Raw genomic sequence first — 57671 nt, 5'->3', positions numbered from 1 at the left:
TGGGATTCAGGCTTCGGGAAGGGGAATCATGAGCGCGCGCGTGCAGGGGCGGCCTCTTTCGGGTCCGCGGCACGTGCTCGAACTGGGCGGAGGTGCCTACCCGAAGGCCCTTGCGGTCGTATCCAACCCGCCGAAGAAGCTGTACGTCGTTGGCAGCGCAGATGCTTTGCAGGAGGGGATCGCCATCGTGGGAGCCCGCAAGGCCACCCCTTATGGGCGCGGCTGCGCCCAGCGGTTCGCGCGTATTGCCGCCGAACGCGGCGTGTGCGTGGTGTCGGGCGGCGCGCGCGGCTGCGACGCCGCCGCCCATCGAGCGGCGCTCGATGCGGGAGGGCTTACGGTCGCGTTTCTGGGCGGAGGATGCGATCGCCCTTACCCTGCCGAGCACAGCGGCCTGTTCCAGCAGATCGTCGATGCCGGCGGTGCGGTGGCATCCGAGCATGAATGGGAAAAACCGCCTTTGCCTCATCAGTTCCGCACGAGGAACCGCCTTATAGCGGGACTCGCGCGAGCTACGCTCATCGTGGAGGCGGGGCTGCCGTCCGGGACGTTCTCGACCGCCGACGAGGCGCTGGCTGCGAACCGCGACGTCTTGGTGGTTCCCGGCGCCATCACAGCGGCTTCGTCGCGCGGCGCCAATCGATTGCTCTATCAGGGCGCGACGCCGGTGATCGACGACGAGACTTTCGAGGACGCGCTGTTCTCGCTGTTCGGTTGCTTGAAGCAGGAGCGCTTTTGCCCGGAAGGGACAAGCGCGGAAGACGAGGATCCGGTGGCGGCCGCCTTGCGCGCGGAGTCTTTGGGCATGGAGCGCTTGATGGATCTTGCGCGCGAGTGCTGCGACGGGGAGGACGCGCTTCCTTGGCTCATGCAACGGCTTGTCGAAGGCGAGCGCGCGGGCCTTTTCGCGCGGCATCCGGACGGCCGGTGGGGACCGGTGGTCCGATGACGCGCGTGTTCGGAGCAGGCTCATGTCCGGTTTCGGCGGCTTCGAAGGGGTTGTTGCGGCGAAGCGGGGGAGTTTCGCGGTTTTTGCCTTATGCGCGGCCGGGGTTTGGTATCCTTGCAGGCATGTCTAATTCAACGGTAACCATACTTGGAGCCGGGCTTGCGGGAAGCGAGGCCGCGCTGCAGCTTGCCGACCGCGGCGTTCGCGTCCGGCTTGTGGAGATGCGCCCGGTTTCGTCTACGCCCGTCCATGTGTCGTCGGACTGCGCTGAACTCGTGTGCTCGAACTCCCTCAAAAGCACGAAGCCGCAAAGCGCCGCCGGCATGCTCAAGCGCGAGCTTGCCCTGCTCGGCTCGCAGGTTTATGCGGCGGCCGAGCGCAACGCGGTTCCCGCTGGCGGCGCGCTTGCGGTCGATCGCGCCGCTTTTTCCGCCGACGTGACCGAGCGGATCGCGGCGCATCCTTTGATCGAGCTGGTTCGGGAGGAAGCGACCGGCCTTGCGGCGTACGCGCAGGGAACGGACGCCCTGGTGGTCGCCACGGGCCCGCTCACCTCCGATGCGCTTGCCGAGGACCTTGCTCGATTCACGGGCGGAGAGCATCTGGCGTTCTACGATGCCGCGGCCCCCATCGTCATGGCCGATTCCCTTGATTTCGGCAAGCTGTTTCGCCAGAGCCGCTACGAGGACGCCGAAGCCGGCGCGGGCGACTACCTCAACGCGCCGTTCAGCCGCGAGGAGTACGAGGCGTTCATCGAAGAGCTGGTGAACGCGGAGCGCGTCATCAAGCGCGATTTCGAGACGCGCGACCTGTTCCAGGCGTGCCAGCCTATCGAGGAGATCGCCCGCAAGGGCGCGGACGCGCCTCGGTTCGGAACGCTCAAGCCGGTGGGGTTGACCGACCCCCGTACGGGCCGGCGGCCTTGGGCCGCCCTGCAGCTGCGGGCGGAAGACGCGCAGGGCATGAGCTACAACCTGGTGGGTTTCCAGACGAACCTGACGTTTCCCGAGCAGCGTCGCGTGTTTCGCATGATCCCCGGTTTGGAGAACGCGGAGTTCGCTCGTTACGGCGTGATGCATCGCAACACGTTCGTCGATGCCCCGCGCTTGCTGGATGCGCAGCTGCGTCTTCGCCTTGACGCGCTGCCCGGTTCGACGGTCCCGGTGTTCGTTGCCGGACAGCTTGCCGGCACCGAAGGGTATTGCGAGGCTATCCGATCAGGCTTGCACGTAGCCCTGTCGACGGCGGCGTTCCTGAAGGGGCAGAGCCTGCCCGAGCTTCCGCGCGACACGGCTTTTGGTGCCCTTATGGCCTACGCGACCGATCCTGCTACGGTGGACTACCAGCCCATGCACGTGAACTTCGGCATCATGGCCCCGCTCGACCAGCATATCCGCAACAAGCGCGATCGCTACGCTGCGTACGCCGAGCGCGGCGAGCGGGCGTTGCTGGCGTATCGCGACGGCCTTGCCGCTTGCGGTTTGCTGCCGTCGGCCGAAGCCGACGTTGAAGCAGGCCATGGGGAGGCGCGCGTCGATGCCCGCTGAGCTCGGCGGTTCGCCCGACGCTGTCGATCGACCTGAGTGCGACCCGGTTGCCGCGACCATGATCGAGGCGTTCTGCGAGGCTATGCGCGTGGAGCGCAACGCTTCCATCCATACCGTGCGCGCTTATCGGATCGATCTGCTGGACTATGCGCGCTGGGCGTGGCGCGAGGATATCGACCCTTTGCGAGCAAGTCACCGTCAGCTCCGCCGCTATCTGGGCGAGCTCGACCATGCTCAGTACTCGCGCACTACCATCAATCGGCGGCTATCGGCGTTGCGCAGCTTCTTTCGCTGGCTCAACGTGACGGGCGCTGCCGACGAGGATCCCGCCAGCGTGCTGCAGGGGCCCAAGCAGCCGAAGAGCCTACCGCATGTTATCCGGCCTGCCGACATGGTGAAACTGCTCTCTGTGTACGGAAAGCGGGATTCGGCCGGCAACGTGCGCGGCCAGTCGTATTCCGACATGCGCAACCAGGCGCTGCTCGAGTTTCTGTACGCGTGCGGCGCGCGCGTGTCGGAAGCATCCGGCTTGCTCTCGGCGCACGTGGACTTCGCGACCGGCCAGGTCAAGGTGTTCGGCAAGGGGTCCAAGGAGCGCATTATCCCGCTGCACGACATGGCGGTGTCGTCGATGCGGACCTACGCCCTGATAGCCCGCCCCAACCTGCTTGGAGATCGCGCCTGCGATTACTTTTTCGTGTCGACGCGTGGAAACCGGATGGGTACGGACGCTATGCGCAAGATGTTCAAGGACGCGGTGCGCAAAGCCGGTCTGGACGGGACGCTGTCTCCCCACGACATGCGGCACACGTTCGCCACGGATTTGCTGGAGGGCGGCGCGGATCTGCGCACCGTGCAGGAAATGCTCGGGCACGCCAGCTTGTCCACGACGCAGATCTACACCCATCTGACGCCCGGGCGCCTCAAGAAGGTTCACGCGCAGGCTCATCCGCGCGGCTAGACCCGCTTTTTCCAACATGGTTGCGGCCTCGTGACTGCTGCTTGACGCTTTGCGTTCGCCGTGCGGGCGCGGGCTTTGTCCCTTCATACTGGGTTCGGCTGCTACGAGCATGCCGGCGGAATTCGGACGAATGGGCGGGAGGAAGCGTATGAGCCGGAAGATGAGGGCGTTTGCCTGCGCGGCTGCGGCGGTGCTTTCCCTGGTTCCGTTTCTTGGAGGTTGCTCGGGATTTTGGTTTTGATCGGGCGTCGTGCAGGCTTGCCGGGCGCGCCTCTGTTTGCAACCCCGTGCAAGAAGCCTATAATAGCGAAACGTCAATGACGGGGCGTTGCGGTGAAGGGACGAGCTCATGCTGAAGATATCGACTGAGAAGCTGCTGTTGGTAGCGGGCATCGTGTGGTTCATCGCGGGCGTCAACATCGCCAACATCGGCATAGCCGCCTATTTCAACGAAACCGGCTGGCTGTTCTGGGCCTTGGTCGGAGGGACGCTGCTGATCTTCATCTTGTTCCATATCTTCGTGTTCTCGAAGATGGTGGGCAAGCATGCCGAGCGCATCAGGGGCTACAGCGAGGATAAAACGCACGTTCTGAAGTTCTTCGACAAGAAAGGCTACATCGTCATGGCGTGCATGATGGGCTTCGGCATTGCCCTGCGCGCTTCAGGCTTGGTGCCCGACTGGTTCATCGCGTTTTTCTACACCGGTTTGGGCGCGGCTCTTGCGGTGGCGGGGGTCAGCTTCGTCCTGCGGTACTTCAGAAGCGCGAAGGTCGGTTGCCCGGTGTTGCCGAAGACGTACGCGAACCACGACAAGGATTAGCGTTTCGGGCCGAGGGAGGCTTTTCGACGCAGTTCTGGGAAACGCGCGCCGCCAGGTGCCGCTCGGAGGAGGATCATGGCTCGGATATTTGTGGTCGAAGACGATGCGTCGCTGCGCGAGGAGCTTATGCGTCTGCTCGAGCTGCAGGGGCATTTCGCCTCGACGAGCACGGACTTCAACCGGATTGCCGAGGCGGCGCTTGCCGACGATCCCGATTGCGTGATCTTGGACTTGAAGCTGCCGGGGCCCGGCGGGCATGCCGTATGCCGAGACATACGGCGGACCAGCCAGGTTCCCATCATCATGCTCACCTCGTCTGACAGCGAGTTCGACGAGGTCATGAGCATGAACCTGGGTGCCGACGACTACGTGACCAAGCCCTACAATCCCGCCGTGCTGCTCGCCCGCATCCAGTCGGTGCTGCGGCGGGTCCAGCGACAGGAGCCGCCTTCTCGCATCGAGCACAAAGGCGTCGTGCTCGATGCCGGTCGCGGGCGGGTTTCGTACGAGGGCGAATCCACCGAGCTCACGCGAAACGAACTGAAGATCCTGCACCTTCTCATGTCGAATCGCGACGTCATCATCTCGCGTCAGGACCTCATGATGGAGCTGTGGCAATCCGATGCGTTCATCGACGACAACACCCTGACCGTCAACATCAACCGCCTGAGGAAAAGCCTCTCGTCTATCGGAGTGCCCGACGATTTCCTGGTTACGCGGCGGGGTCAGGGCTACCTGGTATGACGCCGGGTTCCTACTGCAAAGACCGGGCGGTGTTCATCGTCGCCGGCGTTGCGTGCGCCCTGGGCATGGCCAGCATGATCGCGCTGCTGGATCAGGGCTTCGATGCCGCGGTTCTGTCCGCGACGTTCGTGGGAGCGTGCTGGGCGAGCGCTTTGGCGTTGGATTACGCTCGCCGTCGACGTTTTTGTCGGGAGCTCGACACCTTGTCCGAGGAACTCGACCAGGCGTACTACGCTTCGGCGCTTCTGGAGGAGCCCTCGTTTCTGGAAGGCCGGCTTGCCTACCGAGCGCTCGAGCGGGTGGGCAAAGCGGCAGCTGACGACGTGGCGCATCACAAGCAGGAAGCCGAAGCCTACCGCGAGTACGTCGAGCTGTGGATTCACGAGGTCAAAACCCCTATCGCTGCCGCCGCGCTTATGGCGTCGGGGCTTCGCGGAAGCGAGGGATCGAGGATCAAGGGGGAGATCGACCGCATTGAATCCTATGTCGAGCAAGCTCTGTACTATGCTCGCTCCACGTCGCTCGAGCGGGATTACGCCATACGGGAAACCGTGCTTGCCGCGGTGGTGCGCGAGGCATGCAAGAAGAACGCCCGCTACTTGATCGAGCGGGGAACCTTGCCGGTCATCGAAGTGGACGAGGATGCGCGGGTGTTCGCGGACGGCAAGTGGCTTGGCTTCATCATCGGGCAGGTGCTTTCGAACTCGGCGAAGTACGGGGCGACCTCGGTTCGGTTCTCGCTGCGCGAGGCCGACCTGGGAACGAAGGACGCGTGCTCGATGCTCGAGATCGCAGACGACGGGCGCGGCATTCCGGCTGCCGACGTGCCGCGCGTGTTCGAACGCGGATTCACCGGATCGAACGGTCGGGAGCAGGGAAGCTCGACCGGCATGGGCTTGTACCTGGTTTCTCAAATGTGCCGCAAAATGGGCTTGGGCGTGGCGATCGCTTCCGAAGAAGGGGTTGGCACGCGCGTGCTGATACGGTTCCCGCACGACCGCCGCCGTTTGGACGCGGGCCGGTAAGCATCGATCGCCTGCGGTTTCTCCGTGCGCCTTCCAACCTTTCAAATCCGTAAGGGCAGTGTAAGTTCGCCCGATGGCTCTTCGTTTCCGCGCGGCGTACTATCGTTGCAGTCCGAAAAACGCAAAGGAGCAATCATGACTGAAGTGTACGCGACGCCGCAGGATGCCGCCGCAGACGGCTGCGGTAAAGTCGCGCCCGTGGGAGGCGCGCACCCTATTCTGTCCGTTCGTCAGATCCAGAAGGTGTACGGTAGCCGCGATTCCGTGACGCACGCCATCAACGACATCAGCTTCGACGTCGTGCCGGGCGAGTTTCTGGGGATCATGGGCCCTTCGGGTTCCGGTAAGACGACGCTATTGAACTGCGTCGCCACCATCGACACGGTGACGAGCGGGCATATCCTGGTGGACGGGCGCGACATCACCACGCTTCGTTCCCGCGCGCTCGCGAAGTTTCGCCGCGACGACCTGGGGTTCGTGTTCCAGGATTCCAACCTGCTCGACACCCTTACCGGGTTCGAGAACATCGCGCTGGCGCTCACCGTCAAGGGCGATCCGGCTTCTACGGTGAAGCCTAAGGTGGAGGCCGTGGCTCGCACGCTCGGCGTGTCGGAAGTGCTGGGCAAGTACCCCTACCAAATGTCGGGAGGCCAGAAGCAGCGCGTCGCTGCGGCGCGCGCCATCGTGGCCGATCCCAAGATCGTTTTGGCCGACGAGCCTACGGGCGCCCTTGATTCGCGCAGCGCTCAAGCCATGCTCGACACGCTGACCATGATGAACCGCGACCTGGGCGCCACCATCATGATGGTCACGCACGATTCGTTTGCCGCCTCGTTCGCCGACCGCATCCTGTTCGTCAAAGACGGCGCGGTGTTCAACGAGATCCGACGCGGCGACACGTCGCGGTCGGCCTTCTTCGCGCGCATCATGGAAGTGGTCACGTTCCTGGGCGGTGACGTGCGCGATGCTGGCTAAACTCGCTGTTCGCAACGTTCGCCGCTCGGTGCGCGACTATGCTATCTACTTCGTGACGCTCGTGTTCGGGGTGGCGGTGTTCTATGCGTTCAACTCCGTGCAGAGCCAGTCGATCCTGTTCGATTTGGAGGGCGCCTCGACCGAGGGCGTGTTCAACCTGACGGGCCAGTTCCTGGGCATGTTCTCGGTTCTGATCGCGTTCGTTCTGGGCTTTTTGGTGGTCTATTCGAACCGCTTTCTCATCAAGCGCCGCAAGCAGGAGTTCGGCACCTACCTTCTTCTGGGCATGCGGCCCGGGCAGGTGTCGGCCATCGTGCTCATGGAAACGATCGCGGTGGGCGCGGTGTCGCTTGTCGTGGGCCTTGCTCTGGGCGTGGCGCTGTCGCAGGGCCTGTCGTTTTTCACGGCGGGGCTCTTCAACATCCCCATGCAACAGTACCGGTTCGTGTTCTCTTCGGAAGCGTTTGCCCTGACGCTTGCGTGCTTCACGATCATCTTCGTGGTGGTTGCGGCGTTCAACACGTTGTCCATCAGGCGCTACAAGCTGATCGACCTGCTGTCGGCGAAAAGCCGTAACGAGGGCTTTCGCGTGCGCAGCCCATGGGTGAGCCTGGTCGGGTTCGTGGTGTCCGTGGTGCTGCTGGCTGCGGCGTACAAGACGCTCATCGATTTCGGGATGATGGATTTCGATCGCGAGTTTTTCCTGGCGACCGCGCTTATGCTGGTGGGAACGTTCCTGTTCTTCTGGTCGGCGGCCGGGTTCGCGCTCATCGTGGTCGAGCGCACGCGCGGCGTGTACTTCAAGGGGCTGGCCATGTTCACCATGCGCCAGATCGCCAGCAAAGTGAACACCGCGTTTTTGTCGCTTTCGGTGATATGCGTCATGCTGTTCTTCTCGTTGACCGTGTTCTCCACGGGCGCGGGCTTGGTGAGCGTGTTCACGGGGGATCTCGAGCGAAGCACGCAGTTCGACGCCACGCTCACGGCCAACGTGTACTTGGGCCATGGCGATTTGGCGCAGGATCGCCTTGAGAAGATGCGCGAGGAGGATCCCGCGGAGGCCCAGGCATACCTTCAGCGGGAAATGGAGCGCGCTCGACAGCTGCGCGAAGAGGGCGAGTCCTGGAACTGGGACATCGCTGCGCGCATTTCCGCCGGCGCCCCTTCATGGAACGACTTCGTGAAGGAATCGGTTCAGGCCGACCTGTACCAGCCGGCCGAGGGAACCACCACGTACGGCGAGTTCATGGATCGCTACCAGGTGGGCACGGGCAATTCCCTGCAGGATAGCGGCATTCGCACTCAGCCTCTGATGGTCGTGGGCGAATCGCAGTTCAACGCCGTACGCGCGTTGACCGGCCAAGACCCGGTCAACGTGGGGGAGGACGGCTACATTGTGAGCAATGCCGTGAGGGCGGTCGAGGACCTGGCGCGCGCGCTGGCCGAAAAGGGACGCCAGGTGAACGTGGCGGGCCGCACGCTCACGGCGACGGGCGCGTACGTCGAGCAGGTGCTGGCCACGTCTCCGTTCGTCAACGATGCGGGCATCGTGGTCGTGCCCGATTCCGTGATCGCCGAGGTGCGCGCGTCCGAAGTGATGCCCTACATGAGCTATCTGGACGTGAACTACTCCGTGGATGCGGCGCAGGGCGACAAGATGCTCGACGACGCTTTGGCTCAGGCGTTTCCGCCCGACAACCAGCAGACGAACGCCGGTTGGTCGTACGGGTCGCAGCCCTGGCCCGTAACCACGGTCATGACCAAGTCCGGAGTGATCGAGCAGGCGGGCGGCATGAACGTGCTCATCACGTACTTGGCGCTCTACATCGGGTTCACCTTCCTGATCACCACGGCGGCCATGCTGGCCATCCAGCAGCTGTCGGAGACGAGCGATTCCCTGCCGCGGTACAAGGTGCTCGCGCAAATCGGCTGCGATCGCCGCATGATCTTGGGGTCGCTGCGCACGCAGGTGCTCGTGTACTTCTTGGCGCCGTTGGGGCTTGCCGTATGCCATGCGGTGTGCGCCGTCAGCGTGATCGGTTCGAGCGTGTTCGACCTGCTGGGCGTGTCCGTGAGCGGCCCCATCCTGATGACGGGCGCGCTGACCGTGCTCGTGTACGGAAGCTATCTGGCGGTGACGTACTTCACGTGCCGGGGAATCATCAGAAGCTCGCTCGGATCGAAGCTTTTGGGATAGGCTGTCTGCGCGATCGAACGTGCGGGCATCCGTTCGGGCGTCCCGCAATGAGTCGGAGGCCCCCTTGTCTCGGCGAGACGAGGGGGCCGCTTATTTTCCGAGCAGGTGCCGAATGGCGGCTACGGGATGCTTTTTCAGCATGCGGGGGCCGGCGTAGCGCATCACGGCGCGAATCTGCTCGCGCATCTCGGGCTTGTAGCACTGGTTTCCGCATTCCTCGCACGAGGTTTTCACGTCCATCTTGCGGCAGCGCTCGGTGCGCAGCACGGCGTACTCGTCGAGGTGGGCGCATGCGGGGCATACGGCTTCGCCGCAGTGAGCTTGCTCGGTGCGTTCGGCGCTTTTGTGGTTTTCCGCGCAGTAGAGGGCGACCATCTGCGAAATGGTTCGCTTTTCGCGCTCGCGCCGTTTGGCTGTTTTCGGGGTGTCTTCCATAGGCGGCACTGTACCACAGCTTGCGCGTCGCGATTCCCCATCGAACGAAATGTGCGTAAACCTTGAACAAGAACACACGAACAAATGTTTTTGCGCTATCTCTGGGCCGTGTGCGCTACAATGAACGATTGCATGGAAATGATAGTTTTCAGGTATCCATATTTGCTCTCTTGAACCGGGAGCGGGGATGCCGATTGAACGATAGAGGAAGAAAGAGCGGAAGCGCACATGGGACAGAACGCCATCGTTATCAAAGGTGCCCGCGAGCACAACCTGAAAAACGTCGACCTCGCCATTCCCCGTGACGAGCTGGTCGTCATCACGGGCCTGTCGGGCAGCGGCAAGTCGAGCCTCGCGTTCGATACGATGTACGCCGAGGGCCAGCGCCGCTACGTCGAGAGCCTTTCGAGCTACGCGCGCATGTTTCTCGGCCAGATGTCCAAACCCGATTTGGACAGCATCGACGGCCTGTCGCCGGCGGTGTCCATCGACCAGAAGACCACGAGCAAGAACCCGCGTTCCACGGTGGGCACCACTACCGAGATCTACGACTACCTGCGCCTGCTGTTCGCGCGGGTGGGCGTGCCGCACTGCCCCGAGTGCGGGCGCGTCATCAAGAAGCAGACCACCGACCAGGTGACCGACGAGATTCTGGCGCTCGCGCCCGACGCGAAGGCCATTGTCATGGCGCCGGTGGTGGCCGGTCGCAAAGGCGAGTTCACGAAGCTGTTCGCCGATTTGCAGAAGGAGGGCTTCAGCCGCGTTCGCATCGACGGCGAGATCGTGAAGCTTGACGGCGAGCCGCGCACGCTCAACAAGAAGATCAAGCACTTCATCGACGTGGTGGTGGACCGCGTGCAGTTGAAGGAGAGCGCGACGAGCCGCATCGCCGAAGCGGTGGAGCTGGCGACGAAGCTGGCGGAGGGGCGCGTGCTCGTGCAGGTGCTGGGCGAGGACGGAAGGCCGCTCGGCGAGGGCGGCGGCAAGTCGAGCGGCGCCACGGGCGGCTTGGGCGAGGGGGAGCATATCTTCTCCTTGGCGCTCGCGTGTCCCGAGCATGGCCATTCCATGGACGAGCTGCAGCCGCGCGATTTCAGCTTCAACGCCCCTTACGGCGCCTGCCCGGATTGCCTGGGCATCGGAAGCCGCGAGGAAGTGGACGCGTCGCTCGTGGTTCCCGACCCGTCGCTCACCTTGGCCGAGGGCGTGATCGCCCCGTTCAAGACTGGCAACTACTATCCCCAGGTGCTGCGCGCGGTGGCCGAGCACATGGGCACGGACGAGAACACTCCGTGGGAGGACATGCCCAAGAAGGCTCAGGACGCCATCTTGCACGGGCTGGACGGTCAGAAGGTGCGCGTCGACTACGTGACGGTGGACGGGCGCGAAACCTACTGGTACATCGAGTGGGAGGGCGCGCTGGCCGCCGTGCAACGCCGCTACCAGGAGGCCCAAAGCGATTCCCAGCGCGAGAAGCTGGCCACCTACTTCGCCGTGGTGCCGTGCCAGACGTGCGGCGGCAAGCGCCTGAAGCCGGAGATCCTGGCCGTGACCGTGGGCGGAAAGTCGATCCACGACGTAACGGAAATGAGCGCGGCGGATTCCCTGCGGTACTTCGAGGGGCTTTCCTTCGACGGCCAGGACGGCCATATCGCCGGGCCCATCGTGAAGGAGATCAAGGCTCGCTTGAAGTTCTTGGTCGACGTGGGCTTGGACTACCTGACGCTCGAGCGCGCCACGGCCACGCTGTCGGGCGGCGAGGCGCAGCGCATCCGCTTGGCCACGCAGATCGGGGCGGGCCTTATGGGCGTGCTCTACATTCTGGACGAGCCGTCCATCGGCTTGCACCAACGGGACAACGAGCGCCTTATCGCCACGCTCGAGCACCTTCGCGACCTGGGCAACACCGTCATCGTGGTCGAGCATGACGAAGACACCATCCGAAGCGCCGACTTCGTGGTGGACATGGGCCCGGGCGCGGGCGAGCACGGCGGGGAAGTGGTGGCCGCCGGCACCCCGGAGGAGGTCATGCGCACGGAAGGGTCGCTTACCGCCGACTACCTGTCGGGCCGTCGCGCCATCGAGGTGCCCGAGACGCGCCGCAAGCCGCGCAGGGGGTCGCTCAAGCTGACGGGCGCGACCGAGAACAACCTGAAGAACGTCACCCTCGAAATTCCCTTCGGCACGCTGACCGTGGTGACGGGCGTGTCGGGTTCGGGCAAAAGCTCGCTGGTCACCGACACGCTGGCCCCGGCGCTGGCGAACCGCGTGAACCGAGCGCATCGCCGCACGGGAGCGTACCGCAAAATCACGGGCCTGGACAAGATCGACAAGGTCATCAACATCGACCAGAGCCCCATCGGGCGGACCCCGCGCTCGAACGCGGCCACGTACATCGGCTTGTGGGACGATATTCGCGCGCTGTTCTCCTCGACGCAGGAGTCGAAGGCGCGCGGCTACGGGCCCGGACGGTTCAGCTTCAACGTAAACGGCGGCCGCTGCGAGGCGTGCAAGGGAGACGGCCAGATCAAGATCGAGATGCACTTTCTGCCGGACATCTACGTGCCGTGCGAAGTGTGCGGAGGCGCGCGCTACAATCGCGAGACCTTGCAGGTCACGTACCGTGGCAAGAACATCGCCGACGTGCTTGACATGACGGTGGAGGACGCCTTGGCGTTCTTCGAGAACATCCCCGGCATCAAGCGTAAGCTGCAAACGTTGTTCGACGTGGGGCTGGGCTACATCCGCCTGGGCCAGCCCGCCACCACGCTGTCGGGCGGCGAGGCTCAACGCGTCAAGCTGGCCAGCGAGCTGCAGCGTCGCCAGACCGGCAAGACGTTCTACATCCTGGACGAGCCCACCACGGGTCTGCACTTCGAGGACGTGCGCCAGCTGCTCATCGTGCTGCAACGCTTGGTGGACGCGGGCAACACCGTACTGGTCATCGAGCACAACCTGGACGTCATCAAGTGCGCGGACCGCATCGTGGACCTGGGTCCCGAAGGCGGCGACCGCGGCGGCACGATCGTGGCGCAGGGCACGCCGGAGGAAGTGGCCCAGGTCGAGGGCAGCCATACCGGTTCGTTCGTGAAGCGCATGCTGGGCTAGCGGGCGGATTTCGCGCCGTTTATGCGGCGCAATGCATATATTGCGAGAATTTACCGATTCTTGTCTTTACCAAGGCCGTCGCGCGTGAGACTATACGCGGCGGCCTTGGCGCTTGACGGCGCCGGGGAAGCATTCGGAATCGATCAAGAGTCGGAGGAGACGTGGCGGAAGCGGTAGCGGCGACGGGTGGAAGGCGCCATGTGGCGCGCGGTGTGGCGTGCGCGTTGGCGGGCGGCATCTGCTGGGGCTTTTCGGGTACCTGCGCGCAGTTGCTCATGGAGTACGGCGCGCCGGCAACATGGATCACCTGCGTGCGCATGCTGATAGCCGCCGCATTCTTCCTGACCATAACCGCTATGCGCAACTGGCGCGATCTTGTTGCGGTGTTTCGCGACTGGCGCTCGCTTGCCGAGATAGCCGCCTTCGCGGTGTTCGGCGTCGTGCTCACGCAGATCAGCTACCTGTACGCCATCGAGTACACGAGCGCGGGGGTGGGCACCACGCTCGAGCAGGTGGGACTCGTCTTCATCATGCTGTACGTGTGCCTGCGCAAGCGTCGCTTCCCGAAGCTGCGCGAAGCGGGCGGCCTGCTGCTTGCCCTTGGCGGCATGCTGGTCATCGCGACCCAGGGCGACTTCGGCGGCCTGGCCATTCCGGTGGAGGGCCTGGCCTGGGGCCTTCTGTCTGCCGTCGCGCTATCCTTCTACACGCTCATGCCCGTGCGCGTCCTGAAAAAATGGGGCGCCATGCTGGTGACGGGCCTGGCCATGCTGTTCGGCGGCTCGGCGGCCTCTGCGGTGTTCCAGCCCTGGACGGTGCCGGTCCAGCTTTCGGGCGGCGCGCTGGCAGCGCTTGTGGCCATCGTGCTGGTGGGCACGCTGGGCGCGTACATGCTGTACCTGCAGGGCGTGGCGGATGCCGGCCCGGTGAAGGCGAGCCTGCTCTGCTGCGTGGAACCGGTGTCGGCTACGTTGCTGGCGCTCTTTTGGCTGCATACCCCCGTTTCGGCGTGGGACATGCTGGGCTGCGCCATGATCGTGGTCATGATCTTCCTGGTGACCGAGCGCGAGCCGAAAGCGGCGCCCGGCGATGCGGCAGGCGCGCCGGCTGCGGATTTCGACGATCCGCCGCTGTTCGCCGGCCGGGCATCGGTTCTGGGCTACTACTCCGCGCGCCCTGCCGCGCGCGAGGACTTCGATCGCGTTGCAGCGCTGTTGGACGTGGGGCATGAGACGTTCGCCGAACTGGGGATCGACGAGGGGCGCAGCAAGAAGTACCCCTCGGCGCGCCGTCTCATGCACAGCATAAAGAACGGCACCACGCACGTGATCGAGGACGGCAACGGCCGCGTCATCGCGGTGTTCGCGGTGTCGTTCTCGCCCGACAAGAACTACGACAACGAGCTTGACGGCGCGTGGCTCACCGACACGAAGGCCAGCCCGCAGCCCTACGCCGAGCTGCACTGGGTCTCGGTCGACCGGCATGCGCGGAGGCGCGGCGTGGGCATGTTCATTTTGGACAAGGCGGATCAGATCGCGCGCGCGGGAGGCCGTTCGAGCGTGCGCGCCGACGTGTACCCGCAGAACCTTCCCATGCAGAAGCTCTTGGAGAAGCACGGCTACGAGCGATGCGGCGCCATGGTGATACGCGACGTGTTCGGGCGGGAGAAGCATCGCGTGGCCTACGAGAGGGTTCTACGCTCGCAGCTCTAAAACGGCCGTTTGACGGGGAGTTTTCGCTCAACTGCAAAAAAGTTTTCAAAGTATGCGGAAAGACCTTTACCGGAGCTGTTCCCGCGTGCGAGAATGTGCTGACGAACATGCAGGCGCCACCCCGATCGAACGCGACTAAACGATGGACAGTCAGCCGGAGAGCACGCATCCCGACCTTATGCCCCGAAGCGCTTCGCTCGGCGCGGCGAAATGCGCGAGGGGAGGTCGGAATGGGCCAGACAGCTGATGCGACGAGCGCGAACGACGGGGGTTCTTCGAGCGAACGATCGCGCGGGCGTATTTTTCGAGGTGTCGTATGTGCTGCGCTGGGCGGCATCTGCTGGGGCTTCTCCGGCACGTGCGCTCAGTTCCTCACGGGAGACGCCGCCGTTCCCGTTTCATGGATCACGTGCGTGCGCCTGTTGTCCGCCGCGTTCATCTTTTTGGTGGTGTGCATGGTTCGCGAGCCGCGCAATCTGTTCGCGGCTTTGCGCGATGCGCGCTCGATCGGGCGCATCGCTGCGTTCGCGCTGCTCGGCGTGCTGCTTACCCAGGTAAGCTATCTGACGGCCATATCCTACACGAACGCCGGCACCGGTACGGTTCTGGAGCGGCTCGGCCTTATCCTCATCATGATCTACGTGTGTCTGCGCACGCGGCGGCTGCCCAGGATAAGCGAGGCCGTCGGTCTGGTGCTGGCCATCGCGGGCACGGTGGTCATCGCCACGAAGGGCGACCTCGGGTCGTTGGCCATCCCTGCGGAAGGCCTGTTCTGGGGCTTTATCTCTGCGTTCGCGCTGGCGTTCTACACGCTTCTTCCCGGCAAGGTGCTCGAGAAATGGGGAAGCTTCATCGTAACGGGTTTGGCCATGCTCATCGGCGGAGTGGTGGCGACAGTGTTCGTGCAGCCTTGGACCATTCCCGTGACCGTGAGCCCGATGATGATCGGCGTCATGACCGCCATGGTGATCGTGGGCACGTTCGCCGCGTACCTGTTCTACCTGCAGGGCATCACGGACGCGGGTCCCGTGCGCGCCGGGTTGGTGGGGTGCGTGGAGCCGGTGTCGGCTACGGTCATCTCCGCGGTATGGCTGGGCACGCCGGTGGGCATGTTCGATATCGTGGGCTGCATCATGATCATCGCCATGGTGTTTCTGGTCACCGATCGCGGCAGCGGCAACGGCAAGGGGGCGGCTGCCTACGACGGCGCCTCCGAAGATCTTCCGCTGTTCCAAGGCCGTGCGTCCGAGCTGGGATACTACGCCGCGCGCCGGGCGACGCGCGACGATTTCAGGCGCGTGCAGCTGCTGCAGGAGGAGACCCATCGCGCCATCGCGCGCCTTGGAGTTGACGAAGGGCTGAAAAAGTACCCGTCGTCGCGGCGCATCATGCGCTCGATCGACGCCGGCAAGACGTACGTGGTGGTGACGGCGGGCGAGGCGAGCGACGGCGATTTGGAGAAGCCCGCCGAGCGCGTGCTGGGCATGTTCGCGGTAAACCCGGCGGGAGATCCCGCGTACGGGCGCGCGACGGGCGCGCGATGGCTCACCGATTCGCCCGAGCCGCCTGATGGCGAGCCTGATTACGCCGCGTTGCACTGGGTGTGCGTTCAGGAGAAGGCGCGCCGGTGCGGCGTGGGCGCCTATATCCTGGGCACGGCGGAGCGCATCGCACGCGATGCCGGGCGGCGCAGCGTGCGCGCCGACGTGTACCCGGAGAACCAGCCTATGCGCGCGCTGCTTGAGAAGTGCGGCTACGTGTTCTGCGGCGATATCGAGATACGCGATAGGCTGGGCCGCGTGAAACGCAGGGTGGTCTACGAAAAGTGCTGGTAGCAGGTTAGCGCGCGCCTTGGTTGGACGCATCGGCAAAGGCGCGCGCCAACGTTGGAACCTGTCGAGATTCTGTCTGGTTTGCACATCCGCCGCCGGCCTGCGCGCGCAAGGGTATAATAACCGGCATTATGTCTCCTCAATCACGTGAAAAAATAGCGCTGGCGGTGTTCGCCGCCTTGATCGTGCTCAGTTTGGGCGGCTTGGGATGGTACCTGGTCGCCGGGCATTCGTGGAACGTTGCGGCTTCCAACATCGACGACACGTTCGGCAACATGGACGGCTACACGGCCATCGTGTACGCGGGCACGGTCCCGCCCGAGGACCCCGATGCTGACGATGCGCTTGTCCCGGACGCGGGCGTCGGGTCGGCTTCCCCCCAAGAGTCCGAAGCGTCCAAGAGCCCCGAGGGCGAGCAATCGGCGGCTTCGGCAGCTGCTTCGGCTTCCGAAGCCGATGCCGCGCGCGCGAAGCCCGAGGCGCTTGACGAAGCGGCTCGCAAGAACAGCGCGCTTGAAACGGCGTCGTCGGCGGCCAGTTCTACGGCATCGAAAGCGAAGAAGCCGTTGACGGTCGAGGAAGCCCGTGCAAGCTACGAGGGCAAGAGCGCCACGGTGTTCGAGCTGGATACGGAATCTCCCGAGCGCTACGCCGAGGGCACCATCCTCAAGAAAGGCGCGCACCGGTTCGGCGTGTTCAGCGTGGACCGCCCGCTGTCGAAGCGCGCCCTCGAGAAGCAGGTGGCGTATTTCGTCGAGCACAAGGTCGACTTCATCGTGGCGGTGACTAACGACAAGGCGCATCTCGAGGGAGTATCCGGGGTGGACATCGTGGTGTCGACGCAGGACGAGGGGCTGTTCGTCATGGGCGAAACGCTTTCCGGAACCTTCTACGTCGACGCGCCGGAAATCGGCAAGGTCGGCGCCATCCTCATATCGCCGAGCAACGTGGTTTCCGCCAAGGTCATCGAGGACCTGTAATAACTCGTTCTTGCTGTATGCAATGCGCGGACGAGTCCTCGTTCGTCTCCCGGAAGGGTCGCTGCTACCGCTCCCGTTTTCCTGCGCGCCGTCTGCCACCGGAAACACGCCGTTGGCCTTCGCACCTCGTCAGAGGGCATTTTTGATGGAATGCCGTTCACCGAGTAAAAACAGTCCGGTTACGCATGTACGCGCATAAAGAGCGGGGTTTCATCAGAAACTGATGAGGTCGCTTTCCGCCGAAATGGTACGATCGCGACAGCGAGGCGGCGGAGGGCTGCCGCCCGCAGCCCAGCACGTGAACCGGGCACCATGCGAACAAGACGACGTCTCCCATGCCCTCGGCGCCGTTTCGCTCGCTGGTTTCCGACACGTGCTCTCACTGGACGAGAAGGAAGGAGAACGAGGACATGAACCTGTCACGCAGGGGCTTTTTCAAAGCCGCTGGCGCAGCGGCAGCTGCGACCATGGCGTTTGAGCTGTCCTCTCAGTCGGAGGCGTTCGCGGTAGAGCCGTCTTCTGACTGGAAGCTCGTGAACACCGAGGAGTACACGAACATTTGCTGTTACTGCTCGGGCGGGTGCGGGGTCATCTGCTCGACGCGCGACGGCGAGCTGATCAACCTCGAAGGCGACCCCGATCATCCCATCAACCAGGGCGGCTTGTGCCCGAAGGGCGCGACGATGTTCCAGTTGCGCAACGTGGTTGATCCTGAGACGCGCGAGGTCATCAAGAACCCGAACCGTAAGACGAAGCCGCTGGTGCGCCGCCCCGGTTCTTCCGCATGGGAAGACATCACCTGGGACGACGCTATCGCGGAGATCGCGCACTGGGTCAAGCAGACGCGCGACGCCACGTTCGAGGAGACGTCCAACGGCGTCACGGTCAACCGCACGCCCGGCATCGCAAGCCTGGGCGGCAGCCAGCAGAACTCCGAGGAAGAATACCTCATCTTGAAGATGATGCGCTCGTTAGGGGTGATAGCCATCGACAACCAGGCTCGTGTTTGACACAGCCCCACGGTTGCCGGTCTGGCAGCTTCATTCGGTCGCGGCTCGATGACGGGCCATTGGTGCGACTACCAGAACGCCGACGTCATCATGACGATCGGCTCCAACAACGTCGAGAACCACCCTGTTTCCGCGAAATGGGTGCAGAAGGCGCTCGACCGGGGCGCGACGTGGATCGTCGTCGACCCCCGCTACACCCGCTCGGCCGAGATGGCGGACATCTACTGCCCCATCCGCTCGGGCACCGACATCGCCTTCTACGGCGGCTTGTACAACTACATCATCGAAAACGACCTGTGGCAGCACGAGTACGTGTTGAACTACACGAACGCCTCGTACCTGCTCGATTCCGAATACTCGTTCGACGTGAACACGGGCATCTTCTCGGGCTTCGACGACAAGACGGCCACGTACAACAACCATAGCTGGCACTACCAAGTGGAGTCCGAAACGCAGTGGGACACCTCGGCTGCGGGCGACTACGCGTGGGTGAACAAGCCCGGCACGCCGGCGTTCACGCCCCTGACGCTGGAAACGCCCAAGAAAGACGAGACCCTCCAGGATCCGATGTGCGTGTTCCAGCAGTTCAAGAAGCACTACTCCCGCTATGACCTGGACACGGTGTCCAGCATCTGCGGCATGGACAAGGACCTGCTCGAGAAGGTGTACGCCACGTACGCCGCAACGGGCGCTCCCGACAAGTCCGGCACCATCCTGTACGCGCTCGGCCAGACGCAGCACCACTACGGCGCTCAGAACTGCCGCGCCATGTCCATCCTGCAGCTTCTGTTGGGCAACGCGGGCATGCCGGGCGGCGGCGTGAACGCCATGCGCGGCGAGCCGAACGTGCAGGGCGCAACCGACATGGGCATGATGGTGCACGAGCATCCGGCCTACCTCAAGTGGCCGACCGAGTACGGCACGCCCACGCTGCGCGATTGGTGCGAGAAGGAAACCTACGCCGACGGCTACTACACCAACAAGCCGAAGTTCCTGGTGTCCTCGCTCAAAGAATGGTGGGGCGACGCGGCCACGGTCGAGAACGACTACGGCTACGATTGGTGGCCGAAGGTCCCCAAGAGCCCGGACTACACCATCATGAGCTCGTTCGAGCTGATGAGCAAGGGCGTTATCAAGGGTTACTTCAACTGGGGCATGAACCCGTGCCACTCCGCTCCGAACGCCGGAAACGTGCGCCGCTCCATGGCGAACCTCGACTGGCTGGTCGTGGCCGACTGGGTCATCACGGAATCCGCCAGCTTCTGGGACGCTCCCGACATGGACGCCTCCCAGATCGACACGACGGTGTACTTCCTGCCCGCCGCGCTGATCTACGAGAAGCCCGGCATCATCCTGAACTCGGGCCGCTGGCTGCAGTACCGCTACGCAGCCGTCGAGCCGTGGGAGGAAGCGAAGCCCGACTACGAGATCTGCGACCTGCTGTGGACGAGCATCGTGGACCTGTACAAGAAAGAGGGCGGCGCGAACCCCGATCCCATCCTCAACGCGAAGTGGGACTACTACGTGGACGGCAAGATCGACCCGCGTCCCGTGGCATGGGCCCTCAACGGCTACAAGGTCGCCTCGACCGACTTCGGCAAGGCCGACGTGGACCTGCTGGGAACCTACGGCGATCTGCAGGCGGACGGCACCACGGCGTGCGCCATGTGGATCTACACCGGCTTCTGGGCTAACAAGAAGGCTCCGCTCGATCCGGCCGAACAGCCTATCGGACGCCGCAACACCGAGGACAAGTCGGGCATCGGCCTGAACTCCGAGTGGGCGTACTGCTGGCCGTCGAACCGCCGCATCCTGTACAACCGCGCGTCCGCCGACCTGGCGGGCAAGCCCTGGAACCCCCAGAAGAAGCTGGTCGAGTGGACCGGCGAGAAGTGGGACCAGGTGGACGTGGCCGACTTCGTGACGGTCAAGAACGGCACCCCCGTTCCGCCGAACAACAAGGCGTTCTTTATGTTGTGGGAGCAAAACGCCCGTCTGATTAGCTACGGCATGAACGACGGTCCGGTTCCCGAGCATTACGAGCCCTTCGAGAGCCCGGCCGACAACCAGATGAACGGCTCGCAGAACTCGCCGTGCATCCGCTTCGCCGAGTACGAGTCGGTGAAGAAGGGCGACCGCAGCCAGTATCCCATTGCCGTGACCACCTACTCGGTCACCGAGCATTGGCAGACCGGCGGCCAGACCCGCTGCTGCCCGGCTTTGCTGGAGGCGTCTCCCGAGCAGTTCATCGAGATGTCCGAAGAGCTGGCAGCTGAAAAGGGCATCGCCAACGGCGACCTGGTGCGCGTGTTCAACAACCGCGGCTCGGTCAAGGTGCATGCGCTGGTGACGCCGCGCTTCAAGCCGTTCACGGTGAACGGCCAGACGGTTCACCAGGTGGGCATGACCCATCACTTCGGTTGGGCGGGCGAGTTCGGCACGGGCGACGTGGTGAACGACCTGCCGCCGAACGTGGGCGATCCCAACACGTTCGTACCCGAGTACAAGGCGTTCCTCGTGGACGTCGAGAAGGCGTAAGGGAGGGGATGAGAAATGACTGAGAAAGCAATCCTGTTCGACTCCTCCCGGTGCTCGGCGTGCCGCGGGTGCCAGGTGGCGTGCAAGATGTGGAACAACCTGCCCTCCACGCTGGAAAAGAACGGCAACCCTTGGACGGGTTCGTACCAAAGCCCGATGAACTTGAACGGCGACACGCGTCTCTTGATCAGCTTCCATGAAGAGGCCGGCGGGGACAAGGGGGTCATGTGGTCGTTCGGACGTCGTTCGTGCCAGCATTGCACGGACGCTCCGTGCGCGACCATCTGCCCGGGCGGCGCGCTTGCCAAGGACGAGGAGACGGGCTTCGTGTCCGTTGACGAGTCCAAGTGCATCGGGTGCCAGTACTGCAAGTCGGCATGTCCTTTCGACGTGCCGCGCTACCACGGTCCCAACGGCAAGATCAACAAGTGCACGGGCTGCCTCGACCGCGTCGAGCAGGGCATGCAGCCGGCATGCGTAACCACGTGCCAGCCCGAAGCCCTCAAGTTCGGCGACCGCGAGGAGATGCTGGCCATCGCCCGCGAGCGCGTGGCGTACCTGCAGGGCAAGGGCTTTGCGGATGCTTGCGTCTACGGCGAGGACGAAATCGGGGGCCTGCATGTGGTCCAGGTTCTCAAGTACGGCGTCAAGGCTCATGGCCAGGTTGAGAACCCGCAGGTCAGCCCCATGGTTGGTCTGACCCAGATCATGAAGCCGGTCACGGGTGCCGTTACGGGCCTGACGGTTGCGGGCTTGGCCGCCATGTTCGTCTTGGGCATCGGCTACAAGCGCGACAAGCTGGCGTACAACGCCGAGACGGAGGACACGTTGTCCGTCGACAGCGGAAACGTGCTCAAGCACGGCGACGGCCAGGACGAGGAGACGGTGATGGAGCACATCACCGAGAACCTTCCGGGCAAGAAGGGAGGCAACTGATGAGCAAGGGACCCGTTGCGGTTTCCGCTGAGGAAGCCGCCAAGAACAAGGCCTTCTTGGACCAGCTGGCGGCAAGCGGCAAGCAGCGCTACATCAAGCGCCATTCGCTGCAGGCTCGTCTGACGCACGGCATCACGATCATCGCGTGCATCCTGCTGTGCATCTCCGGTTTGTTCGTGTTCGTTCCGGCCCTGGCGGCCGCGGTGGGCGCGGACACGGTGTTCGCTATTCGCATGTCGCACCGCGTGCTGGGCGTCGTTTTCGTGGCGGTGCCGCTCATCAGCGCCATCATGGCTCCGAAGGGCGTGAAGCACGTCTTCAAGAACCTGTTCGATCGGTGGGATTCCGACGACAAGAAGTGGATGATGCTGTTCTTCCCGTACCTGTTCATGGCGAAATGGATTCACATGCCCGACCAGCGCGAGCTGAAGTCCGGCCAGCGCTTCGCCGACGGCATGCTGTGGTTCGCCGGCGCGCTCATGGGCGTGACGGGCCTTATCCTGCTGTTGGGCACGACGGTGTTCGACTTCGGCGCTGGCGTGTACGGCGTGACGCTGTTCCTGCACGACGTGGGCTTTTTGCTCATCGCCGTGTTCGGCTTGGCGCACATCTTCTTGGGCGCGGGCATCTTCCAGCCGTACCGCGGCACGGCCAAGCTGATGTTCGGCGACGGCATGGTGTCCGAGTCCGACGCCCTGTACCACTGGGGCCACTGGGCGCGCGAGGAGATCGCAAGCGGCAAGAACGTCGTGGAGAAGTAGAAGTAGTTGCAAGTAGAGGCTTTCGCTGCCGGGCGGGTTCGCGCCCGCCCGGTGCGGCGCAGGTCTTCCACAGGGGCGCTCTCGAGCGCTTGCCGTTTGGCAAGCCCGGGGTTTCGCGCAGAGCGTCCCGATGGATAACCTGATGCTCGATGCATGACGAGAACATACGACGAGAGGGAACCAGGAATGAACCTGAAGCGCATCGACGCGGCCATAGCCGCGTACAAGACGAAATCTGAAGACGCGGACGCGGCCCGCTTGGCGTTCTTCCGCGAGGTGTGGGGCGTGCAGGACAGCGTGGCAGCCGAGGCCGCTGCGTTGTCGTACGAGGTGCCCGCCGCCGAGGACCTGCTTGCTTGGTATGCCGCATCGGAGCCGGTGCTCGCCCATGCGCCGGTGTCGATCGACCCGGGAACGCTTGCCGACGCGATCGAGCGCACGGCGGCGTGCCTGCTGGACAGCGGCGGCTTTCCCGCTACGGTGCAGGAGGCGTTCGCGCGCACGAAATGGGATCGAATGGTCGCAGCGAGCGACATGGCGCGCGCGGGGAGCGATCCTGCCGCGTACGTCGAGTCGTTCGGGGAGCTTCTGCGCGATGACGGCATGGACGAAGATCCTGCTCGCGTTGGGGCGCTGGCTGCATCCTTGGCGTTGCGCGCGCTGATCGACGGGCCGGCGGCCCAGGTCGGTTCCGCGTTGCGCAAGGCGGGCGCGGCCGAACCGCATCCGATGCGCTGTCCGGTGTGCGGCGGCGCCGCTACGGTGGCGCGCGTGGGAGACGTTCAGGCAGTGCAGGGCCGCGGCAAAGAGCTGTGGTGCGGCCAGTGCGGCACCGCGTGGGATTTTGAGCGGGTTCGCTGCGCGCGCTGCGGCACGCAGAACCAGGCGCACCTGCACTACTTCAACGTGGAGGGCGACGACGCGCACCGTATAGCCACCTGCGACGAATGCGGCGGCTACGTGCGCACCGTGTACCAGGAAGACGTGCTGGCGCCGTTCTCCTTCGAGGTGGAGGACGTGGTGATGGCGCGCCTGGACCTGATCGCCTATCAGCAGGCCAACGCCCAGGCTGCCGGGAACCGCTGATCGCTTCGGCGCGTTCGCAGCCGTGCACGCGCAAAGCGCACCCGGCTGCGCGCCGGATGCAGGTAAAACGAACGAAAGGAGGCCGCTTGTGGCCATCGTGGAATACGCCGCGCCCGTCCCGCGGGAGACGGCCGAGCGACCTATTCGCATCTACTTGAACGACGCTCCGGTGGCGGTCAGCCAGGGAAGCCCCTACGGGCTGCACGAGCTTGCCGTGGGCTACCTGTTGTCGGAGGGATTGCTGAGCGATCGCGACCGCCTGGTCGAGGTCACGGCAGATCCTGAGAAGGCGGAGGTGTACGTGGCTTCCGGCGAGCGCGCGGCCGACGGCTACGTGCCGCTGCATCGCGTGACGTCGTCGGGCTGCGCGCAGTCCGCGCTCATGCGCGGCGGGGCGTGCGTGCCGGATGCGGCGCGGCTGTCGACGACCGCGCGCTTCGATGCCGATGCGCTTCTGTCCTGCATGGACGAGCTGTGCGAAAGAAGCCCGCGGCGCAACACGGGCGAGTGCGTGCACGGATGCGGCTTGGGCGTGCCGGGGGAGGACCGCTTGCTGCTGGTGCGCGAGGACATAGGGCGCCATAACGCCATGGACAAGCTGATAGGGCAGGCGTGGCTCGATCGCGTGGACGTACGCGACAAGGCCCTGTTCATCACCGGGCGCATCAGCGCGGAGATGGCGCTGAAGGCGTACCGCGGCGGGTGCCCCGTGCTGGTGTCGCGCAAGTCGGCTACCGACGAAGCGGTTCGACGTGCGGCCTCTTTGGGGGTCACGCTCGTTTCACATTGCCGCGACGGTCGACTGAGGGTGCTGTCCTGCCCCGAGCGCATCACGGGGTAGGGTTTTCCAAACGATGAAACGAGGGGCCGTTTCAGTGAGCGGCCCCTCGTCGTGATGCATGCGTTAGCGCAGATCGCTTACGTGTTGGCAGGAATCGCCGTACAGCGCGTAGCGGTAGGAGGCAACGTGCTCTTCTCCGTTCGCAGGGTCGAGGGCCAGGAAGTTGTCCAACGTCAGGTTGTCGGGGTCCTGCACGTTTTGGTATCCCATCAGGCAGATCCAGTGTTCGCCGTAGGGTCCGGATACGTGGATGACGGTGGGCCTGCCTGCGGCGATCTCGTCGTAGGCTTCTCGCAATAGGGCTGCGTCAGATCCGAGCGAGCGGAACGAGGAGTTCCCTCCGCCCCATCCGGGCCACGTGCAGCATCCGCATCCGTACGCCTCGTGGCCGTTCGCCTGCCCGGTAAGGATCGCGTCGCCGTAAGCGCACGCGTAGGCGGGGCAGCAGATGGCGTGGCCGCCGTTGAGCTGGTTGCCGATGGCGGCGATGAGCGCGGGGTCGTAGTCGAGCCGCTTGTTTGACCGCTCGGCGGCGGCTCGTGCGGCCTCTTCGGCCACCCTTTGCTCGGCAAGCGCCTGCACTTGATCCAGATCGTGGGTCGGATCTTCGTGCGCGAACGGTAAAAGGTCGACAAAAGCCGCTTGGCTCAACGGGAGGGGTTCGGCAGTCTGTGTAAACGGGGACCGCGATTCGGCTGCGAAAGCGGCCGGTGCGCATGCGGCGCCGAGCGCCACGACAAGCGCGGTTCCGACCGCGCAGGAGAAACGAGTAGAGCGCGATGCCATGCAAGCATCCTTTCCTCGGCCGCGTAGGGTTCGTTGTGCTGGTGTGGTTGCGACCGCGAGGCGAAATGGTAACAAAACGGCAACGTCGCATGTCACGCATGTGCGAATGCGCGAGGAACCGTCACAAGCAGTCCTCGAATCCTTCACAGTAGCTTTGGCAGCTCCCCTGCGAAAAACGTCTTCGCGCCGGCGAGCGCAGCGCGTTTGCCGAGCGGAGCGTTCCTGTTGGGCGCGCTCTGGTTTCAGGTTGGGAGATCGGTCTGAAAACCGAAGGCGCGAAGGTTGCGGCACGGGCGGGGAACGGCAAGGCGCAACTGAGTTCCAAGTTTCGAGAGCTGTGCATCACGCAGCGTTCTGACCTGGTATGACGCATATCGTACCCCGTTTGCATGACAAAGAAAATCTGGGTATTGAGTACGAAATCACAGGTTTGCATGATAGCCGGCACGCCTTCGATGGGGCATAGTAAGCGCCATCGAAACCGGTGCGGCCCATCAAGGAGGTGCGCGCCGCCAGAACGCTGTAGGAGGCGCTTTACATGAAGATTCTTGGTATGGGTGTTCCCGAGCTCGTTATCATCCTGGCTGTCGTGCTGCTCATCTTCGGCCCGAAGAACCTCCCCAAATTGGGCGCGTCTCTGGGCAAGACCGTGAAGAACCTGCGCGAAGGCATGGGCGGCGGCAAGGACGACGCTTCCGACGCCGTGGAGCTGGCGGTCGAGGACGTCGTGGAAGACGACGAGCCTGCTGCCCAGCCCGTGAAGAAGACGGTGCGCGCGAAGAAGACCTCGCAGACCGCCTAGCAACCAACTTAGATCATTCCCTATTTTCCGGCGCGACCCCTCCCTCCCTCGCGCCCGCAACGCCCCGCCGCATTCGTGCCGCGGGGCGTTGCGTTTCCGGGAGCAGGAAGGTCGCGGGAGCTCGGGCGGTTCCCATGACCTTCTTGCTCCCGTTCGTCTTCGATGGGGAACGGCTCGTCTTTCGCACTGCTCGGGAGAGCGCCTTAGCCTATGCGGGCTGTTCCGGCGGCGGTCTTAACTCACGGAGAACAGCCCCGAAAGATAGCTGTGGCTACCGGGCATGCTCTCGATCGACCTGCTTCCGAGGGGCTCTATGGTTTCAGCATCGTATTGGTATATCGTCCAATCTCCAAGTATGTATATCGAGCCTTCGGTTACAACCATGTGCTGCGCTCCATGCTGGAAAGCATGCTCCTCGATAGCTCCCGTCGCCAGATCCACGATGCTGAGCGCGCTGTCGTCTTGCCCTTGGACGACGTTGTAATGGGCAACGTAAAGCTTGCCGTTCGCGAAAGCCACGCTCGAAGCGGCGCCCTTGCTCAATTGAATGGTGCTCGCCGTGTTGTCTTCGGTATCGAGCACGCCGATCTGCCTTCCCGTCAGGCCGGTGCCGCAATAGTAGATGCCTCCGTCATGCGCAACCGTCCGGTAGACGTCCGAGTCGTAGGCGCTGGAATCGATCGATTCCTCGAGGGTCAGGTTCTCGTCGTAGCGCAAGATCGTCGAAGAGCCGTCGTCAAGAGACGATGCGAAGGCGTACAAGCTGTCTTCATGCCAAACGAGTTTCGATACGTAAACTCCTTCGACGGACACGCTCGATACGCTCCCGTCGTCGGTTCGGCAGCGATTGATGCGGGTTGCGTGGCTTGTTGCGTTGCAAACGAATACGTATTTATCGCTCGCAGCCACGTCGTTCACGGTCGGCTGGTCGATGGCGTATGCCTTGGTGGAGAGGGAGCCTAGATCAACTTGGAGGACGGCGCTGCCGTCTTTGGCCTTGCTCCTTCCCAGGGACATGGTGAAAAGGCTGCCGTTGTAAACCAGGGGATCGCAAAAGGCGTTGCCCACTCCCGCATAGTTCAAAGGAAGCTCTGCTACCTCGTTCAGTTCCTTATCGTACAGAACGACCCTGCTCGTCTTGGCCGTTTCGCGCGTTTCGATGATGCCGATAGAGGCGTTGGCGGAAGCGTCTCGTTCGCCGTTCGAAGCGCAGCCGTAAAAGCCGATTGCCGCAAAGACCATCGTGCCGACGAGAAAGAGTGTCGAAGCTCGTTTCATGGCGAGTCCTTTGATCGCGAAAGGTGCAGGCGTCGCGTTTCCGCATGACGCTTGAAACGATTATAGGCTATCGAAAAAGCGCCTCGTCAAGACTGCGGCGGAATGACCCCCCTACGGGTCCGAGCGTTTCGATGCTGGGCTGTTGTAGACATCGTTCGATCGGCTCGTTCTGCAGGGTATTCGCAGCACGTCTGCTTCAGCGATTCGGGGAGGGATGCCCTTGCGCGCCAGGAGCCTTTTCTTTTTCGCCGCCTCGCGTGGTTGCGCACGAAAAACCGCCTTCGCTGGCAGGTTTTGACGGTTTGAGGTCGTCGAGCGCGCGCTATGGGCATCCTTTCTCCGGCGTTGCTTTCGACCGGGCTTCTGACCAGGTACGATGTCGAAGCGCTTGCGCTCTGCAAAACGAAGGGCGGAAGAGACGACCCCTAACCGTCAAAACCTGCCAAAGATGGGAGTTTTTCGTGCGCGGCGGCCTATCGGGGCTTGCAGGCGGACGAAACTTTCGTGCCGTGCCGTGCCGTGCCGCATGGGGGGAGGGGTATGGGCTCCCGGCACGTCTGCGCTTTTGAACTTCGGAGACTCGCGGGAGTTCGGACGGTTCCCGCGAGCGGTTCCCATCTCCTGCTATCATGGATGTGTACTGCGTATCGTATCGAATGGAATGGAGGGGTCAGTGCAGCTCGGCTTGCGACTCGACCGGATAACCGAGCCGTCCGCGGTGCGGGCCATCTTGGGGTTCGCCTGCAATCAGGGGTTCGTGTTCTCCCTGTTCTACCTGGGCGCCAACCGCGCCTTCGGGGAGGGGGAGTTCGCTTTCGAGCGCGCCGATTTGCTTCTGACCCTGGCGTTCATGGTGCTTTCGTTCGCGATGCTGCGCAACGCGTCTCTTCGCGCGCGCGATGCGCTGCTGTCCCGCACGCTGCTTTGGTGCTATGCGGGGCTGCTGGTGCTGGGGTCGGTCGTGTCGTCTTTGGCTGGGACGGGTGCATGGGGCATCGCCGTGGAAGGGCTGCTCGTGGGCGTGCCCGCCGGGTTCATGCTGGCTGCTTGGGGCCGTGCGTTCGGTGTTCGCCCGGTTGATCGCTGCGTGCCCGAGGTGTTCATTGCCGCGGCGGTCGCTGCGGGGTTGTGCTTGGTGTTCTCCCTTATCCCGGTCGAGCATGCGCTGCTCGCTCTCAAGCTGCTGCCGTTGGGAAGCGCGTTCGCGCTGCGCGGCTTGGAGCCTTTCGCGCGAGAAGAGGATGCTTCGTCGCGCAAAGGGCCGTCCGCCGGGCTGCAGAGCTTCAGGTTCGGCGATCTGGTCGCCACGCGCGAGCAGCATGACGAAACGGCGCGCCTGTCGAAGAAGATCATCGCGGGAACCGGGTTGTTCGGCCTGACCGCGGGTTTCATGGAAACGTTCGCGTCGGATCCGGGCATGGCTTCGACGCCGGCGTTCTCGGCCAGCTTGCTGCTGCTGGTCCTGTTCTGCGTGGCGGCGCTCCAGCTGATCTCGAGCGGGGCTTCGGCGGGTTCGGATGCCGCCGATCAGCAAGGCCCCCTCGACGGCGTGTACCGCCTTGCCGTGCTGGTGATGATGGCCGGCTTTCTGTTCGTGCCGGTTCTGGGGTCGTTCGGGGTTCCGGGCGAGTCCATCATGCTGGCAGGCTATCTGGGGCTTACGTACGTGCTGGTTTCCCTATTCCTGGTGATGGCGAAGCTGACCGGCCAGGATGCGGCGCTGTCCTTCGCGCGGGGCTTCGCCATGCTCTACTTGGGCGAGATGGCCGGAATCGCCTTGGGCAACGCCATCGAGCTGTTCGAGCCCGTCGAGCAGGCTCCGTACGCTATCGCCGCGTTCGCAGGGCTAGCGGCCCTGTACGCGTATTTGTTCCTGTTCACCGAGCGCGACTTCCGCGCGCTCTCGGTGATCGTGCGCGACGCCGATCGATTCGACGAGGCGTGTCGGGCCATATCCCAGGATCATGCGCTTTCGAAGCGCGAGTCCGAAATCCTGCCGCTTGCGCTGCGCGGCCGCACCGGCGAGCGCATAGCGGGCGAGCTGTTCATCTCGAAGAGCACGGTGGACACGCATTTGCGGCGCATTTACGCGAAGACGGGCACTCATGGGCGTCAGGAACTCATTGACCTGGGCGAGCGCACGGTGCGCCGCCTTGGCGGCAAGTAGCGCGCTTCAGGGCTTTCGCCCCGGCGTGCAAGGAGGACTGCATGGTTGACGAAGAATTGAAGAGCGCGCTGCTTCGCCGTTTGGGCGACGAAGCCGTGCGGTTCGATGTGCCCATGGCGCAGCTCACGACATTTCGCGTCGGGGGTCCGGTGGACTGCCTGGTGGAGCCTCGCGACGAAGAGGGCCTTGCCTTCGCGTTGCGGGCGTGCCGCGAGGCGGGCGTCGAGGTGCGCATCGTGGGCCTGGGCAGCGACCTGCTGGTAAGCGACGAGGGTCTGCGCTGCGTTGTGGTGCGCATCGCCGACAACCTGTCGGACGTGAGCGTTTCGGGCAACATCGTGCGCGCCTGCGCGGGCGCTTCGAACGCGAAGGTCGCGCGCGTAGCATGCGAGGCCGGGCTGGCCGGATACGAATTCGCCAGCGGAATTCCGGGTACCGTCGGGGGCGCCGCCATCATGAACGCCGGCGCTTACGGGGGAGAGTTTCGCGACGTGGCAAGGTCGTTGCGCTGTCTGACGCCGGATGGCCGCATCGTGGAGGTGAGCGCCGAGGAAGCGGACTGGTCGTATCGTCACAGCATGATGGACGACGAGCGCTACGTGGTGCTGTCCGCGGTTGTGGAGCTTTCCTTCGACGATCCCGCGGCCATTGCGGAGCGCATGGAGGATCTGGAGCGGCGTCGGGCCGAGAAGCAGCCGCTCGAGCTGCCCAGTGCGGGCAGCACCTTCAAGCGCCCGGAGGGCTACTTCGCAGGAAAGCTGGTGCAGGATGCCGGCTTGCGAGGATATCGCGTGGGCGGGGCGCAGGTTTCGACCAAGCATTGCGGCTTCGTGGTGAACGTGGACGGAGCGAGCGCCGCGGACGTGCGCCGCGTGATAGCCGACGTGCAGGATCGCGTTCAGGCGAGCGCGGGCGTTAGGCTGCAGCCCGAGGTGCGGATGTGGGGCTTTCGGGAGGAAGCGCGCTGACGAACGCTGCGAGCAGCGTGCCGGCGAAGCGCTTGCGCCTGCCCGTCTCTATATGATATAAAAGAAGTAACAAATAATCGAGAGCGACGATGCTTCGCAGACGAGGGGGCGGGCGTTGATAGACAAGGCTATCTTCGCGCTACAGGGCGTGCGCGCGGCGCTTGTCGTATTGGTCGCATTTGCCTGCGCGCGTGCGTTCGCCGTGGTGGGGCAAGCTTGGGCCCTTGCTGCCGCGATCGTGGATTTGTGGAAGGGCGCTTCGGTGTCCGACCAGGTTTTCTGGATAGCGCTGTTCGTCGCATGCTTCGTTGCGCGGCAGGTTCTTTTGTACGCGCAGGAAACGTACCTCGATCGCTACGCGGCCGCGCGGGCCGACGAACTGCGCCAGCGGCTGCTCTCGCGCGTGTTCGAAACGGGCGCGGCGGTGGTGCAGAAGCACGGGACGGGCAACGTGACCACCCTTGTTTTAGAGGGCGTCGACCAGGTGGAGACCTATATTCGCCTGATTCTGCCGAAGGCCGTGGGCGTCGTGGTCATCCCCCTGGTGCTTCTGTGCTGGATATTCCCGCTCGATTGGGTTTCGGGCGTGATCGCGCTGGTGGCGTTTCCCTTCATTATCCTGTACATGGTCATCTTGGGACATACGGCGCAGGACGAGGCCGCCAAGCAGCACGCGACGTTTCAGATGCTGTCGAACACGTTCATCGACGCGCTGCGCGGCATCGACACGCTCAAGCTGTTCGGTCGCGGTCGCTCCTACGGCAGCAGCATCTACGCGGCGAGCGAGCGCTTCCGCGAAGCAACCATGAAAACCCTGCGCGTGGCCACGCTGTCGAGCACCGTGCTGGATTTGTTCGCAACCGGCTCGCTGGCGGCTGTGGCGATCATGCTGGGGTTTCGCCTGGTGGACGGGACGCTTGCCTTTTTCCCGGCGCTCGTGGTGCTGGTGATGGTTCCGGAGTACTTCAAGCCGGTGCGCGAGTTCGCCGCCGACTACCACGCCTCGCTCGACGGAAAGAATGCGCTGGTTTCGATCCTCGGCATCGTCGACGAGCCGCAGGCCGCGCCCGTCGACAATGCTTCGGATCCCGTGCCGACCTGGGGGCCGGACTGCACGTTTTCCGCCTGCGGCGTAGGTTTCTCGTACCCGGGTTTCAAGGCTCTCGAGGACGTGCGGTTCGAGGTGCGCGGCTTCGCGCGCGTGGGCATCGTCGGTGCGAGCGGCGCTGGCAAGAGCACCCTGGTCAACCTGCTGGGCGGTTTCGCCGATCCAAGTGCGGGGTCGTTTCGCGTGGGTGGCGCGACTGCGGCCGGGCTGCATCGGGTCGATTGGCAGCGGCAGACGGTCTACATTCCCCAGAATCCGTACGTGTTCCATGCCACGCTGCGCGAGAACATCGCGTTTTACCGCCCCGATGCCGACGAGGCGGACGTTTCCCGCGCAGTCGAGGCGATGGGTCTTGGCGATCTGGTTTCCCAGCTTCCTGACGGCTTGGATACGGTTATCGGCGAGGGGGCCCGGTCCCTTTCGGGCGGACAGGCGCAAAGGATAGCCCTTGCGCGCGCGTTTCTGGATGCTGATCGGCGGATTCTCTTGTTTGACGAACCGACGGCGCACCTGGATATCGAGACGGAATGGGAGCTCAAGGAGCGCATGATGCCCCTCATGGAGGGGCGTCTGGTGTTTTTTGCCACCCACCGGCTGCATTGGATGTCCGATATGGACTACGTGCTGGTGGTCGACGGGGGCCGCGTGGTGGAGGCGGGTCGTCCCGAAGAGCTGGCTGCGCACGACGGGCCGTATGCGCGGCTTGCATCTCGGTTGGGCGGTGATGTCGCATGAGCGGCGTGGATGCGAAGGGGGCGAGGGCTATGCGCAGGACGTGGCGTGAGGATCGCTGGGTCGTGCCGTTCTTCAAGCGGTACCGCAAGGTGCTTGCGCTCGCGCTGCTCCTGGGCTTCGCGACGTTCGCTTTCGCGGCCGGCCTCATGTTCACCTCCGGCTTTCTGATAAGCGGCGCCGCCGGTGTGCCCGAGTCCATTTTGGCCCTTAATTTGCCGCTCATCTTCGTGCGCATATTCGGCATAGGCAAGCCGCTGCTTCATTACCTGGAGCGGCTGTGCAGCCACGACTGGGTGCTGCGCATGACGTCGGACCTGCGCCTGAAGCTGTACCGGTCGCTTGAGAAGGATGCGCTGTTCTTCCGCGCGACGCATCGTACGGGCGATGTGCTGGGTCTTTTGTCCGAGGATATCGGGCATTTGCAGAACCTTTATTTGAGAACGGTGTTCCCGACGGTGATCGCCTGGGCGCTGTGGTTCGCCCTGGTGGCGGCTGCGGGGTTCTTCTCGCCGTTTCTGGCGTGCATGCTGTTTGTCATGCTGGGGTCGGCGGTCCTGCTGCTGCCTGCGGTTTCGGTGCTGGCATGCGGCGCGCGCCGCATGCGCTACAAAGCGTTGCGAAACGATCTGTACGCCGAGCTGACCGACAACGTGCTGGGCGTGTCCGACTGGGTGTTCTCCCAGCGCGGCGACGAGTACCTGACGCGCTACCGCGCGGCCGAGCGCTCCATGAGGGAACTGGCCGCCGCCGAGGAGCGCTTCGCCCGCCGCCGCGACGTGGTGCTGCAGGTTCTGTTCGCCGTGACGGCCGCCCTGCTCCTTGTTTGGGCGGGTTCGTACTTCGGCGGGCAGGGCGCCGATACGGCGAACTGGATCGCAGCGTTCGTGCTGGGCTTCTTCCCGCTCATCGACGCGTTCGCGCCGCTGTCGGCGTCGGCGGTCGACGCGTTCTCGTACGGCGACTCTCTCGAGCGCTTGAACGAGCTTCCGGATGCCGACGAGCGCTCTGCGAAGCAAGCCGCGCAACCGTGCGCGCCCCTCGATATGCTGGTGGAGGGCGTAACGTATGCGTATCCGGGATCTGCGCGGCCCGTGCTCAAGGGGATGCAGCTTGAGGTTCCCGCAGGCCAGAAGGTCGCGATCCTGGGACGCAGCGGTGCGGGGAAGAGCACGCTCGCATCGCTCATGCGAGGCGATCTCGCTCCCGACGAGGGGCGGGTTACGCTCGGCGGCGTGCCGACGCGCGACCTGGGCGACGACGCGTGCGCGTACATCGGCGTGATTCAGCAGCGCGTTTACCTGTTCAACATGACGCTTTTGGAGAACGTGCGCATTGGGAGGCCCGACGCGTCCGTTGACGAGGTGCGAAACGTTCTCGAGCAGGTAGGCTTGCGCGACATGGTCGGCCGGCTTCCCGATGGGCTGGACACGATGGTCGACGAGGCTGGCCTGCGGTTCTCGGGCGGCGAGAGGCAGCGCATCGCGCTTGCGCGCGTGCTTTTGCAGGATGCGCCCGTTGTCATCTTGGACGAACCGTGTGTCGGGCTGGATCCTTTGACCGAGCAGGCCCTGCTGTCCACGCTCTTCAAGACGCTGGCCGATCGCACCGTCATCATGATCACGCATCACCTGCTGGGCGCTTCGGCTTGCGATCGGGTGGTGTTCGTGGAGGACGGCCGCGCGGTTTTGGACGGAGCTCCGTGCGAGCTCGAGCGAACGAGTTCGCGCTATCGCCGCCTGCTCGCGTTCGACCGGGGGCGGCGGCTGCAAGACGTCGACGAGTCGTGCGAGGGCTGAGGCGCTTGCGGTTTCTGCTAGTATGGAGTCATGGACCAAGACCGCCCGACATACCGAGACTTTGCCGTATGGGCACGTCAACCGCTCGACGAGGTCGAGCGCGATTGCGAGGTGCAGGCGTTTCGGGCCAGCGGGCCGGGCGGGCAATGCGTGAACACCACGGACTCGGCGGTGCGCATGGAGCACCGCCCAAGCGGGATCGTCGTGGTTTCGCGCGAGTCGCGCAGCCAGTTTCGCAATAGGCGGCTGTGCTTGCAGAAGCTGCATGCCGCGTTCGAGCGCGCGGCGATGCCCCCGAAGGCTCGCCATGCCACGAAGCCTTCCCGAAGGGCGCGCGAGGCGCGCCTGGCCGACAAGCATCGCCGCGCCCAGGTGAAGTCTCGGCGCGGGCGCGTGGAGGGGGAGTAGCTGCGGTTTTGCCGAGTCGTTGGGACGGGCGGCGCTCGGGTTTCCCCCTAAGTGCGCTCCGGTTCGTCGTCGATGCGCTTGAGGATGTCGCCCGGCTGGCAGTCAAGTTCCCGGCAAATGGCGTCAAGCGTTTTGAAACGCACGCCGCTCACTTTGCCGTTCTTTATCTTCGAGAGGTTGCCGTCCGCGATGCCTACGCGCCCCGCCAAATCTCCAAGCGATATTTTTCGGTCAGCCATCATCCGATCAAGGCGCAATACAATAGTCATGACGTTTCCCTAGATGATCTCGAAGTTCTCGTCTTGGATAAGGTAGCCGTATTCGAATATCTGCCCAAGGCAGAAGATGATGCCCGCCGCAACCAAAGCGATGATGCCCGTTTCGTTGAATATCGTGAAGTAAGGCTGGCCGGTGGCGAAGCTGAGCAGCGCGTATCCCAGCCACTGCGGCAGCAGCACGGCGGCGAGCAGCATCACGGCTATCGTTTTGATCTTGCGCGGTAGTTCTTTGAGGAAAGGGGTTTGCTCGCGCCCGATACGAAGGAGCGTGAGGGCCACGTACACGAACAGGATCGCAAGGAGCGTCAGCTGGACCAAGCTGGAGACGGTTTTCACGGCAAGCCGGTCTCCGAGAATGGGGCTTAGGCTTGCCAGGGAGGGTAGGCCGAAGAACGCGAAGGTTCCGCTACATCGTCTTCGTCCAGGTTCTGTCAAAACGAACGAGTTTTGCTGGTCCTCAAACCAGGATAAATGCAGCGCGTAAGTCTTTGACCAGGCATGATGAAAAGTGCCCCTTTGCAACCTGCCTGCGAGAGGCGGAAAATCCCCGCAAAACTCGTCCGTTTTGACAGAACCTGGAAATCTCTGTGGCGAATTGAAGCGTTCCCGCCAACCTTGCCGAGCCCCATGCTCAATCCGAAAAACCTGCCGGGTTTTCGGATCGCAAGCACGAAAGGCGCCCCGAAGCGCCCCGGCATCTCGCTGCTCGGGGCGCCGCGCAGGCGTCGAGCGACCCTCGCACACGGCGCACCCCGCACCCCGCCGCACGCAGCGCACCCGCACCCCGCACCCCGCCCGTACTCCGCACGCACCTCGCCCGCACCCCGCCCGTACCTCGCACGCAGCTCGTCCGCCGCATCCGAGCGCGCGTAATCCGCCGCTTCGGCGCGTCTGGTGATTCTTGGAACTTTGCGCCTTGTCGGTCTCGCTCCGGTATCCTTGTTGGTCGCTTACAGGAACCCCGACATTTCAAGGACGGCATCCATGCTCAAGGTGAACCGTGCGGTACTGCACGTTTTCGATTTCGTTTCGTGCGTCAACGTCTTCTCTCAGGAAGAGCTTGACCTGGACAGTAAAAACGTCAAGCGCTACGTGACGAGCCATGCGAAAAAGGCGCTCGGCAACCTGGACAACAAGCGCGGCGAGTTTTCCGAAGACAGCATGTTCGCCGAAGAGATTCGCGCGTATTTTCTGGGGCAGCGCGACTTCATCGACCTGTCCGTGCAGGTAGCCGAGTTCATCGCTACCGAGCTGGGCCGCATGGAGAAGGCCGAGTCGACCGATCTTCTGGTCATCGACTTCGAGGACGACACCGACTCTAACGTGCGGAACATGACCGACGAGGAGGCCGAGGCGGCCTATCGCGGCGAAGGGAAGCGCTACTTCGCGCTCTTTCTGCTGGAAAGCAAGCAGGCGTTCATGCACGAGGTGGGCCGCGGCGAGGAGGGCGGTACGCGCGTGGACGTGGCGCGTCACCATGCGATCCTTCCGAACCCCTCGCAAAAGGTTGCTTCCTACGCGTTGATCGAGTCGAAGTCGCTCGCGGTGCTGTTCTGCGACAAGAAGCGCACCATCGCTGGCGAAGACCGCTGGCTCATCCCCGACGGGTTGCTGCAGTGCTCCATGGAGGCGTCGAGCAAGGAGGTGTTCGACACGGTCGCCCGCATTGTGGAAGAAGTTGCCGAGGAATACGGCGCCAACACGGCGATGGCGGTTTCGAAGGCGAAGGCCTATGTGGCCGAAAACGCCGAGGAGTCGGACGAGCTTGCGCCGTGGGATCTTGCTGACGAGGTGTTCGAAGACGAGCCTTTGCAGAAGCGCTTCGAGGAAGCGCTCGCCGAGGAAGCGCTGCCGGAGCGCGTGGTCGTGGAAAAGGCGGTGGCCCAACGCGTGGCGAAAAGCCACAAGATCGTTACCGATACGGGCATCGAGGTGAAGTTCCCGGCCGAGTACTCGCAAAGCCCCGAGTTCATCGAGTTCGTCAGCGCGCCGAACGGGTTGATCTCCATCGAGTTGAAGAACATCGGGCGCATCGAGAACCGCTAAGCGTCTGCGGTTTCAGAAGGGGCGAGGCGCCGAGCGGGGCGCGGCGAAGCGGGGGATGCCCCGTTGCCGCGGCCCGCTCCGGTCGGTTCTGGGATTTTGTCCATCTGCCCCTGCGCCGCTGGCAGAGTTTTCCGGCTTCCTCCTTTCTTTCCGATCAAGTTGCTATACAATAGATTAACTTTTCATCCGACAGGCACCGCCGACCACGCTCGCTGGCGACGATGCTGCGATTCGCCAGAAGGAGGTCTAGCGACTATGGAGCCGAACATCGAAGAGGTGGCAGGGCGCATTCGGGCGCTACGCGAAGACCTCGACATCACCATGCAGGAAATGGCGGATGCTACCGGACGTTCCGTGGCGGAGTACGCCGCGCAGGAATCCGGCGATCAGGACCTGTCGTTCACGTTTCTGTACAAGTGCGCCGAGCGGTTGGGCGTCGACGTCATTGAGCTGCTGACCGGCGAAAACCCGCATCTGTCCGGCTACTCGCTCACGCGCGCCGCCGATGGCCTGTCCATCAAGCGCCGCGCAGGCTTCGAGTACCTGCACAAGGCTCCTCACTTCAAGAACAAGCTGGCGGAACCGTTCCTGGTAACCGCCCCTTATCTGGAAGAGGAACAGGACCGCCCCATTCACCTGTCCTATCACGTGGGTCAAGAGCTCGACTACATCATCTCGGGACGCATGCGCTTCGCGTACGAGGACCATGTTGAAGAGTTGGAAGCCGGCGATCTGCTTATGTACGATTCCGGCCGCGGCCACGGCATGATCGCCACCGGAGGCGAGCCGTGCACGTTTCTGGCCATTGTCATGAAGCCCCACGGGGAAACGATTATCTAGGCGCTGCCGACCGCCGCTCGCGCACTGCGGGCGATCGCGCGCCTGACAGCGCCTTCAATTCGATGATCGTATCCGTCTCGCGGCGGACTGGCCGCCGCATATCCTGCAAGGAAGAACACCTATGAGAAACATCAACCTCCGTTACGTGAACGAAGCCTACGACTGCGAAGGCAAACTGTCCGATTTCCAGGTCAAATGCCCCGAAGCCTTCAACTTCGGCTACGACGTGGTGGACGACATCGCGCTGAACGACCCCGATCGTCGCGCCATGGTGTGGTGCAACCCCGAAGGCGAAGAGCACGTGTTCACGTTCGGCGACATGAAGCGCTGGTCGGACAAGACCGCCAACTTCCTGGCGGACGCCGGCATCGGTCGCGGCGACTACGTCATGGTGATCCTGCGCCGCCATTACCAGTTCTGGTTCGTGGCCACGGCGCTGGCGAAGCTGGGCGCGGTCATGGTGCCCGCCACCTTCATGCTCAAGGAGCACGACCTGGAGTATCGCCTGAACGGCGCTTCCATCAAAGCCATGATCGCCACGTCGCTGGGCGACATCGCCGAAGTAACCGACGCCGTGGAGGCGTCGTGCCCGTCGCTCACGGCGAAGATCCTGGTGAACGGCGCGGGCGGCGGTTTGACGCCCGAAGACGAAACGGGCGCGATCGTGCTGCCCGAAGGCGAGCTCATCGGTCCCGCCCTGTCCGGGCCGGAGGGCGTGTGCGCGGCTCCCGCCGTGCGCGAGGGCTGGCTCGATTTCAACACGGGGGTGCGCGCCGCCTCCGACGAGTTCGCGCGCCGCGAGACGGCCGCCGCCGATCCCATGCTCATGTACTTCTCGTCCGGGACGTCGGGCAATCCGAAAATGGTGCTGCACGATTCCGAATACGCTATCGCGCACCTGGTCACGGCCAAGCATTGGCACAACGTGGATCCCGAAGGCGTGCATTTCACCATCGCGGACACGGGTTGGGGCAAAGCCGTGTGGGGCAAGTACTACGGACAGTGGCTCATGGAGGCGTGCGTGTTCACGTACGACTTCGACCGGTTCCATCCGTCCGAGATCCTTTCGCTCATCGGGCGCTACGGCATCACCACGCTGTGCTGCCCGCCCACCATGTACCGCATGATGATGGCCGAGGACATCGATTCGTTCGACCTGTCCACGCTTGCGTACTCCACCACGGCGGGCGAGGCGCTCAACCCCGACCTGTTCGATTTCTGGAAGGAGCACACGGGGCTCACCATCTTCGAAGGGTTCGGGCAGACCGAAACGCCGCTGACCATCGCGAACCTGACGGGGTCCTCTCCGCGTCCCGGCTCCATGGGCAAGCCCATCCCGCTGTACAACACGCAGATCCTGCGCGAGGACGGCTCGCGATGCGAAACGGGCGAAACGGGCGAAGTGTGCATCGACGTGCGCGAGAAGGCTCCCGGCATCATGCTGGAGTACTACCGCGACCCCGAGAAGACGGCGGCGGCCATGCACGACGGCTGGTACCACACAGGAGACACGGCCTGGCGCGACGAGGACGGCTACTTCTGGTACGTCGGCCGCAACGACGACGTCATCAAGTCGAGCGGTTACCGCATCGGCCCCTTCGAGATCGAAAGCGTGCTGCTCGAGCACGAGTCCGTGCGCGAGTGCGCGGTCACGGGCGTGCCCGACCCGGTGCGCGGCAAGGCCGTCAAGGCCACCGTGGTGCTGGCGGAAGGGTTCGCGGGCTCCGACGCGCTCACGCGCGAGCTGCAAACCTGGGTCAAGCACCGCACGGCTCCGTACAAGTACCCGCGCATCGTGGAGTACGTCGAGGCGCTGCCGAAAACCGTGAACGGCAAGATCCGCCGCGCGGCCATCCGCGAGGTGGACGAGAGCGCGAAGCCCGTGGAAGGGCTCGTGTGATGAGCGCGCAGCGCTATGCCCCCGACGCGTCGGTGGTGGTCGTGTGCGGCCACTACGGCGTGGGGAAGACGAACTTTTCGCTCAACCTGGCCTTTGACGCGCGCGAACGCGGCGTGGACGTGACCCTGGTCGATTTGGACGTGGTGAATCCCTACTTCCGCTCGAGCGACTACCGCGCGCTGCTGGAAGAACGGGGGATTTCCGTGATCGCTCCGGTGATGGCGGGAACCACGCTCGACAGCCCTAGCTTGTCCGGGGCCGTCGGCCCGGCCGTCGAGTCGGCTCGCAAGGACGACGGGCGCGAGCGCCTGCTCATCATCGACGCCGGGGGCGACGACGTGGGCGCGACGGCGCTCGGCCGGTTCGCCGGTTCGGTTGCGGCGGCTCCCTACGAGATGCTGTACGTGGTGAATCGCAGCCGCAACCTTACGCAGGACCCGGCCGAGGCGGTCGACGTGCTGCGCGAAGTGGAGGAGAAATGCCACCTGCACGCCACTGCGATCGTGAACAACACGCACCTCAAGCAGGATACCGACGAAGCTACGGTGAGGCAGGGAGTGCCCTTCGCGCAAGCGGTCGCGGAGCAGGCGGGCCTGCCTTTGGCGTGCACGACGGTCCCGATAAGCCTCGCAGACCGGAAAACTGCCCTCTTTGGACTGAATGACGGTCGGCAAACGCTCTATCCTGTGCAAGTATATGTACGTACTCCTTGGGAATAATGCGAGAGTACGCGTTTCAACGGGTTTGTCCGTCTGATGCGCGTTGAGCTCCTGTGCCCGCGGCGCGGCGCAGGAGCCTACAAGACGAGGAAGGTTCCATCATGCCGAGAATACTGGTAGACGATCATTTTTGCAAAGGGTGCGGCCTGTGCGTCGACGCGTGCCCGACGCACATCATCGAACTCGATCACGAGCGCATCACCGCGAAGGGCTACCATCCGGCGCGCCTGATCGATGCCGAGCGTTGCACGGGCTGCATGTCCTGCGCGCTCATGTGTCCCGACGTCGCGATTACGGTGGTGAGGTAGCTATGGCAGAGAAAGTGCTCATGAAGGGCAACGAGGCGATGGCCGAGAGCGCGATTCGCGCCGGGTGCCGCTTCTTCTTCGGATACCCCATCACGCCGCAGACCGAGCTTGCCGCGTACATGTCCAAGCGCTTGCCGAAGGAAAACGGCACGTACCTGCAGGCGGAAAGCGAGGTCGCGGCCATCAACATGGTGTACGGTGCCGCGTCCGCGGGCGCGCGCGTCATGACGTCCTCCTCGTCGCCGGGAATCTCGCTCAAGGGCGAGGGCATCTCCTACATGGCCGGCTGCGATCTGCCGGGCGTCATCGTGAACGTGCAGCGCGGCGGCCCGGGCCTCGGCGGCATCCAGCCGTCGCAGTCCGATTACTGGCAGGCCACGCGCGCAACCGGCCACGGCGACTTCCAGATCATGGTGTACGCGCCTTCGACCGTGCAGGAAATGGCCGACTGCGCCTACCTGGCTTTCGACAAGGCCGACGAGTACCGCATCCCCGTCATGATCTTGGCCGACGGCATGCTGGGCCAGATGATGGAGCCGGTGGTCCTTCCCGAGCGCAAAGAGCAGTTGCCCGAGAAGCCCTGGGCCACCACGGGCCACAAGAACGCCCGCGCCCACAACATCATGGACTCGCTGTACCTCAAGGCGGAAGACCTCGAGCGCCTCAACCGCGAGCGGTTCGAGCGCTACGACCTGATCAAGGCCAACGAGCAGCGTGCCGAGTCGTTCATGGTCGACGACGCCGACATCGTGCTGGTCGCGTTCGGCGCCTCCGCCCGCATTGCGCGCAGCGCGGTCGTGTCGGCTCGCGAGAAGGGCATCAAGGCCGGTCTCATCCGTCCGATCACGCTGTGGCCGTTCCCGACCGACGCGCTGGAGCATGTCATGGGCACCGCCAAGACGTTCCTGTCGGTCGAGATGAACATGGGCCAGATGGTCGACGACATTCGCTTGGCGGCCGCGGGCCGCGTTCCGGTCGAGTTCTTCGGCCGTACGGGCGGCATCATCCCCACGCCGGTGGAGGTGCTTGCCAAGATCGAGGAACTGCAGGGAAAGGTAGGTGCGTAGCATGAGCGCCGAAGAGAAGATCGTGTTCGAGCGTCCGCATGCGCTCCTTCCCGTCATCACCAATTACTGTCCGGGCTGCCCGCACGGCATCGTGCATCGTTTGGTGGCCGAAACCATCGACGAACTGGGCGTTGAGGGCGACACGATCGGCGTCGCGCCGGTCGGCTGCGCCGTCACCAACCCCGACTTTTTCTCCTGCGACATGGTCCAGGCCGCGCATGGGCGCGCGCCGGCGGTGGCCACCGCGGTGAAGCGCGTGCTTCCCGACAGCGTAGTGTTCTCCTATCAGGGCGACGGCGACCTGGCTTCCATCGGCATGGCCGAGACCATCCACGCGGCAACGCGCGGCGAGCACATCACCGTCATCTTCATCAACAACGCCATCTACGGCATGACGGGCGGCCAAATGGCTCCCACCAGCTTGCCGAACCAGGTGACGCAGACCTCGCCGTACGGCCGCGACGTGTCCACGGCGGGCTACCCGGTGCGCGTGTGCGAGATGCTGAGCACGCTCGACGGCGTGGCGTACCTGGAGCGCGTGACGGTGGACAGCCCCAAGAACGTGCGCAAGGCGAAGAAGGCCATTAAGAAGGCGTTCCAGAACCAGATCGACGGCGTGGGGTACTCGCTGATCGAAGTGGTGTCCACGTGCCCGACGAACTGGGGCCTCACGCCGCAGGATTCGTTTGCGTGGATGCGCGAGAACATGCTGCCGTACTATCCGCTGGGCGTGTACAAAGACGTGGTGGCCGACGGGTTCGCCAATGCAGCCGAGGCTGCGTCGGCGCGCAATGCCGATTGCCCGGTGGCGCATCCGGTGACGGAAGGGGGTGCGCGATGAGCCGCACCATGAACGCCGTTCTGGCGGGCTTCGGCGGCCAGGGCATCCTGTTCGCCGGCAAGATCATCGCCATCGCCGGCCTGATCGAGGACCGCGAGGTTTCGTGGCTGCCCTCCTACGGCCCCGAGATGCGCGGCGGCACCGCGAACTGCAGCGTGTGCCTGGCCGACGATCCCATCGGCAGCCCGCTCGTGCTGACGCCCGACGTGCTGGTGGTCATGAACCAGCCTTCGCTCGACAAGTTCGAGGGCAGCGTGCAGGAAGGCGGCACCGTGGTGGTGGACTCCACGCTGGTGCAGCGCATCCCCGAGCTTCCCGGCGTGAACGTGTTCGCCGTTCCGGCCACGCAGCTGGCCGAAGAGAACGGCTACAAGGGCCTGGCGAACGTGATCCTGGTAGGGAAGCTGTTCGCCGAAACCGGGTTCTGTTCCGAAGAGACGCTTAAGGCGGCTGTCGAGAAGTGCGTGCCCGCGAAGAAGATCGCGAAGCTCCCGGCGAACCTTGCCGCGCTTGAGCTGGGAATGAAGTCGTAGGTCGTGCCGAGGGGCGCATCGCAAGAGCGCCCCGCCCGCGCGCGGCGCGGGCGAGTGAGGTGGAGGGAGCCACATGGTAGCTGAACTGGCCGAGATCGGCCTGCGCATCAAGGGCCTGCGCGAGGCGTGCGACGTCACGCCCGAGGACATGGCCGCCGAGCTTGAAGTGCCGCTGGAGAAGTACCTCGAATGGGAGGAAACAGGCGCTGACGTGCCTATTTCCGCCATTTACCACCTGGCGCACACCTTCGGCGTGGAATTTACCGAGATCCTGACGGGAACCGCGGCGAAGCTGAACACCTACCAGGTGGTGAAGAAGGGGGAGGGCCGCGAGGTCGACCGCTATCCCGGCTACCACTTCGAGGATCTGGCTTGGCGCTACACCGGCAAGATCATGCAGCCTTTGCTGGTGGTGCTCGATCCGTCGGACGAGCCGGCGAAGCTGGTTACGCACACCGGCCAGGAGTTCAATCTGGTCCTCGAGGGCACGGTCGTCGTGACGTGGGAGGACAAGGAATTCGAGCTGCACGCCGGAGACAGCATCTACTTCAACCCGGAGCATCCGCACGGTCAGCGTTGCGGAAGCGACGTGCCCGCCAAGTTCGTCACCATTATCGCGGAGTGATCCGATCCGCCGTTCTCCGAACGGCGGATCCGCTCGACGCTGCGAAGCGCTGCGGCGGCCCATCTTGCCGCTCCAAGCCCTCGTCGCGTACCCACGGTACGCTTCCTCGGGCTTTCACGGCAATCTGAGCCACCGCAGCGCTTCTCGCTGACCTTGCTGGACCGATAAGGCGTGAGAAAGGAAAGCTGCGCCCGTGAATCACATCTTGAAGAAATACTGTCCGCGCATCGAGTTCGATTCGTACGAGGACTTTTACGAGAACTTTCAGATCGACGTGCCCGAGGCGTTCAACTTCGGTTTCGACGTAGTGGACGAATGGGCGCGCGTGGAGCCGGGCAAGCAGGCGCTCGTGTGGTGCGACGACCACGATGCCGAGCATGCGTTCACGTTCGAGGAGCTTGCGCGTCTATCGAACCGCGCCGCTCACGGCTTCGCGCGACTGGGTATCGGCAAGGGCGACGTGGTCATGATGATCCTGCGCCGCCGCTGGGAGTACTGGGTGTGCGCCGTGGCGCTGTGCAAGCTGGGCGCCACCATCATTCCGGCGTCGTTGCAGCTGACGAAGAAGGACATCGTGTACCGTGCGGCCAGCGCGCAGGTGAAGGCCGTCGTATGCGTGAACGACGAGTACGTGTGCGAGCAGATGGAGGAGGCGCTGCCCGAGTCGCCGTCCATCGCAAATCGCATCATCGTGGCCGGTCAACGAGACGGTTGGACCACGTTTAACCAGCTGATCGAGGGCGAGTCCGACGAGTTCGAGCGCCCCGTGGGCGAAGCCGGCGTCACGAGCAAGGACATCATGCTCATCTACTTCACGTCGGGCACCACCGGCATGGCGAAGGCCGTGTGCCACAACTTCGCGCATCCTCTGGGCCATATCATCACGGCGAAGTACTGGCAGCAGGTCGAGGAGAACGCGCTGCACATGAGCGTGACCGACAGCGGCTGGGCGAAGTTCGGCTGGGGCAAGATCTACGGGCAGTGGATTGCCGGCGCCACCGTGTTCGCCTACGACATGGACAAGTTCGTGCCGGAAAAGCTGCTGCAGAAGATCCAGGATCATAAGCTGACCACGTTCTGCGCGCCGCCCACCATGTACCGCTTCATGCTGCAGGAAGACGTGAGCGCCTACGACCTGTCGAGCGTGCGCACGTTCGCCACGGCAGGGGAGCCGCTCAACGCTGAGGTGACGCTTGCGTGGGAGCGGCTGACGGGCAAGAAGATCCGCGAGGGCTTCGGCCAGACGGAGGGCCCGGTGCTGCTGGCGACGTTCCCGTGGATCGATCCGCGTCCCGGCTCCATGGGCAAGCCGTCCCCGCTTTTGAACGTCAAGTTGCTCGATGACGACGGCGTGGAGGTTCCCGATGGCGAAGAGGGCGCGATCTGCGTCACGGGCCTGAAGGAAGCGTATCCGCCGGGCCTGTTCGTAGGGTACTACCAGGACGAAGAGCGTACGCGCGAAGCCGTGGGCGGCGCGTACTACAACCTGCACGACATGGCGTGGCGCGACTCGGACGGGTACTGCTTCTTCGTCGGTCGCAACGACGACGTCATCAAGTGCTCGGGTTACCGCATTGGGCCTTTCGAAGTGGAAAGCGCGCTCATCGAGCATCCGGCAGTGGTCGAGTGCGCCGTGACGGCTGCGCCCGATCCGATCCGCGGCAAGGTGGTCAAGGCCACGATCGTGCTCGCTCGGGGCTACGAGCCGTCTGACGAGCTGGTCAAGGAGCTGCAGAACCACGTGAAGCACGTGACCGCCCCGTACAAGTACCCGCGCATCGTGGAGTTCGTCGACGAGCTTCCCAAGACCATCGGCGGCAAGATCAAGCGCAAGCTGATCCGCAACAACGACGGTATCGAGGACTAACGGCGATCGGGCCGGCCTCGTTTCCCGGCCCGATCGGCTTCAACGGCGCTCTCGGAAAGATTGTCGCCCGAAACGTACGGTTTTCGCTTGGAAACCGTACGTTTCGGGCGACAATCGTTTCTACCACAAGCCTGCTGCGTACACGAGGATGCCCAGCATGATGACCGCGAGCGCGATCGCCTTGGGGCGGCTGACCCGCTCCTTGAAGATGAAGACGCCGAACACGGTGACGTAGAGGTAGCTGGTCGCCTCGAGCACCGGCGCCATGGACAGCGGGATGCCGCGAAACGACACCACCAGCATGAACGTGGACGCCAACATGAGCACGTATCCGCCGATCACCAGCGGGTTGAGGTATTCCTGCATGAAGCTGCCATGCGGCTTCACCGCTTCTTTCTTGAGCATGACCTGCGCGATGGAGCTGACGAACACGCCGAGCGCGCCGATGGCGATGTAGGGGATCATCTCAGCGAAGGGCATGGTCGACCGCTTCCTTCGCCGGTTCGGGCTGATCCGCGTCGGCTGCGTCGGCGCGCGAGTACAGCACCACGCCGGCCACGACGATGGCCGCGCCGAGCACCTTCAGGAAGTTCAGCTCCTCTTGGAAGAAGAGCACTCCCCAAACCAGTCCCCAGAACACCGTGATGGCCCGGTTGGAGAACGCCGTGGTCAACGGCAGGCGCTTTATCACCTGCTGCCAGCCGATAGCGTACAGGAACAGCACCGCCAGCACAGCGGCGTAGAGCAGGTAGAATCGCACGTCGTCGAACGCGAACGAGGCGGCCATCTTGCCGAACAGGTCGGTGAGCGAGTACAGCACGAACAGCAGGTGCAGCGAAACGAACGATTTGAGGTTGACGTGCTTCACGATTACCGACCCGCAGAAGCGAAGAACGCGCACGCAGCTTCGATGACGTGCGCGCGATGCTCTTCGGGAAGCGCGTAGTACAAGGGCAGGCGCACCAAGCGCTCGCTTTCCTTCGTGGTGTGACGATCTTCTCCGAAGAACCTTCCGAACTTCTTGCCCGCAACGGAGGAATGCAGCGGAACGTAATGGAACACGCAGAGAACTCCCTGTTCGCGCATGTGCGCGATGAACGCGCTGCGCTGCTCGAGGTCCCTGCACTTGAGGTAGAACATGTGGGCGTTGTGGGTGCAGTCGGGCGGTACGACGGGCAGCGAGCACGCTTTCGCTTCGGCGTACGGGGCAAGCGCCTCGTAGTAGGCGTTCCAAGTGGCCAGACGGTCGTCGTTGATCTCGTCTGCGCGTTCGAGCTGCGCCCACAGATAGGCCGCGTTCAGCTCGCTGGGCAGGTAGCTCGAGCCGTAGTCGACCCAACTGTACTTGTCCACCTGGCCGCGGAAGAACCGCGACCGGTCGGTGCCTTTCTCGCGCAGGATCTCGGCAGCTTCGTTGTAGGAGGGGTCCTTGGTCAAAAACGCGCCGCCCTCGCCCATGGAGTAGTTCTTCGTCTCATGGAACGAGAAGCAGCCGAAGTCCCCGATGGTGCCCAGGGCCTGCCCTTTGTAGGTGCTCATAACGCCCTGGGCAGCGTCTTCGACCACCAGGATGCCGCGGCTGCGCGCGATGCCGTTGATGGCGTCCATGTTGCACGCCACGCCCGCGTAATGCACGACCACGATAGCGCGAGTGCGCTCGGTAATCGCCTGCTCAACCTGATCTTCGTCGATGTTCATGGTGTCGGGGCGTATATCCACGAACACAAGCTTGGCGCCCGCCAGCACGAAGGCGGTCGCGGTGGACGAGAACGTGTAGCTGGGCAGGATCACCTCGTCGCCCGGCTTGATGCGGCACAGGAGCGCCGCCATTTCGAGCGCGGCCGTGCCGCTTGTGGTGAGCAGGGATTTCTGCACGTCGAAGCGCTGCTCGATCCACTCGCTGCAGCGCTTCGTGTAGGGGCCGTCCCCGCAGACGTTCCCGCTTTCGATGGCGTTGCGGATGTAGTCGTACGCTTGCGGCACGCGAGGCGGCTCGTTGAACGTGATCATGAGGATTCCTCGCTTTCAGCGGATGCGTTGTTGAAGGTGGCGGCGCTTGGGGCGCCGGGCCTTGCGGGTCGCCAGGAAGCTTCGCCGACGTCCGTGAAGCTGCCGTCGGCTTTGCGGACGTAGACGTGCGGGGCGAAGCGAATGAAGAACCCGGGCGTGAACGACATCGAATAGGCACCTGCGTGCTTGATGACGATCAGGTCGCCTTCTGCGAGTTCCGCCTCGTTCTCCAGGATGCAGAGCCGATCGCTTTCCATGCAGGTGTAGCCGCAGAGCACTTGGCGTGCCAGGCGGCGCGGGGCGGCTTCGGGATCGTGCCGGACGATCTCGTAGGCGTAGGCGGTCTTCTTCATCTCGTGGTCGATATTGATGCGGGACAAATCGCATGTCACGAATCGATCGTAGGTGGTGTCCTTCGCGTCGAGCACGCGTCCAACGTAGCGTCCGGGGGTGCAGATCACGGCCCCGCCCGGCTCCACCAGCAGCCGCGTGCGCTCGGGGTCGAACGTGGCGGACAGCTCGGCGGCGATGGCCTGGGCGTAAGCGTCGTAGGCTCCGCGGTTCGCTTCGCCTCCGCCGAAGAAGCCTCCGCCGATGTCGACGAATTCCAGGTCAAGGTCGAGTTCGCGAGCTATGACGGCCGCATGGCGCGCAAGGGCGCGGTACACCTCGACCGTGCGGCTGCGCGTGGTCACGTGCATGTGCAGCCCTGCGATGCGCACGTTCGGCCCGATCGCGCGGACGGCCTGCACGGCGCGCGCCAGCTCGCCGTTCTCGTAGCAATAGCCGAAACGTCCGCCCGCGGCTCCCGTGACGGTTTGACCGGGGCAGTGCGACTCGAGGTCGATGCTCGCACGCAGGCCGACGGAAAGCACGCGATCGGTCGTGCGCGCGATCTCCGCAAGCCAGCGCAGCTCGCGCGCCGAGTCCAGGTTGACCAGGCTTCCCTGCTCAAGCGCCGATTCGAAGCGCGCCCGTCCCTTGATGGGCCCGTTGAAGACGATGCGCTGCGGTTCGAATCCGCATGCGAGCGCCAATTCGTACTCCTCGTCCGAGACGGCTTCCGCCATGCAGCCGCACGTGCGCGCCGTGCGAAGAATCCAGGGCAACGGGTTGGTCTTGATCGAGTAGGCAACCTCGGAGGCGGGGCTCCAATGCGCATGCAGCGCGCGGGCGAAGTCGTGGAAGTTGTCCGCCAGCTCCGTTTCGTCGAACACGAAGCAGGGCGTTTCCAGCTGGAAGAGGGATTCGTTCATCGAGAGGCTCCTTCGCCGATTTGGTTCTCGGACGAGACGTTGCAGCGAGTCCTGATCAGAAACTGGGGGTTCTTGTTGGTCGTCATGAACAAGCGGCCGACGTATTCCCCGATCACGCCCATGAACAGCATGATGACGCCCGAGCACACCAGCATGGTCACCATGACCGAGGCCCAGCCCATCGGCATCGTGGGGTTGTGCAAGCGCTCGAAGAACAGCCAGATCGCGCCCACGAGTCCCGCACCGCCCATGAGCAGGCCCAGCACCGAAGCGATGCGCAGCGGCGTTACCGAGAAGTTCAGGATGGTCGACCACAGTCGCAGCAGGCTTTTCAGGGTGTATCCCGACTGGCCTTCCGCGCGGTCGTAATGCTCCACTTCCACGTTCACTATGCGGTCGGTCGTGCGGAATACGAGGCCCTGCACGTACACCGAGGCGCTTGAGTACTCGACCATGACGTCGCTCACGCAGCGGCGCATGATCAAGAAGTTGCTGTCGGTGACGCCTTTCGGGCATCCAGCCAGCACGCGGATGGTGAACATGGCGAAGCGCGAGCCCAGCCTGCGGTACCAGTTCTCCCGATGCTGGCGAAAGGCGGCGAACACCACGTCGACGCCGTCTTCCAGGCCCGCGATGAGCGCGAGGCATTGCGACGGGTGCGTTTGCATGTCGTCGTCCATGAGCATGACCGCATCTCCGCTCGCCTCGCGCAGACCGGCCATGATGGCGTTGTGCTGGCCGAAGTTGCGCATGAGGTCGATGCCCTTCACGCGCTCGTCCTCGGCGCACAGCTTCGAAATCTCCCGGAACGTTCCGTCTTTCGATCCGTCGTTGACCAGGATGAACTCGTAATCATAGCCGGCATTGACCAGCTCGGTGCGGGTCATGCGCACCACGTCGCCGATCATGCGCTCCGAATAGTAGCAGGGGATGACAACGGATATGTTCATGAGACAGGCTGCTCCTTCGCAGTCGTTTCGCTCGCTTGGGATGCGCGGCAGGCGCTGGGAAGCCGGTTGGGCACGGCGAGGTCCTTGCCGTCGGGGTCGGCGATGGAGAAGTTTTCGAACATCCGCGCGCTTGCGGCGTCCAGCTCGCCGTACGACTCCGCTGCAAGGAACGCGCGCGCGGCATAGGGCTGTCCGCCGCGCGCGTTCTTGACCGTTTGCCCTGGTGCGTAGTACAGAAGGGTCTCCTGCACGCAAGGGCCTTGCAGCGCGGCTTGCGCGGCGTCAAGGCTTGCCACGATGCCGTCGCGCGCGTGAAAGTACAGCCCGCAGCTGCATTTCGGCATGGAGCGCGCGTCGTGGGCTTCAAGGCGGCGTGCAAGGGCGTCGCGGTCGAGCGCCGTGTCAAGCAGCAGATCCTCCACGGACAAGCCGGACGCGTATTCCAGCAGCTCGTGCTCGTAGCCGAACACGCGGCCCGTCACCTCGCATACGTGTATGCCCGAGTCGGGGGACCAGAAAAACTGCATGCATAAAGGGCCGTGCTCGATCCCCGCGAACTCGACGATGCGCTGCGCGTATGCGAGCGCATCGGGCAGGACCTCGTCGGTGAAGCGACTCGGGTACACGATCCTGCTGACGTGGGGAAGATCCTCGAACGCGCACACGGTCTTTTCGCGGTCGGCTACGGAAACGGGGAACACGCGCCCGTGCGACGCCCAGGTGATCATGTTGAACTCGTGCCCGCCGTTGTACTCTTCGAGGACCACGCTGTTCGCGCGCCTCGATTCCTCTGCAACCGAGGCAGCCGATTCGATCGCTTCGACTGCGGTGCGCACGACGCGGACGCCGTACGAGCCGTAGGCATCGACCGGCTTGATGACGCAGGGGAAGCGCAGGGACTCGCACGCCCGTTCGACCTGGTCGAGCGGCACGACGCAGCTGTTCGGGTAGGGCACGCCCAACTGGTCGAACATGTTCTTCATGAGCTGCTTGTTCCTGAGGAATTCCAACTTGTCCAGCGAACAGGGGGCGGGAAGGCCCGCCGCATGCGCAACGCGGCAGCCCTCTTCGAACAGCACGTCGGAAAACGAGGTGATCAGCGCGTCGACGGCTTCGTCGCGACATAGGTTGACCAAGGCTTCGGTGTCCGTGACGGGAATCGTGAACGAGGCATCCGCATGCGCGCGAGCGGGGCCGTGCTCGTAGCCGTCGGCCACGAGCACGCGACAGCCGCGTTCCTTGGCGCGTTGCACCAGAAGCGCGAACTCGTCCATCGAGCCGAGTATCAAAAGGGTTTTCCGTTGGTCGTGCATGGGGTTACCTCGAATTCCGTTCGTGCTCTTCTTGCCGCTGCGGGCTTACCTGCACGTCCGCGCGCGCCGATGCCGATGCGGTCGTCTGCGCGCGCCGTACGCGGGTGCTCAGGATGCGACGCACGAGCGCCAACCCGGCAAGCGCGGCCAAGCCGATGCCCGACAGGATCATGCCTTCTCGCAGGCCCGGGGTCAGGTAGCGCAGCTCGATCTCGTGATGGCCGGGTTCAAGCTCCAAGGCCATGAACGCGGTGTTCGCCCGCTTGATTTCGGCGGGCTTTCCGTCCACCGTGGCGGTCCATCCCTTCGAGTACGGCACGCTCAAGAAGAGGGCTTTGGGCTTGCTTGCGTCGATCGAGGCCGTGATCTCGTTCGTGCCGAACTTCAAATCTTCTACCGGGTCGGCTTTCAACGCATCGATGCGGTTCGACATGTTTTTCACAGGCTGGCAAACCACCGACATGTTCGTGAAGCGATAGTCTCCCTTGAGGTCGAAGTGCAGCGTGATCGATGTTTGGGGCTCTTTCGAATACCCCATGTTGACCAGCCATTCGTCCTTGCCGCCGTACAGATGGGAGGCGTTCGTGTAGTTGTCGATCTGGCGCATGCCGGGCGCTTTGTCGGAGCCGAGCCCGATATTGTAGCGTCGGGGTTCGGTCCAGTTCATGTCCTTTTGAAGCAGAAGCGCCTTGCGGAACCAGGCGAGGTTGTCGAATTCCCCTTTGCGCTTGGACTCTTCGACAGGCGACACGCCTTTGAAGTGCAGTCCGTCGACGTAGAAGTACGTCTCGCTGTTGGCGATGCCTTCGAAGCTCAAGGTCAGCGTCGCTCCCGGTTTCAAAACGCGTATCACGCCGTCTTCCACCGAAAGGCCGTTGCTTGCCGACACGACGGAGGGCACCGTGCGGGATTCCTGCTTTCTGTCGGTTGCGGGAAGCGACGACTCGTCGAGCACCACGCCCTGCAGCAGCGCTTCCTGCCGCTGGGCGGGGGAGAGGGAAAGGTACTCGCTGCGGGGAACGTACGAATCGTAGGCGAAGGCCAGCGGCAGGACGTTGGATCCTTCGTGCACCTGGTACGGGATGTCGCGCACGACGCCCGACGCTACGATCTTGTTCGGATCGTCGTACAGGTACACCGGGGGAAAGCCCGCTTTGGTGCTCAGGTAGTATTTCACGCCCATGAGCGACTCCAGGATTGCTCGGCCTCCCAGATCGTTGTACGAGAAGTTGATGTTGGTCCTGTTGAGGGCAAGCTCGGTATGGAAGTCGTCGATGGCGCTGTTGTACGAGCTGTTGTAGAAATCGAAGCCCTTGAGCCCCAGCACCAAGCTGTCGTTGCGCGTGCGCTCGATGGCCGACGAGCTTCCGTCGTAGCGCCACAGCCCGGGAGCGTTCAGGTCCGAGACCAGGTGGTTGGGGGAGTCGGACGTGATGCGGGGGTAGGCGTAGCCCAACGGCGACGAGAGCTTGCCCACGCCGCCTTCGTCAGGGGATACGAAATAGAAGGCGTTCACGGTCAGGCCCGCCGTCAGGCAGCAAACGACGGCCATCCGTCGCGTCTTGGCCGCCATGCCCCGTTGCGCCACGACGAACAGGGTGGCCGCCAAAACGACACCGGCGGCCAGCATGGCCTCGGTGCGCATGGGCGCCACGGCGAAGACGATGGCCCCGTAGGCGATAGACGCGATGACCAGCACCTTTACGGATCGCTTGTCAAGATGGAGCATGCTCGGAAGCATGCGGGCCACAATGAAGCAAACCACCAGGGCGTAAGCCCATACCCAACGGTTGGTGGCGTAGTTCATGCCGTTGAGGAAGCTTCCGACGGCAGGGACCATGAGCATGATGGTGCCTGCGACGAACGCGATCTTGAGCGACGTGTTCTGCCGGCGCTTCGAAAAGAGCAGGACGCAGGAAAGAAACGCCAGTCCGCCGAACCCGATGTAGCAATCGCTCCCGACGCCCGCCATGCTCAGGAACCCGGATGCGAGCGAGGTGTAGTAGTGATGCGAATAGAACAGCGGGACGGTGACCGAGTTGTCGGTGAATCGCTCAAGTCCAAACAACCCGACAAGCGAAGGAACCAGCGCGAAGCAGGCGATCAAAACGCCGATGGCCAGGAGGCCGAAAAAGCGTAGGGTCCAACCAAGGAAACGCACCGCGTTGACGCTTTTCTGCGTTTGGAAGACGCGCACCGCGCAGTAGGGGAGCAGCAGCAAGCACGCCATGTACGAGAAGTAATAGGATATGATGAAGAATGCGGCGACTGCTGCGATGAACGTGTAGGGCCGCTCTTTCGCGATCACCTTTTCCACGCCGAGCAGCAGCAAGGGGAACAAGACGAGCGGCCACGCTCCAGCCGGCCAGTAGGCAACCGCCATCGCGGTGCCGCACAGCGCGTACAGCAAGGCGCCTACCAAGGTGGGGAACCGCCCGATTTTGAAGCGCAAGGCAAGAAGCGAGAACGCAGCTCCGGCCAGGTACAGGCGAAACACCACAAGGAATTGGAAGAGGTATTCCGAATAGCGTTCCGGGCACAGGCCGGAAAGCAGGTTGAGCGGGTCGAAGAACGTGTCGAGCGTGGAGGGAACGTCCATGCCGTAGCCCAGTTCGTGCACCCAAAGCGGAATCTGGAGCCCTTGCCCGGAAAGCAGGTTGCTGACGATTTCCCTCAGCCATTGGCCTTCGTACACGAAGAAGGGATAGTACTGCTCGATGCCGTCGATGTTCCAGATCAAGGCGCGGCCGTTGGACGGGTAGACGAACAACGTGATGAACGCTACAACGATGAAGGCCGCCGTGTAACAGCCGAAGTAGACGCGTCGTTTGCGGGACGGGTCGTTTCCCTCCCAAGCGCGTATGTGCTGCTTTTTGCGCTCGACCCTGCTTCGCAGGCTCGAAGATGCTCGATCCGTGGTTTTGGAGGGCGCCAAATTTGCTCGCTTCTGATATGGAACAATATTCTCGATAAAGTGCACGATTTATCCAATTCTATTCTACTACGGATCTTCGGAACGGAACTCGTGGGAACCGGTCGTTTCCGATTTGTAATTTGCAGTTTGGAAGCGGGCGCGCCTCTCGCTTCCGCAGCGGCTCGGTCTTTTCGTCAAGCGGTTCGCCGTCGAGAACTTAGCTGCGAGCTAATGCTTTTATCGGTACGTTTCCCTAGCATATGCGGCATCTGCCCAGTGAAGGTTTCAAAAACCTCATGAAGAAAGGAACCATATGCGCGAATATCGAAGCTCCGAATACCCGGACGGCATGGGCCGAATGCGGGTCCATGCCCTTCCTCTGCCCTTGTCCGCCATGGCGGTGGCGGGATTTGTCTTGAGCATTGTTGCGCTTGCGCTTTCCGCCGTGCCCATTATCAACAACATCGCGTTTCTTCTTGTGTTGCTGGGCTTGCCGTTCTCTATCGTTGGATTGGTGGCTGCGAACCGCAAGACGAAAAGAGGGAAGGCTTTGGCGATAGCCGGCATCGTGCTTTGCTCGCTGTCGCTCGTCGTCGTGATCGCGTCGCAGAATGCGTACAGCACCGCTGTTGAGGAAGCGTTTTCGGGGCCGAGCGTAACGGGCTCTTCCGATTCGGCTCAGCTGCAGGGCGCTCAGGAGAATACGGCTTCCGCACAAGGGGCTGACTACAGTTCCATGGCGGTTGGCTCGGCAGCCGATTTGAGCAATGGACTGACGGTGAGCGTCGATTTCGTGCAAACCGGACTGGTTAATTACGATGGATCGCCCATTACCGGCGTTACGGTAACCTACGTCAACAAAGGATCGAGCGAGGCGTCGTTCAACATGTTCGACTGGAAAGGCCAGGATGCGAACGGCGCGCAGCGCTCGACAACGGTTTACATGAATGGCGAGAACGCTCTGAGCAGCGGAACGCTTGCGGCGGGAGGAACGGTTTCCGGCAACGTCTACTTTGACGGCGATGTTTCGAAGGTCCTCTACTACTCGTCGGTTTTCAGCAAGAGTTCCCAGGTGGCATGGAATATCTCGTAACGAGGGCCTGCCGTGTTGCGAGGATGCGGGATACGTGCTGATACAATGGAAGCAAGGAAGAAGCGAAAGAAAAGGAAGCGTCGCGTGAAGGAGCCTCTGACCGAAGAACTGCTCGAAGAGCTTCTCGAGGCTCCCGATCCGATACGGTTCGCCGAAGAGAACCACATTGCCACGCGCAGTCTTTCGGATTACTTGGAACAGCTTCTTGACGAAAAGGGTCTTGAGCGGGCTCGCGTCGTTCGAGAGGCGGGTTTGAACGAGACGTTCGGCTATCAGATATTCATGGGCCAGCGAGGCGCTTCGCGCAACAAGGTGCTGCAGCTCGCCTTCGCCATGCGCTTGTCGCTTCGCGAGGCGAACAGGCTGCTGCAAGCTGCCGGATCGAACGGGCTTTACTGCAAGAATCGACGCGACGCGATAGTCATATTCTGCCTTGAGCGCGGGCACAGTCTTCAAAAAACCGATGAAGAGCTGTATCGCTTTGGGGAAGAGACCATTTGCTGACGGGCCGCTGTTCGCTATGGTCCGCTTCCGATCCTTCGGGATCTGCTACCATGGGTTTCACTATGCATGATGAATTGGCCGAACACTTGAACGCGCTCGAGCGGGACGAGTGCTACCGCGTCGACGCGGTTTTGAAGAACGCCGCTCACGAAGTGACCGAGCGGGTATTCTTCGTCGGCGCGAACGGCGCCGAACTCGGCCCGTTCGTCAGGAAGCGGATCGATCGCGCATCCGGCTTGGGAGCCGCCTATCGCAACATGTGCCGCGCGCAAAGGTCGGGCCGCCGTTTCCGCTATCTTCCGCGCATTATCGAATGCTGCGAGGCGGGCGGCGAGTTCGTCGTGATCATGGAGCATGTGGATGGGGAGACGCTTTCGGACGTCGTGTATCGCTGCGATCCTTCCGTAGCCCTCGCCTGTGACGTGTTTCCACGGCTGTGCGACGCGGTTGCGGAGCTGCACGAAGCGTTCGATCCCCCGATCATCCATCGCGACCTCAAGCCTTCGAACATCATGCTCTCTCAAGATAGCTTGACCATCATTGATTTCGGCATTGCGAGATCGTTCAAGGAGGATGCCGAAGAGGACACCTGTCGTTTCGGGACGAGAGCCTATGCCCCTCCCGAGCAATTCGGGTTCGGTCAGACCGATGTGCGCAGCGACATCTACGCGCTGGGCATGCTCTTGTACTTCTGCTTGGCCGAGAAGACGCCCGACGCGAAGGTGCGCAAGGCGAAGTTTCGATCGCCTTTGGTTCCCGAGCCGTTTCGTCAGGTGATCGAGCGCGCCGTTTCGTTCGATCCCGAGGGTCGCTATGCGAGCGTGTCGGCTCTCAAGCAGTCGTTTGCCGACGCGTTGTCGGAGTTTTGCGAAGTGGACCAGGCTCGGCCCGCTTCGGCGGCGACGCGCTCGGCGACGGGGTCCTTGGGAAGCGGGCAGGTTGCGCCTTCGGATGGGAAGGGCGGCGGCCTTGCGCGCATTGGCCGCGCGCTTTCGAAAATCCCGCGGTGGGCGGGCATTGCGTGGGACGTAGCGCTGGCCGTCTTGTTCGCGGCTTTGAGCGTTATGTGCGTCTTGCTGACCGTAGATGCTTCCTTGGGCTCGGCGCAGTATGCAGCCGCTCCTCTGTGGTTGCGCGCGGTTTCTTACGGAAGCCTTGATCTGCTTATCGTGGCGCCGATCCTGTTCGTCTTGAGCGATAGGCGTCCTTTGCGGGCGCTGTTCCCTCCGCTTGAGCGCATAGCGATCGAGCGCGACATGGCCGTATCCCTTGTCGTGGTGGTTATCGGCTTGATCGTGTTCTTTTGGACGGGGTCGCAGATTCCCCCTATCGATAGCATTCGTTGACGAATGTGCCGACCCGATCGGACGAGCGACGGCTTCGATTGGCGGCGCGGAGCAAGGGCTTCCGAACGTGAAATGGCGGAGATGCGTGCGAATCGAACACACCCGAGACGTTCTGCGCGCCTCACAACGGCTTTGAAGGCCGCGGGGCCCACCAGGACCCATCCATCTCCCCATGAAAGATGCGCCGGAACCGGCGCATCGCTATAATACCGCAACTTGATCGGAGCACGCCGACGTTTAGGCGAAAACCCCACATCTACCCGTTCAGGACGCGAACGTCTCCTTCTCGACGCGTCACGCCGTTCGCGTCGAAGTACTCGAGCAGGGGGATGGCGTACTTTCTGCTGGTTTCCATGGCGTCCTTCAGCTCGGCGGCTGTTGCCGGACCGTGCGCCAGCCGGTTTCTCACGGCTTTCTCGAAGGCTTCGAGCGCCGCTGCGTCGAAGCAGAAGTCTTTTCCGACCCGTCGCGCAAGCCCTTGCTTTTCCAAGATTCCGAGCGCCTTGTACCCGAGCGAGGAATCCAGGTCCGCGTGGCTTACAAGGTCGGCGATGGTCGGCGGGGCCCCTGCCGCGCTCGCGAGCGCATCGCCCAGCTTTTTGGCCGCTTGCTCCTCTTTCATGCGCGCACCCGCGCCTGCGCGCGGGTGGCTGACCTCGCCGCCCGCCACCACGGCGGCGCCTTGGGCGACTGCGTAGGCCAGCAGCGCGTCGAAGCAGGCGGCGTCTGCGCGCGGCAGGCTTCTTTGCCGCAGGG

The 57671-nt window shown here is 63.5% G+C and carries 49 protein-coding genes, 1 tRNA gene and 1 pseudogene (2 of these 51 only partly in view); 37 read left to right on the top strand and 14 right to left on the bottom strand.

Annotation, left to right across the window (positions count from 1 at the left end; all coding sequences use genetic code 11):
- From LQE90_RS01260 to LQE90_RS01220, 9 genes are all read left to right on the top strand, one after another.
- Positions 1–32 carry the 3' portion of a YifB family Mg chelatase-like AAA ATPase gene (locus LQE90_RS01260; protein WP_216528691.1) on the top strand. 1462 nt of this gene lie to the left of the window's left edge, so 32 of the gene's 1494 nt are visible here — the last part of the coding sequence; its start codon lies off the left edge, out of view; the stop codon is at positions 30–32.
- Complete coding sequence (gene dprA, locus LQE90_RS01255; RefSeq protein WP_114565781.1) at positions 29–949, top strand: DNA-processing protein DprA; 921 nt, start codon at positions 29–31, stop codon at positions 947–949. The genes LQE90_RS01260 and dprA overlap by 4 nt, the downstream gene beginning before the upstream one ends.
- A 122-nt stretch (positions 950–1071) precedes the next feature.
- Positions 1072–2496: a methylenetetrahydrofolate--tRNA-(uracil(54)-C(5))-methyltransferase (FADH(2)-oxidizing) TrmFO gene (gene trmFO, locus LQE90_RS01250; RefSeq protein ID WP_216528575.1), complete on the top strand. Its 1425-nt coding sequence runs from the start codon at positions 1072–1074 to the stop codon at positions 2494–2496.
- On the top strand, positions 2486–3457 hold the full coding sequence (locus LQE90_RS01245) for a tyrosine recombinase (protein WP_114565780.1): 972 nt from the start codon (positions 2486–2488) through the stop codon (positions 3455–3457). The genes trmFO and LQE90_RS01245 overlap by 11 nt, the downstream gene beginning before the upstream one ends.
- 349 nt (positions 3458–3806) lie before the next feature.
- Positions 3807–4277: a hypothetical protein gene (locus LQE90_RS01240; protein WP_114565779.1), complete on the top strand. Its 471-nt coding sequence runs from the start codon at positions 3807–3809 to the stop codon at positions 4275–4277.
- A 75-nt stretch (positions 4278–4352) separates the two neighbouring features.
- A complete protein-coding gene (locus tag LQE90_RS01235) occupies positions 4353–5021 on the top strand; it encodes a response regulator transcription factor (RefSeq protein WP_114565778.1) in 669 nt (222 codons plus the stop codon).
- Positions 5018–6046 carry a sensor histidine kinase gene (locus LQE90_RS01230; protein WP_216528574.1) on the top strand — a complete coding sequence of 343 codons (1029 nt, stop codon included), beginning with the start codon at positions 5018–5020 and terminating at the stop codon, positions 6044–6046. The genes LQE90_RS01235 and LQE90_RS01230 overlap by 4 nt, the downstream gene beginning before the upstream one ends.
- 135 nt (positions 6047–6181) lie before the next feature.
- Complete coding sequence (locus LQE90_RS01225; RefSeq protein ID WP_114565776.1) at positions 6182–7021, top strand: ABC transporter ATP-binding protein; 840 nt, start codon at positions 6182–6184, stop codon at positions 7019–7021.
- Positions 7011–9218: an FtsX-like permease family protein gene (locus LQE90_RS01220; protein ID WP_216528573.1), complete on the top strand. Its 2208-nt coding sequence runs from the start codon at positions 7011–7013 to the stop codon at positions 9216–9218. The genes LQE90_RS01225 and LQE90_RS01220 overlap by 11 nt, the downstream gene beginning before the upstream one ends.
- 90 nt (positions 9219–9308) lie before the next feature.
- Here the strand turns inward: LQE90_RS01220 and LQE90_RS01215 are convergent, their stop codons facing one another.
- Complete coding sequence (locus LQE90_RS01215; protein ID WP_216528572.1) at positions 9309–9653, bottom strand: nitrous oxide-stimulated promoter family protein; 345 nt, start codon at positions 9651–9653, stop codon at positions 9309–9311.
- Positions 9654–9881: 228 nt separating this feature from the next.
- Between LQE90_RS01215 and uvrA the strand changes: the two genes are divergently transcribed.
- The 9 genes from uvrA to fdhD all read left to right on the top strand — a co-directional run bounded on the left by uvrA (position 9882) and on the right by fdhD (position 24457).
- Positions 9882–12761 carry an excinuclease ABC subunit UvrA gene (gene uvrA / locus LQE90_RS01210; protein WP_216528571.1) on the top strand — a complete coding sequence of 960 codons (2880 nt, stop codon included), beginning with the start codon at positions 9882–9884 and terminating at the stop codon, positions 12759–12761.
- Between the two features lie 161 nt (positions 12762–12922).
- The gene (locus LQE90_RS01205) at positions 12923–14473 is read left to right on the top strand and encodes a GNAT family N-acetyltransferase (protein ID WP_231088159.1); all 1551 of its coding nucleotides are present in this window, start codon (positions 12923–12925) and stop codon (positions 14471–14473) included.
- Positions 14474–14703: 230 nt separating this feature from the next.
- Positions 14704–16308, top strand: a complete 1605-nt coding sequence (locus LQE90_RS01200) for a GNAT family N-acetyltransferase (protein ID WP_216528570.1) — start codon at positions 14704–14706, stop codon at positions 16306–16308.
- Positions 16309–16436: 128 nt separating this feature from the next.
- Positions 16437–17285, top strand: a complete 849-nt coding sequence (locus LQE90_RS01195; protein WP_216528569.1) for an alcohol dehydrogenase — start codon at positions 16437–16439, stop codon at positions 17283–17285.
- A gap of 410 nt (positions 17286–17695) precedes the next feature.
- A complete protein-coding gene (locus tag LQE90_RS01185; RefSeq protein ID WP_216528568.1) occupies positions 17696–20833 on the top strand; it encodes a molybdopterin-dependent oxidoreductase in 3138 nt (1045 codons plus the stop codon).
- 15 nt (positions 20834–20848) lie between these two features.
- Positions 20849–21769: a 4Fe-4S dicluster domain-containing protein gene (locus LQE90_RS01180; protein ID WP_114565767.1), complete on the top strand. Its 921-nt coding sequence runs from the start codon at positions 20849–20851 to the stop codon at positions 21767–21769.
- Complete coding sequence (locus LQE90_RS01175) at positions 21769–22530, top strand: cytochrome b/b6 domain-containing protein (RefSeq protein WP_114565766.1); 762 nt, start codon at positions 21769–21771, stop codon at positions 22528–22530. The genes LQE90_RS01180 and LQE90_RS01175 overlap by 1 nt, the downstream gene beginning before the upstream one ends.
- 186 nt (positions 22531–22716) lie before the next feature.
- Complete coding sequence (locus LQE90_RS01170; protein WP_216528567.1) at positions 22717–23616, top strand: formate dehydrogenase accessory protein FdhE; 900 nt, start codon at positions 22717–22719, stop codon at positions 23614–23616.
- Between the two features lie 88 nt (positions 23617–23704).
- The gene (fdhD, locus tag LQE90_RS01165) at positions 23705–24457 is read left to right on the top strand and encodes a formate dehydrogenase accessory sulfurtransferase FdhD (RefSeq protein ID WP_216528566.1); all 753 of its coding nucleotides are present in this window, start codon (positions 23705–23707) and stop codon (positions 24455–24457) included.
- Between the two features lie 63 nt (positions 24458–24520).
- Here fdhD and LQE90_RS01160 read toward each other — a convergent pair whose 3' ends face one another.
- Complete coding sequence (locus LQE90_RS01160) at positions 24521–25243, bottom strand: cysteine peptidase family C39 domain-containing protein (protein ID WP_216528565.1); 723 nt, start codon at positions 25241–25243, stop codon at positions 24521–24523.
- Between the two features lie 538 nt (positions 25244–25781).
- Here LQE90_RS01160 and tatA point away from each other — a divergent pair.
- On the top strand, positions 25782–26045 hold the full coding sequence (tatA, locus tag LQE90_RS01155; protein ID WP_114565762.1) for a twin-arginine translocase TatA/TatE family subunit: 264 nt from the start codon (positions 25782–25784) through the stop codon (positions 26043–26045).
- Between the two features lie 234 nt (positions 26046–26279).
- Here tatA and LQE90_RS01150 read toward each other — a convergent pair whose 3' ends face one another.
- Positions 26280–27323, bottom strand: a complete 1044-nt coding sequence (locus LQE90_RS01150) for an NHL repeat-containing protein (protein WP_216528564.1) — start codon at positions 27321–27323, stop codon at positions 26280–26282.
- Positions 27324–27996: 673 nt separating this feature from the next.
- Here LQE90_RS01150 and LQE90_RS01145 point away from each other — a divergent pair.
- The 5 genes and pseudogenes from LQE90_RS01145 to LQE90_RS01125 form a co-directional block, all read left to right on the top strand.
- A complete protein-coding gene (locus LQE90_RS01145; protein ID WP_216528563.1) occupies positions 27997–29490 on the top strand; it encodes a helix-turn-helix transcriptional regulator in 1494 nt (497 codons plus the stop codon).
- 41 nt (positions 29491–29531) lie between these two features.
- Complete coding sequence (gene murB / locus LQE90_RS01140; protein ID WP_216528562.1) at positions 29532–30458, top strand: UDP-N-acetylmuramate dehydrogenase; 927 nt, start codon at positions 29532–29534, stop codon at positions 30456–30458.
- 115 nt (positions 30459–30573) lie between these two features.
- A complete protein-coding gene (gene cydD / locus LQE90_RS01135) occupies positions 30574–32301 on the top strand; it encodes a thiol reductant ABC exporter subunit CydD (RefSeq protein ID WP_216528561.1) in 1728 nt (575 codons plus the stop codon).
- 29 nt (positions 32302–32330) lie between these two features.
- The gene (gene cydC, locus LQE90_RS01130; protein ID WP_216528560.1) at positions 32331–34097 is read left to right on the top strand and encodes a thiol reductant ABC exporter subunit CydC; all 1767 of its coding nucleotides are present in this window, start codon (positions 32331–32333) and stop codon (positions 34095–34097) included.
- A gap of 120 nt (positions 34098–34217) precedes the next feature.
- A pseudogene (locus tag LQE90_RS01125) lies at positions 34218–34505 on the top strand (peptide chain release factor-like protein); the annotation flags it as partial.
- Positions 34506–34552: 47 nt separating this feature from the next.
- On the opposite strand, the gene LQE90_RS01120 reads toward LQE90_RS01125, so the two are convergent.
- Together LQE90_RS01120 and LQE90_RS01115 are read right to left on the bottom strand one after the other, a co-directional pair.
- A complete protein-coding gene (locus tag LQE90_RS01120) occupies positions 34553–34774 on the bottom strand; it encodes a helix-turn-helix domain-containing protein (RefSeq protein ID WP_216528558.1) in 222 nt (73 codons plus the stop codon).
- Positions 34775–34783: 9 nt separating this feature from the next.
- Positions 34784–35119: a hypothetical protein gene (locus tag LQE90_RS01115; RefSeq protein WP_216528557.1), complete on the bottom strand. Its 336-nt coding sequence runs from the start codon at positions 35117–35119 to the stop codon at positions 34784–34786.
- Between the two features lie 648 nt (positions 35120–35767).
- Between LQE90_RS01115 and LQE90_RS01110 the strand changes: the two genes are divergently transcribed.
- From LQE90_RS01110 to LQE90_RS01065, 10 genes are all read left to right on the top strand, one after another.
- Positions 35768–36829 carry a nucleoid-associated protein gene (locus LQE90_RS01110; protein WP_216528556.1) on the top strand — a complete coding sequence of 354 codons (1062 nt, stop codon included), beginning with the start codon at positions 35768–35770 and terminating at the stop codon, positions 36827–36829.
- Positions 36830–37084: 255 nt separating this feature from the next.
- The gene (locus LQE90_RS01105; RefSeq protein WP_114565753.1) at positions 37085–37669 is read left to right on the top strand and encodes a helix-turn-helix domain-containing protein; all 585 of its coding nucleotides are present in this window, start codon (positions 37085–37087) and stop codon (positions 37667–37669) included.
- Between the two features lie 121 nt (positions 37670–37790).
- Entirely contained in the window at positions 37791–39569 is a 1779-nt protein-coding gene (locus LQE90_RS01100; RefSeq protein WP_114565752.1) for an AMP-binding protein, read from the top strand.
- The gene (locus tag LQE90_RS01095; RefSeq protein ID WP_216528689.1) at positions 39569–40288 is read left to right on the top strand and encodes a nucleotide-binding protein; all 720 of its coding nucleotides are present in this window, start codon (positions 39569–39571) and stop codon (positions 40286–40288) included. The genes LQE90_RS01100 and LQE90_RS01095 overlap by 1 nt, the downstream gene beginning before the upstream one ends.
- Before the next feature lie 101 nt (positions 40289–40389).
- Entirely contained in the window at positions 40390–40596 is a 207-nt protein-coding gene (locus LQE90_RS01090) for a 4Fe-4S binding protein (RefSeq protein ID WP_114565750.1), read from the top strand.
- A 2-nt stretch (positions 40597–40598) separates the two neighbouring features.
- A complete protein-coding gene (locus LQE90_RS01085; protein WP_114565749.1) occupies positions 40599–41663 on the top strand; it encodes a 3-methyl-2-oxobutanoate dehydrogenase subunit VorB in 1065 nt (354 codons plus the stop codon).
- Position 41664: 1 nt separating this feature from the next.
- Positions 41665–42504 carry a thiamine pyrophosphate-dependent enzyme gene (locus LQE90_RS01080; protein ID WP_114565748.1) on the top strand — a complete coding sequence of 280 codons (840 nt, stop codon included), beginning with the start codon at positions 41665–41667 and terminating at the stop codon, positions 42502–42504.
- A complete protein-coding gene (locus LQE90_RS01075) occupies positions 42501–43037 on the top strand; it encodes a 2-oxoacid:ferredoxin oxidoreductase subunit gamma family protein (protein WP_114565747.1) in 537 nt (178 codons plus the stop codon). The genes LQE90_RS01080 and LQE90_RS01075 overlap by 4 nt, the downstream gene beginning before the upstream one ends.
- Before the next feature lie 73 nt (positions 43038–43110).
- Positions 43111–43662, top strand: a complete 552-nt coding sequence (locus LQE90_RS01070; RefSeq protein ID WP_216528555.1) for a helix-turn-helix domain-containing protein — start codon at positions 43111–43113, stop codon at positions 43660–43662.
- 193 nt (positions 43663–43855) lie between these two features.
- Positions 43856–45529 carry an AMP-binding protein gene (locus LQE90_RS01065; RefSeq protein WP_216528554.1) on the top strand — a complete coding sequence of 558 codons (1674 nt, stop codon included), beginning with the start codon at positions 43856–43858 and terminating at the stop codon, positions 45527–45529.
- A 120-nt stretch (positions 45530–45649) separates the two neighbouring features.
- On the opposite strand, the gene LQE90_RS01060 is transcribed toward LQE90_RS01065, so the two are convergent.
- The 7 genes from LQE90_RS01060 to LQE90_RS01030 are packed head-to-tail and all read right to left on the bottom strand — an operon-like array spanning position 45650 to position 53993.
- The gene (locus LQE90_RS01060; RefSeq protein ID WP_225749241.1) at positions 45650–46009 is read right to left on the bottom strand and encodes a DMT family transporter; all 360 of its coding nucleotides are present in this window, start codon (positions 46007–46009) and stop codon (positions 45650–45652) included.
- The gene (locus LQE90_RS01055; protein ID WP_231088156.1) at positions 45996–46397 is read right to left on the bottom strand and encodes an EamA family transporter; all 402 of its coding nucleotides are present in this window, start codon (positions 46395–46397) and stop codon (positions 45996–45998) included. Before LQE90_RS01055 ends, LQE90_RS01060 begins: the two co-directional genes overlap by 14 nt.
- A gap of 2 nt (positions 46398–46399) precedes the next feature.
- Positions 46400–47539 (bottom strand): dTDP-4-amino-4,6-dideoxygalactose transaminase, encoded by a 1140-nt coding sequence (gene rffA / locus LQE90_RS01050; RefSeq protein WP_216528553.1) that lies wholly within the window; start codon positions 47537–47539, stop codon positions 46400–46402.
- Positions 47536–48795: a type III PLP-dependent enzyme domain-containing protein gene (locus tag LQE90_RS01045; RefSeq protein ID WP_216528552.1), complete on the bottom strand. Its 1260-nt coding sequence runs from the start codon at positions 48793–48795 to the stop codon at positions 47536–47538. The genes rffA and LQE90_RS01045 overlap by 4 nt, the downstream gene beginning before the upstream one ends.
- Positions 48792–49745: a glycosyltransferase family 2 protein gene (locus LQE90_RS01040; RefSeq protein WP_114565743.1), complete on the bottom strand. Its 954-nt coding sequence runs from the start codon at positions 49743–49745 to the stop codon at positions 48792–48794. Before LQE90_RS01040 ends, LQE90_RS01045 begins: the two co-directional genes overlap by 4 nt.
- Entirely contained in the window at positions 49742–51058 is a 1317-nt protein-coding gene (locus tag LQE90_RS01035) for an ATP-grasp domain-containing protein (RefSeq protein WP_216528551.1), read from the bottom strand. Before LQE90_RS01035 ends, LQE90_RS01040 begins: the two co-directional genes overlap by 4 nt.
- A 4-nt stretch (positions 51059–51062) precedes the next feature.
- Positions 51063–53993: a YfhO family protein gene (locus LQE90_RS01030; protein ID WP_216528550.1), complete on the bottom strand. Its 2931-nt coding sequence runs from the start codon at positions 53991–53993 to the stop codon at positions 51063–51065.
- A 292-nt stretch (positions 53994–54285) separates the two neighbouring features.
- Here LQE90_RS01030 and LQE90_RS01025 point away from each other — a divergent pair, with 292 nt between their 5' ends.
- The 3 genes from LQE90_RS01025 to LQE90_RS01015 all read left to right on the top strand — a co-directional run bounded on the left by LQE90_RS01025 (position 54286) and on the right by LQE90_RS01015 (position 56915).
- On the top strand, positions 54286–55065 hold the full coding sequence (locus LQE90_RS01025) for a DUF4190 domain-containing protein (RefSeq protein ID WP_216528549.1): 780 nt from the start codon (positions 54286–54288) through the stop codon (positions 55063–55065).
- A gap of 84 nt (positions 55066–55149) precedes the next feature.
- Positions 55150–55569 carry an XRE family transcriptional regulator gene (locus LQE90_RS01020; RefSeq protein ID WP_216528548.1) on the top strand — a complete coding sequence of 140 codons (420 nt, stop codon included), beginning with the start codon at positions 55150–55152 and terminating at the stop codon, positions 55567–55569.
- 62 nt (positions 55570–55631) lie between these two features.
- Positions 55632–56915, top strand: a complete 1284-nt coding sequence (locus LQE90_RS01015; protein ID WP_216528547.1) for a serine/threonine protein kinase — start codon at positions 55632–55634, stop codon at positions 56913–56915.
- Between the two features lie 73 nt (positions 56916–56988).
- On the opposite strand, the gene LQE90_RS01010 is transcribed toward LQE90_RS01015, so the two are convergent.
- Positions 56989–57085, bottom strand: a tRNA-Sec gene (locus LQE90_RS01010).
- Positions 57086–57171: 86 nt separating this feature from the next.
- Positions 57172–57671: the 3' portion of a selenocysteine-specific translation elongation factor gene (selB, locus tag LQE90_RS01005; RefSeq protein ID WP_216528546.1), read on the bottom strand. 1429 nt of this gene lie beyond the right edge of the window; the window shows 500 of its 1929 coding nt (coding positions 1430–1929); its start codon lies off the right edge, out of view; the stop codon is at positions 57172–57174.

Origin of the sequence: Paraeggerthella hominis (genome assembly GCF_021044775.1) — a bacterium.
Lineage (GTDB): Bacteria > Actinomycetota > Coriobacteriia > Coriobacteriales > Eggerthellaceae > Paraeggerthella > Paraeggerthella hominis.
The sequence above is the reverse complement of the archived record's forward strand: the minus strand, read 5'-3'. Positions and strand labels throughout refer to the sequence as shown.

Coding starts and splice junctions, on each gene's coding strand:
- dprA (WP_114565781.1), top strand. CDS start 29: ATGAGCGCGCGCGTGCAGGGGCGGCCTCTTTCGGGTCCGCGGCACGTG.
- trmFO (WP_216528575.1), top strand. CDS start 1,072: ATGTCTAATTCAACGGTAACCATACTTGGAGCCGGGCTTGCGGGAAGC.
- LQE90_RS01245 (WP_114565780.1), top strand. CDS start 2,486: ATGCCCGCTGAGCTCGGCGGTTCGCCCGACGCTGTCGATCGACCTGAG.
- LQE90_RS01240 (WP_114565779.1), top strand. CDS start 3,807: ATGCTGAAGATATCGACTGAGAAGCTGCTGTTGGTAGCGGGCATCGTG.
- LQE90_RS01235 (WP_114565778.1), top strand. CDS start 4,353: ATGGCTCGGATATTTGTGGTCGAAGACGATGCGTCGCTGCGCGAGGAG.
- LQE90_RS01230 (WP_216528574.1), top strand. CDS start 5,018: ATGACGCCGGGTTCCTACTGCAAAGACCGGGCGGTGTTCATCGTCGCC.
- LQE90_RS01225 (WP_114565776.1), top strand. CDS start 6,182: ATGACTGAAGTGTACGCGACGCCGCAGGATGCCGCCGCAGACGGCTGC.
- LQE90_RS01220 (WP_216528573.1), top strand. CDS start 7,011: ATGCTGGCTAAACTCGCTGTTCGCAACGTTCGCCGCTCGGTGCGCGAC.
- LQE90_RS01215 (WP_216528572.1), bottom strand. CDS start 9,653: ATGGAAGACACCCCGAAAACAGCCAAACGGCGCGAGCGCGAAAAGCGA.
- uvrA (WP_216528571.1), top strand. CDS start 9,882: ATGGGACAGAACGCCATCGTTATCAAAGGTGCCCGCGAGCACAACCTG.
- LQE90_RS01200 (WP_216528570.1), top strand. CDS start 14,704: ATGGGCCAGACAGCTGATGCGACGAGCGCGAACGACGGGGGTTCTTCG.
- LQE90_RS01195 (WP_216528569.1), top strand. CDS start 16,437: ATGTCTCCTCAATCACGTGAAAAAATAGCGCTGGCGGTGTTCGCCGCC.
- LQE90_RS01180 (WP_114565767.1), top strand. CDS start 20,849: ATGACTGAGAAAGCAATCCTGTTCGACTCCTCCCGGTGCTCGGCGTGC.
- LQE90_RS01175 (WP_114565766.1), top strand. CDS start 21,769: ATGAGCAAGGGACCCGTTGCGGTTTCCGCTGAGGAAGCCGCCAAGAAC.
- LQE90_RS01170 (WP_216528567.1), top strand. CDS start 22,717: ATGAACCTGAAGCGCATCGACGCGGCCATAGCCGCGTACAAGACGAAA.
- LQE90_RS01160 (WP_216528565.1), bottom strand. CDS start 25,243: ATGGCATCGCGCTCTACTCGTTTCTCCTGCGCGGTCGGAACCGCGCTT.
- tatA (WP_114565762.1), top strand. CDS start 25,782: ATGAAGATTCTTGGTATGGGTGTTCCCGAGCTCGTTATCATCCTGGCT.
- LQE90_RS01150 (WP_216528564.1), bottom strand. CDS start 27,323: ATGAAACGAGCTTCGACACTCTTTCTCGTCGGCACGATGGTCTTTGCG.
- murB (WP_216528562.1), top strand. CDS start 29,532: ATGGTTGACGAAGAATTGAAGAGCGCGCTGCTTCGCCGTTTGGGCGAC.
- cydC (WP_216528560.1), top strand. CDS start 32,331: ATGCGCAGGACGTGGCGTGAGGATCGCTGGGTCGTGCCGTTCTTCAAG.
- LQE90_RS01120 (WP_216528558.1), bottom strand. CDS start 34,774: ATGACTATTGTATTGCGCCTTGATCGGATGATGGCTGACCGAAAAATA.
- LQE90_RS01110 (WP_216528556.1), top strand. CDS start 35,768: ATGCTCAAGGTGAACCGTGCGGTACTGCACGTTTTCGATTTCGTTTCG.
- LQE90_RS01105 (WP_114565753.1), top strand. CDS start 37,085: ATGGAGCCGAACATCGAAGAGGTGGCAGGGCGCATTCGGGCGCTACGC.
- LQE90_RS01100 (WP_114565752.1), top strand. CDS start 37,791: ATGAGAAACATCAACCTCCGTTACGTGAACGAAGCCTACGACTGCGAA.
- LQE90_RS01095 (WP_216528689.1), top strand. CDS start 39,569: ATGAGCGCGCAGCGCTATGCCCCCGACGCGTCGGTGGTGGTCGTGTGC.
- LQE90_RS01090 (WP_114565750.1), top strand. CDS start 40,390: ATGCCGAGAATACTGGTAGACGATCATTTTTGCAAAGGGTGCGGCCTG.
- LQE90_RS01085 (WP_114565749.1), top strand. CDS start 40,599: ATGGCAGAGAAAGTGCTCATGAAGGGCAACGAGGCGATGGCCGAGAGC.
- LQE90_RS01080 (WP_114565748.1), top strand. CDS start 41,665: ATGAGCGCCGAAGAGAAGATCGTGTTCGAGCGTCCGCATGCGCTCCTT.
- LQE90_RS01075 (WP_114565747.1), top strand. CDS start 42,501: ATGAGCCGCACCATGAACGCCGTTCTGGCGGGCTTCGGCGGCCAGGGC.
- LQE90_RS01070 (WP_216528555.1), top strand. CDS start 43,111: ATGGTAGCTGAACTGGCCGAGATCGGCCTGCGCATCAAGGGCCTGCGC.
- LQE90_RS01060 (WP_225749241.1), bottom strand. CDS start 46,009: ATGCCCTTCGCTGAGATGATCCCCTACATCGCCATCGGCGCGCTCGGC.
- rffA (WP_216528553.1), bottom strand. CDS start 47,539: ATGATCACGTTCAACGAGCCGCCTCGCGTGCCGCAAGCGTACGACTAC.
- LQE90_RS01045 (WP_216528552.1), bottom strand. CDS start 48,795: ATGAACGAATCCCTCTTCCAGCTGGAAACGCCCTGCTTCGTGTTCGAC.
- LQE90_RS01040 (WP_114565743.1), bottom strand. CDS start 49,745: ATGAACATATCCGTTGTCATCCCCTGCTACTATTCGGAGCGCATGATC.
- LQE90_RS01035 (WP_216528551.1), bottom strand. CDS start 51,058: ATGCACGACCAACGGAAAACCCTTTTGATACTCGGCTCGATGGACGAG.
- LQE90_RS01025 (WP_216528549.1), top strand. CDS start 54,286: ATGCGCGAATATCGAAGCTCCGAATACCCGGACGGCATGGGCCGAATG.
- LQE90_RS01015 (WP_216528547.1), top strand. CDS start 55,632: ATGCATGATGAATTGGCCGAACACTTGAACGCGCTCGAGCGGGACGAG.